At 67.3% G+C, this 48881-nt stretch carries 38 protein-coding genes (1 of these 38 running past the window's edge); 16 read left to right on the top strand and 22 right to left on the bottom strand.

What is annotated here, in order from left to right; all coding sequences use genetic code 11:
• Positions 1–201 precede the first annotated feature (201 nt).
• The 3 genes from KRX52_RS14505 to KRX52_RS14495 all read right to left on the bottom strand — a co-directional run bounded on the left by KRX52_RS14505 (position 202) and on the right by KRX52_RS14495 (position 2593).
• The gene (locus KRX52_RS14505) at positions 202–378 is read right to left on the bottom strand and encodes a hypothetical protein (RefSeq protein ID WP_217682426.1); all 177 of its coding nucleotides are present in this window, start codon (positions 376–378) and stop codon (positions 202–204) included.
• Between the two features lie 114 nt (positions 379–492).
• Positions 493–1830 (bottom strand): DEAD/DEAH box helicase, encoded by a 1338-nt coding sequence (locus KRX52_RS14500; protein WP_217682425.1) that lies wholly within the window; start codon positions 1828–1830, stop codon positions 493–495.
• Positions 1831–1993: 163 nt separating this feature from the next.
• The gene (locus KRX52_RS14495) at positions 1994–2593 is read right to left on the bottom strand and encodes an FMN-dependent NADH-azoreductase (RefSeq protein ID WP_217682424.1); all 600 of its coding nucleotides are present in this window, start codon (positions 2591–2593) and stop codon (positions 1994–1996) included.
• 163 nt (positions 2594–2756) lie between these two features.
• On the opposite strand from KRX52_RS14495, the gene KRX52_RS14490 reads away from it, so the two are divergent.
• Both KRX52_RS14490 and KRX52_RS14485 read left to right on the top strand, forming a co-directional pair.
• Positions 2757–3665, top strand: coding sequence for a LysR family transcriptional regulator (locus KRX52_RS14490; RefSeq protein ID WP_217682423.1), 909 nt, complete (start codon positions 2757–2759; stop codon positions 3663–3665).
• A 74-nt stretch (positions 3666–3739) separates the two neighbouring features.
• Positions 3740–4294, top strand: coding sequence for a peptidylprolyl isomerase (locus KRX52_RS14485; RefSeq protein WP_217682422.1), 555 nt, complete (start codon positions 3740–3742; stop codon positions 4292–4294).
• A gap of 34 nt (positions 4295–4328) precedes the next feature.
• Here KRX52_RS14485 and KRX52_RS14480 read toward each other — a convergent pair whose 3' ends face one another.
• Together KRX52_RS14480 and KRX52_RS14475 are read right to left on the bottom strand one after the other, a co-directional pair.
• Positions 4329–5456, bottom strand: coding sequence for a GNAT family N-acetyltransferase (locus KRX52_RS14480; protein WP_217682421.1), 1128 nt, complete (start codon positions 5454–5456; stop codon positions 4329–4331).
• A gap of 86 nt (positions 5457–5542) precedes the next feature.
• Positions 5543–6880, bottom strand: a complete 1338-nt coding sequence (locus KRX52_RS14475) for a putative porin (protein WP_217682420.1) — start codon at positions 6878–6880, stop codon at positions 5543–5545.
• 338 nt (positions 6881–7218) lie between these two features.
• Here KRX52_RS14475 and KRX52_RS14470 point away from each other — a divergent pair, with 338 nt between their 5' ends.
• Complete coding sequence (locus KRX52_RS14470) at positions 7219–7593, top strand: hypothetical protein (protein ID WP_217682419.1); 375 nt, start codon at positions 7219–7221, stop codon at positions 7591–7593.
• Between the two features lie 68 nt (positions 7594–7661).
• Here the strand turns inward: KRX52_RS14470 and KRX52_RS14465 are convergent, their stop codons facing one another.
• A complete protein-coding gene (locus tag KRX52_RS14465) occupies positions 7662–10097 on the bottom strand; it encodes a M48 family metalloprotease (RefSeq protein WP_217682418.1) in 2436 nt (811 codons plus the stop codon).
• 169 nt (positions 10098–10266) lie between these two features.
• On the opposite strand from KRX52_RS14465, the gene KRX52_RS14460 reads away from it, so the two are divergent.
• Both KRX52_RS14460 and KRX52_RS14455 read left to right on the top strand, forming a co-directional pair.
• Positions 10267–12234 carry a metallophosphoesterase family protein gene (locus KRX52_RS14460; RefSeq protein WP_217682417.1) on the top strand — a complete coding sequence of 656 codons (1968 nt, stop codon included), beginning with the start codon at positions 10267–10269 and terminating at the stop codon, positions 12232–12234.
• Positions 12235–12322: 88 nt separating this feature from the next.
• The gene (locus KRX52_RS14455; protein WP_217682416.1) at positions 12323–12850 is read left to right on the top strand and encodes a hypothetical protein; all 528 of its coding nucleotides are present in this window, start codon (positions 12323–12325) and stop codon (positions 12848–12850) included.
• Between the two features lie 112 nt (positions 12851–12962).
• On the opposite strand, the gene KRX52_RS14450 is transcribed toward KRX52_RS14455, so the two are convergent.
• The 3 genes from KRX52_RS14450 to fadD1 form a co-directional block, all read right to left on the bottom strand.
• The gene (locus tag KRX52_RS14450; protein WP_254797594.1) at positions 12963–13574 is read right to left on the bottom strand and encodes a lipid-binding SYLF domain-containing protein; all 612 of its coding nucleotides are present in this window, start codon (positions 13572–13574) and stop codon (positions 12963–12965) included.
• A 277-nt stretch (positions 13575–13851) separates the two neighbouring features.
• Entirely contained in the window at positions 13852–17919 is a 4068-nt protein-coding gene (gene hrpA / locus KRX52_RS14445; protein ID WP_217682415.1) for an ATP-dependent RNA helicase HrpA, read from the bottom strand.
• A 226-nt stretch (positions 17920–18145) separates the two neighbouring features.
• Positions 18146–19834 carry a long-chain-fatty-acid--CoA ligase FadD1 gene (gene fadD1 / locus KRX52_RS14440; RefSeq protein WP_217682414.1) on the bottom strand — a complete coding sequence of 563 codons (1689 nt, stop codon included), beginning with the start codon at positions 19832–19834 and terminating at the stop codon, positions 18146–18148.
• A gap of 396 nt (positions 19835–20230) precedes the next feature.
• On the opposite strand from fadD1, the gene KRX52_RS14435 reads away from it, so the two are divergent.
• Positions 20231–20701, top strand: a complete 471-nt coding sequence (locus tag KRX52_RS14435; RefSeq protein WP_217682413.1) for a MaoC family dehydratase — start codon at positions 20231–20233, stop codon at positions 20699–20701.
• A gap of 129 nt (positions 20702–20830) precedes the next feature.
• Here the strand turns inward: KRX52_RS14435 and ccoM are convergent, their stop codons facing one another.
• The gene (gene ccoM / locus KRX52_RS21010; RefSeq protein WP_302850383.1) at positions 20831–20950 is read right to left on the bottom strand and encodes a cytochrome c oxidase subunit CcoM; all 120 of its coding nucleotides are present in this window, start codon (positions 20948–20950) and stop codon (positions 20831–20833) included.
• Positions 20951–21215: 265 nt separating this feature from the next.
• A complete protein-coding gene (locus KRX52_RS14430; protein ID WP_217682412.1) occupies positions 21216–21374 on the bottom strand; it encodes a hypothetical protein in 159 nt (52 codons plus the stop codon).
• Between the two features lie 190 nt (positions 21375–21564).
• Between KRX52_RS14430 and rapA the strand changes: the two genes are divergently transcribed.
• Positions 21565–24414 carry an RNA polymerase-associated protein RapA gene (gene rapA, locus KRX52_RS14425; RefSeq protein ID WP_217682411.1) on the top strand — a complete coding sequence of 950 codons (2850 nt, stop codon included), beginning with the start codon at positions 21565–21567 and terminating at the stop codon, positions 24412–24414.
• A gap of 281 nt (positions 24415–24695) precedes the next feature.
• Here the strand turns inward: rapA and KRX52_RS14420 are convergent, their stop codons facing one another.
• Positions 24696–25478, bottom strand: coding sequence for a hydroxypyruvate isomerase family protein (locus tag KRX52_RS14420; RefSeq protein WP_217682410.1), 783 nt, complete (start codon positions 25476–25478; stop codon positions 24696–24698).
• Entirely contained in the window at positions 25475–26365 is an 891-nt protein-coding gene (locus KRX52_RS14415; protein ID WP_217682409.1) for an NAD(P)-dependent oxidoreductase, read from the bottom strand. Before KRX52_RS14415 ends, KRX52_RS14420 begins: the two co-directional genes overlap by 4 nt.
• A 121-nt stretch (positions 26366–26486) precedes the next feature.
• Here KRX52_RS14415 and KRX52_RS14410 point away from each other — a divergent pair, with 121 nt between their 5' ends.
• Genes KRX52_RS14410 through phnE form a run of 4 tightly spaced genes read left to right on the top strand, consistent with a single transcriptional unit; the run spans position 26487 to position 29747 of the window.
• Entirely contained in the window at positions 26487–27338 is an 852-nt protein-coding gene (locus KRX52_RS14410) for a putative selenate ABC transporter substrate-binding protein (RefSeq protein WP_217682408.1), read from the top strand.
• Positions 27335–28141, top strand: coding sequence for a phosphonate ABC transporter ATP-binding protein (locus KRX52_RS14405; RefSeq protein WP_217682407.1), 807 nt, complete (start codon positions 27335–27337; stop codon positions 28139–28141). Before KRX52_RS14410 ends, KRX52_RS14405 begins: the two co-directional genes overlap by 4 nt.
• Positions 28135–28983, top strand: a complete 849-nt coding sequence (locus KRX52_RS14400; protein WP_217682406.1) for a PhnE/PtxC family ABC transporter permease — start codon at positions 28135–28137, stop codon at positions 28981–28983. Before KRX52_RS14405 ends, KRX52_RS14400 begins: the two co-directional genes overlap by 7 nt.
• The gene (gene phnE / locus KRX52_RS14395) at positions 28980–29747 is read left to right on the top strand and encodes a phosphonate ABC transporter, permease protein PhnE (RefSeq protein ID WP_217682405.1); all 768 of its coding nucleotides are present in this window, start codon (positions 28980–28982) and stop codon (positions 29745–29747) included. The genes KRX52_RS14400 and phnE overlap by 4 nt, the downstream gene beginning before the upstream one ends.
• Positions 29748–29774: 27 nt before the next feature.
• Here the strand turns inward: phnE and KRX52_RS14390 are convergent, their stop codons facing one another.
• The 9 genes from KRX52_RS14390 to mtnA all read right to left on the bottom strand — a co-directional run bounded on the left by KRX52_RS14390 (position 29775) and on the right by mtnA (position 42606).
• Positions 29775–30101 carry a DUF2288 domain-containing protein gene (locus KRX52_RS14390; RefSeq protein ID WP_217682404.1) on the bottom strand — a complete coding sequence of 109 codons (327 nt, stop codon included), beginning with the start codon at positions 30099–30101 and terminating at the stop codon, positions 29775–29777.
• Positions 30102–30280: 179 nt separating this feature from the next.
• On the bottom strand, positions 30281–31957 hold the full coding sequence (rpsA, locus tag KRX52_RS14385; RefSeq protein WP_217682403.1) for a 30S ribosomal protein S1: 1677 nt from the start codon (positions 31955–31957) through the stop codon (positions 30281–30283).
• Positions 31958–32078: 121 nt separating this feature from the next.
• On the bottom strand, positions 32079–32771 hold the full coding sequence (gene cmk / locus KRX52_RS14380; RefSeq protein ID WP_217682402.1) for a (d)CMP kinase: 693 nt from the start codon (positions 32769–32771) through the stop codon (positions 32079–32081).
• Complete coding sequence (locus tag KRX52_RS14375) at positions 32768–34999, bottom strand: bifunctional prephenate dehydrogenase/3-phosphoshikimate 1-carboxyvinyltransferase (protein ID WP_217682401.1); 2232 nt, start codon at positions 34997–34999, stop codon at positions 32768–32770. Before KRX52_RS14375 ends, cmk begins: the two co-directional genes overlap by 4 nt.
• Entirely contained in the window at positions 34992–36104 is a 1113-nt protein-coding gene (gene hisC / locus KRX52_RS14370) for a histidinol-phosphate transaminase (RefSeq protein WP_217682400.1), read from the bottom strand. Before hisC ends, KRX52_RS14375 begins: the two co-directional genes overlap by 8 nt.
• A gap of 204 nt (positions 36105–36308) precedes the next feature.
• Positions 36309–37406, bottom strand: a complete 1098-nt coding sequence (gene pheA, locus KRX52_RS14365; protein ID WP_217682399.1) for a prephenate dehydratase — start codon at positions 37404–37406, stop codon at positions 36309–36311.
• Positions 37406–38491 (bottom strand): 3-phosphoserine/phosphohydroxythreonine transaminase, encoded by a 1086-nt coding sequence (gene serC / locus KRX52_RS14360; protein ID WP_217682398.1) that lies wholly within the window; start codon positions 38489–38491, stop codon positions 37406–37408. Before serC ends, pheA begins: the two co-directional genes overlap by 1 nt.
• 90 nt (positions 38492–38581) lie before the next feature.
• Positions 38582–41344, bottom strand: coding sequence for a DNA gyrase subunit A (gene gyrA / locus KRX52_RS14355; protein ID WP_217682397.1), 2763 nt, complete (start codon positions 41342–41344; stop codon positions 38582–38584).
• 185 nt (positions 41345–41529) lie between these two features.
• Positions 41530–42606, bottom strand: a complete 1077-nt coding sequence (gene mtnA / locus KRX52_RS14350) for an S-methyl-5-thioribose-1-phosphate isomerase (protein WP_217682396.1) — start codon at positions 42604–42606, stop codon at positions 41530–41532.
• A gap of 132 nt (positions 42607–42738) precedes the next feature.
• On the opposite strand from mtnA, the gene KRX52_RS14345 reads away from it, so the two are divergent.
• The 5 genes from KRX52_RS14345 to KRX52_RS14325 form a co-directional block, all read left to right on the top strand.
• Positions 42739–44064: a TRZ/ATZ family hydrolase gene (locus tag KRX52_RS14345; protein WP_217682395.1), complete on the top strand. Its 1326-nt coding sequence runs from the start codon at positions 42739–42741 to the stop codon at positions 44062–44064.
• Positions 44065–44254: 190 nt separating this feature from the next.
• Entirely contained in the window at positions 44255–44953 is a 699-nt protein-coding gene (ubiG, locus tag KRX52_RS14340) for a bifunctional 2-polyprenyl-6-hydroxyphenol methylase/3-demethylubiquinol 3-O-methyltransferase UbiG (protein ID WP_217682394.1), read from the top strand.
• Positions 44954–44958: 5 nt separating this feature from the next.
• Positions 44959–45630, top strand: coding sequence for an N-acetylmuramic acid 6-phosphate phosphatase MupP (gene mupP, locus KRX52_RS14335; protein WP_217682393.1), 672 nt, complete (start codon positions 44959–44961; stop codon positions 45628–45630).
• A 206-nt stretch (positions 45631–45836) separates the two neighbouring features.
• Positions 45837–46577, top strand: a complete 741-nt coding sequence (locus KRX52_RS14330) for a YciK family oxidoreductase (protein WP_217682392.1) — start codon at positions 45837–45839, stop codon at positions 46575–46577.
• Between the two features lie 220 nt (positions 46578–46797).
• On the top strand, positions 46798–48881 hold the 5' portion of the coding sequence (locus tag KRX52_RS14325) for a hybrid sensor histidine kinase/response regulator (RefSeq protein WP_217682391.1). Its footprint extends 1399 nt past the window's final position; only the first 2084 of its 3483 coding nucleotides appear in the window; the start codon lies at positions 46798–46800; its stop codon lies off the right edge, out of view.

Here is a 48881-nt window from a genome sequence, read left to right as displayed (position 1 = left end):
TTCAACTTGTTAAAGAGCGTTTCGACCGAGTCAGTGTTTCGTCTCAACCGAGGCCGCGAATTCTACAGCAGCCTTACAACCTGTCAAGCGTTTCGTGAAAATTTCTTTTCGTTTCAACCACTTGCGCCAGCTTCAACCCGAAGGCCGCTGCAGCGAGGAGATTAATCATACAGCCCTGAGCGCCGATGTCAACACCCCTCGCTACACTTTTCGCCAATCGCCGACAGCGCTGGCGAGACCTTCATCCCAGCGCATGCCATTCAGCCATAGAACACAAGCCATTGATCCATTGATCCATTGATCCATTGATCCATTGATCCATTGATCCATTGATCCATTGATCCATTGATCCATTGATCCATTGATCCATTGATCCATTGATCCATTGATCCATTGATCCATTGATTGTCAGGAGCTTGGGTTCAGCTTGCCGCTGGAAGCGGGCGAATCATAGAGCTCCCAGTGCAGCAGTCAGGCTTTTAAAGCGTCGCTTCAGCCTTCAGCTGCCGGGGTTGGCTTCTTGCGCTTCGGAGCAACGGAGCCATCCCCCAGCGCAACAGGGGCGGACCGCCCCTTGTCGCTCTTACGCCCAGCCGGCTTGCTGCCCGCCTTGCCAGTCGCCCCAGTCTTTTTCGCCTGCTTTTTCTTCTTGCTGCCAGCAGCCTTACCCGAGGCCTTGAGCTTCTTCGGACCTTGGTAACTGCCAGGCAGCTCCTTGACCACACGGCGCGCGAAGGATTGCTTCAAGTAGCGCTCGATACTGGACATCAGGTTCCAGTCGTTGTGGCAGATCAAAGAGATGGCCAAGCCTTGCTGCCCGACACGGCCGGCGCGACCGATGCGATGGACATACTCGTCACCACTACGTGGCATGTCGAAGTTGATCACCAGATCGACCCCTTCGATATCCAGGCCACGTGCCGCCACGTCGGTAGCGATCAGCACGTTGATATTGCCCTGGCGCAAGCGCTCGACTGCCTCCTTGCGCTCCTCCTGGGTTTTCTCGCCATGCAGAACATAGGCATTGAACTTGCGAGAGCGCAGCACCCCCCCCAGACGATCAGCCAGAGCCCGGGTATTGGTGAAAATGATGGCCTGGGCAAACGCCTCGTGGGCCAGCAGCCACTGCACCAGTCGCTCCTTATGCGATGGGTCGTCCGCAGTAATGATCTGTTGGGTGAGATTTTCGTTCAGATCGTCGCGGCGGTTGAGCAACAGCTGTTGCGGGTCACGCATGATCTCGCTGACCACATGATTCAACGCCCGCTCGCCTGCCGTCGCCGAGAACAGCAAGGTCTGCCGTTCCACCGGGCAGGCCTTGGCCAGCTTCAGCACGTCCTCACTCAGCCCCATGTCCAGCATGCGATCCGCCTCGTCGAGCACCAAAACCTCGACGTCACCCAGGCGCAGGCTCCCCGTCTCGATATGGTTGAGCAGGCGACCAGGCGTACCGATCACGATCTCGGGATTCTTGCGCAGTGCCGCAGCTTGCTCCTTGAAACCTTCACCACCGGTAACCAGGCCAGCCTTGATGAAAGTGAACTGGGCAAACCGCTCGATTTCCTTGAGTGTCTGCAGTGCCAGCTCGCGGGTCGGCAACATGATCAGTGCCCGCGCACCGGCCTGCGGCTTGCTGGTCTGCAACAGGCGGTGCAGCAGCGGCAGCACAAAGGCAGCCGTCTTGCCACTACCGGTCTTGGCAGTCACGCGCAGATCACGCCCCTCCAGAGCAGGCGGAATGGCGGCAGCCTGAACCGCTGTCGGTTCGGTGAAGGACAGGGACGACAACGCCTTGAGCAGACGCTCATGCAAACCGTAATCAGCAAACACAACCTACCTCGAATGATAAAAATCGCTGGCACATAGACTACCCCAATGCGTGCCATCACTCAGGAGTTGTTTATCGCTCACCCGTCAGGATAAAAAAACGGCCGCCCGCAGGCGACCGTGAAAGAGCTGCGCGCTCCATGACACGCAGCGGAGCAAACGGGCTTCAGGCAACCGCCTCCAGTTGTTTGCGCGCCTTAGCCAGGCCCTGCTCGGCGGCATCGCCCCCCATGTTCAGCCCTTCGGCATGAATGAAGGTGACATCGGTGATGCCGATGAAGCCCAGCGCCTGACGCAGATAGGGTTCCTGTTGATCCAGCGGGCCGCCGGCATAGACGCCGCCACGAGCTGTCAGGATAAAGGCGCGTTTGTCTTGCAGCAGGCCTTGCGGCCCCTGCGCGGTGTACTGGAAGGTAACGCCGGCACGCAGCACGTGGTCCAGCCAGGACTTGAGGGTGCTGGGAATCGCGAAGTTGTACATCGGCGCCGCCAACACCAAGACATCAGCGGCCAGCAGCTCGTCAGTCAGCTGATTGGAGCGCACCAGCGCCGCCTGCTCGGCAGCACTCTGTTCGGCAGCCGGCTTCATCCAGCCGCCAAGCAGATCGGCATCCAGATGCGGTACCCCGTCGCGGGCCAGATCGCGGACGGTCACCTGATCCTGCGGATGCGCCTTCTGCCACCGAGCGACGAACTCGGCAGTCAGCTGGCGGGAGACCGAACCCTCTTGACGGACACTGCTTTCGACTACGAGAACCTTGGACATTTGCATTTAACTCCACCGGGTCATGCACTGGATCGATGGTGGGAAGCTTATTACGCAGAGGATCGATAAAAAAGCCGAAAAACCCGCTACAAACAATCGAGCTGATTGATGTATTTTCCATCCTCATCTAGTGCCCTAAGCCTGCACCCCGGAGAAACCAGCGATGAAAGCCCCCCGTGTGACCCTCGAACAGTGGCGCACCCTGCAGGCGGTGGTCGATCACGGCGGCTTTGCCCAGGCAGCTGAAGCCCTGCACCGCTCGCAATCGTCGATCAGCTATACCGTCGCACGGATGCAAGAGCAACTCGGCGTCCCCCTGCTGCGTATCGACGGACGCAAGGCCGCACTCACCGAAGCCGGCACCTTGCTCCTCCGCCGCTCACGACAGCTGGTCAAGCAGGCCAGCCAGTTGGAGGAACTCGCGCACCATATGGAGCAAGGCTGGGAGGCCGAAGTGCGCCTGGTGGTGGATGCCGCCTACCAGACCCAACGGGTAGTCAGTGCCCTCTCCACGTTCATGCCGCAAAGTCGCGGCTGTCGCGTGCTGCTGCGCGAGGAGGTGCTGTCCGGCGTCGAGGAGGCACTGAACGAAGGCGAAGCCGACCTGGCCATCAGCGGGCTGATTCTCCCCAATCAACTCGGCACCGACCTGGCCAACGTCCAGTTCATCGCCGTCGCCCACCCCGACCACCCGCTGCATCGCCTGCAGCGCGAGCTGTCCTACCAGGACCTGGAAACCCAGTTACAGATCGTCACCCGTGACTCAGGGCGCCGCCAGCCGCGCGACGTTGGCTGGCTCGGCTCCGAGCAGCGCTGGACCGTCGGGAGCCTGGCCACCGCCACCACTTTCGTCAGCAGCGGCCTCGGTTTCGCCTGGCTACCGCAGCACATGGTCGGCCGCGAACTGGCAGAAGGCACCCTCAAGCCGCTGCCACTTACCAACGGCGCGCGCCGGGAAATCCGCTTCTTCCTCTACCCTAACAAAGACCGACAGATGGGGCCTGCCACCCGTATTCTCAGTGAGCTATTGCTTCGCCATGCACAGAGCCCGGAGCCGGCCGTATCGCCATGAGCCGCGGACATGCCAATTGCCACCGCTACCCACAGAACAACTGCACTCGTCCAACCACCACAGGAAATCCACACATGCTGAAAAAACTCGTCATAGCCGCCAGCACCCTGATCTTCTCGGCCAGCCTGCTGGCCGCCGAAGCCCCTCACGTACTGCTCACCACCAACCTGGGCGAGATCGAGGTTGAACTGGACGCGGAGAAAGCCCCCGTCAGCGCGAAAAACTTCCTCGCCTATGTCGACAGCGGCTTCTACAACGGAGTGCAGTTCCACCGGGTCATCCCCGGCTTCATGGTGCAGACCGGCGGCTTCACCGCCGACATGCAGCAGAAAGAAACCCGGGCACCGATCAAGAACGAAGCCGACAACGGCCTACAGAACACACGCGGCAGTCTGGCCATGGCCCGCACCAGCGATATCAACAGCGCCTCCAGCCAGTTTTTCATCAACCTGGCCGACAACGACTTCCTCAATCACGGCGGCCGCGACTTCGGTTACGCGGTGTTCGGCAGGGTAGTGCGCGGCATGGACGTGGTTGACCGGATCGCCGCCGTACGCACCGGCAACCGCGGCATGCACCAGAACGTGCCGGTCCAGCCGGTCCTGATCGAGTCAGCCAAGCGCCTGTAACCCACAGGCCTGGCATGGGTGCGCCACGCGCACCCTACGCCTGCCGGTAAGGCAGCGCCTGACGCGCCTCCTCGACATAGGCGTATACCCCAGCGCGCTCCTGGTCGAGAAAATCCGCCACTGCCGCGCGCAAGCCGGGATGCACCAGGTAATGCCATGACCGGGTCAGTACCGGTTCGAAGCCTCGGATCAGCTTGTGCTCGCCCTGCGCACCGGCATCGAAGCGCCCAAGCCCCAGCACAATTGCCTGCTCCAGCCCCTGATAGAAGCAGGTTTCGAAGTGCAGGCGGTCGAAGTCCGCCAGGCAGCCCCAGTAGCGCCCGTACAGGCAATCGCCATCCAGCAGGAAGAAAGCCATCGCCACCGGCCGGCCGCCCTGCCGCGCCAGCACGACACGGATAGACTCGGGCATGCGTGCAGCCAGCAGGCTGAAGAAGTCGCGGCTCAGATACGGCCGCTGCCCACGCACCGCGTAGGTATTGGCATAGCAGGCATAAACGAAATCCCACTCGGCCTCAGCAAGCTGGCCGCCCTCACGCCAGTCGAAATCGATCCCCTGCCCCGCCACCTGCTCGCGCTCCTTGCGCATCTGCTTGCGCTTGCGCGAGGCCAGGGCATCAAGAAAGTCCTGAAAGTCCCGGTAACCGCGATTGAACCAGTGGAACTGGCAACCCAGTCGCTCCAGCCAGCCCGCGCGAGCGCCGAACACACCATCGGCGAAGGCATCGGTAAAGTTCACATGCAGACCGGACAACCCCTGATCGGACAGTCCTGCGGTCAAGCCATCGAGCAGACGCCCGGCATCCGCCGCCTCGCGCGCCAGCACCCGTGCACCGCCCACCGGGGAAAAGGGCACTGCCGCCAGCAACTTGGGGTAATAGGCAATCCCCGCGCGCTCGCACGCCTCGGCCCAGGACCAGTCGAAGACGTACTCGCCGCGCGAATGGCTCTTCATGTAGGCCGGCATGGCCGCCAGCAGCTTGCCTTGGGCATCGCGCAGCAAACGATGGGCCGGCTGCCAGCCGCTGCGGTCACCGACACTGCCGCTCTCTTCCAGGGAAGCAAGAAAGGCATGGCGTAGAAACGGCTGCCCGCTGGGCAACAGCCGATCCCAATCATGGGCGGAAATCAGGGCGAGAGATGGCAGCGTCTGGATCGTCATCGACACAGTCTGGCGCGCCGTGCGGACGAAAAAAAGCCCCACCGGAGTGGGGCTTGAATGGGATTTGTACGGATGAAGCCTGGCGCTTAGAACTTGGCTTCGAGGTCCAGCTGCAGGGTGTCGGTGTCGGTGTCGGCGACAAAGCCCCGCATACCGTCGGTCTCGGTCATGTAGTAGGTTGCGCCCGCGGCGAAGTTCTTGCTCAGGTCGTAACCCAGCTTGAACTTGTGACCGCGCGAACCGGTGAAACCGGAAGCGAAGTCGGAGTCGGTGAAGATACCGACCACGGCATTGCGCTCCACATCGCGGTAGTTGTAGTCGAACTTGACCTTGCCGTAACCGGTCTTGAAGCCGACCAGCCAGGCGGTGTCGCCATCGTTGCCACCATCGCCGTCACGGCCGTTTACGCGGATTTCGTCGTTGGCATCACTGTTGACTACGTACTGGCCATAGAACGACAGCGGCACGGCGAGGCCGGTGAAGTCGACCTGACCGAAGCCTTCCCACAGCTGGAACTCGCTGGTGGTATTGCCGGAAGCGGTCAGCGCGGACGCCTCAGTCGCGAGGTCGATGATGCCGTTGCCGTTGCTGTCGCGCAGCTTATCGTTGTCGAAGCTGTATACGCTGCCGCCCAGGGTCACGCCGACCTTGTCGGCCGGGGCGAACTTGACGCCCAGCTGGCCGGTGTACATCTGGGTATCGTGACGGAATTCCACGCCCTCGCCGTCGACGTTGTCATCCATGTTGTAGTAGCCGGCGCTGCCGAACAGCTCGGCGCTGCCGCCCAGCGGATACTTGTAAGTGGCGGCCAGACCTTCCGGGTTGATGTCGCCGTCCCAGATCACGTCGGCCACGCTGAACCACGGCTGGGCCATCTTGCCGCCGATCAGGTGCAGGTTCTTCACCGCTTCCGGGTGGAAGTCGATATAGGCCTGGTCCATCCAGATGCTCTTCTTTGTGAAGAAGCCTTCCATGGTCTGGTTGGTGGAGCGACGATCATCGCTGCTGCCGCTGGCGATACGGATGCCTACGTCGACTTCCGGGTTGACCTGGCTGTAGGCACCCAGGCGCATGCGGATACGCTGACGGTCTTGGTCACTGCTATCATCCACACCTGCTGCGTTACGGCCATCGGTGCTGGTGATCTCCTGGCGCAGGCGCACATCGCCCTTGAACTGGGTCTTGGTCGCCCAGGCGATCTTTTCTTCGAACTTGGCGGCAGCGGTCTTCTGTGCAGCGGTTTCCTTCTGCTCCTTGGCCAGTTCAGCCTGCAGTTCAGAGTGCTGGGCGGCGGTGATCGAGCCGTTGGCCTTGAGCATCTCGAGCAGTTTTGCATCGACAGCCGCGCTGGCCGGTACACTCATGGCCAGCAGCAGGCCGGTGCACAGACCCGAAGCAACGTGCTTAGAAACAATACGACCCATCAGAAAATTCCCCTCGACAATTGTTGGCGTCCAAAACACGTCAGCCAGCGGCTTAGTTGTGTTGGGGGGAATCTTGGTGACCGCTCATTACAGGCCCGAGACCGAATTGTGAAGGTTTTGTGAATGCGGAACTTTTCCCATTCGCTGTTTGCAGGCGTCCAGCCGGGGACCCGAGCGCTCGCGACGAAGCGTCAAGCACGCGGCTTCCAGCGCAAGAGCGATCCTGCTTGAGCGATGGGCGGGGCATCCCGTAGTGTGACGACCGAACGGCAGGCCGCTATCCGTGCCCCCCATCGACGCCAGCAAAACACTGCCCACGCGCAGACCGGAGGCGCCCCATGTCCACCGCATCCCCCAGGCTCGGCCACTATGCCCTTGGCGGCATCGCCGCCTGTATCCTGCTCAACCTGCCGGTACGCACCCTGCTCAAGGTCGGCGGCCCGTTCGCCACCCTGCTGGTTGCTGCCCTGGTTGCGTTCAGCCTGGCCCTGGTATTCCGCTGGCGTACCGGTCGTCGGCCCTATCCGGTGGAGCGCCGCGTGCTGGTCGGGCTCTACGCCCTCGGTCTCGGCCTGCTGTATGCGGGCCTGCTGGCGCTGATGTATATCAAAGAGGAACCCGGCCTGCCCGGCCAACTGCTGTTCGCCGCCCACTACCTGGCCTACCCGCTGCTGGCGTGGATCGCCCTGGCGCCGGAGCGCGACGCCTCGTAAAGCGCCGCGTCCCGGCCCCGCATGCCACCAACTGCCCACACCAACTGGCGCAGCACGCCGAATCCGCCCTACCGGCCGGCCTCCTCAGCCTTGACCAGCAGACGAATCCCGCGGATGCCCTGGCGCGTCTCGGCGTCGATGCCGTGGCTGGCCACCTCGGCCAACGCTCTGCGGTAGGCGTAGCCCAGACTGTCGAGAATCGTGCCGCTGTGGCGGAAGAAGTCCAGCGGCTCGCCGGGCTGCGCGTTCAACCGCGTGCAGCGCAGACGCAGATAGCCGCCGAGGGTGGCGCCGTCGAACAGCGTCTGCGCTATGGCGTCGGCCTGGTCCAGCAGCTTGAGCGCCAGGTCCTGGAAGCGCAGCAGGGCATCCTGGCTGAGCCGGTCGGTCACCTGGTCGGCGTATTCGCGATGCAATGTCAGGAAACGCTCGGCCAGCTCCCGCGCCTCCCGCAGCCGGGCGTAATCGCCATACAGCCGGCCCAGCGCCAGCAGCAGCCGGGCGGCCTCGCGCACCGACGCCGTCGCCTGAATCAGGCTCAGCTCCAGGCGCCGCCGATACAGCGAGGCGGCCGCCTGCAACTGGCGCTGTGCCGGCGTATCCCCCGCCTCGATCTGCCGGTACAACGGCAGGTGACGCTCGGCCACGAACGGCTCGTGCTCGCCGAGGCGCGGTTCGACGCCCTGCTGCTGCATCCGTGCGCAGTAGCCCAGGGCCACACGCTGCTCCTCCTGCGCCTCGGCCTCCTCCCAGGCCCGGCTGATCTCCGGCGACAGGCGCCGCAGCTCGTCCACCACCGCCTGCCAACCCAGTTGCCGATGGGCCTCCGCCACCGGCAGGTGCAGAGGCAGCCAGGGCAGCGCCCGCCACTGCCGGCCGGTCCACTCGTACAACCGGTCGAGCGCCTGCTCGCGCTGATCGTTGAGCTGCAGGATCGCCTGGCTGTCCTGCAACTGCTCGGCCTGGTAGTCCAGGCCCAGCGCAGCGTAGTAGTCGCGGGTGACGCGCTGGCAGTGCCCGGTGAAATCGACAAACAGTCCAGCCGCCGGACGCGGGTCATGCAGGTGCCCCGGCGCCTTGAGGCCCTCGCTGTGGCGGATACGCTCGAGGTCGGCCGGGTGGCTGTCCCAGTAGCGGGTGTCGCCCTCCTCCAGGCTCTGTTCCAGACGCTGCAGGGTCTGCGCATCCAGGCGCGCCACCTGCAGCGCCGTCGCCTCGGGGATGTCGCGCAGCAGCCGGCGCTCGCGCCAGGTATGCGCGTTCTGTCGATCCACCTCGGCCTGCGCCTGGGCCAGGGCGTGCAGACGCAGCGCGCCCTGGCGGAAGGCTGCGCTGCCGGCAATCAGCGTCTCGTAGCGGTCGGCGTCAAACTCCATCTGCCGCGACAACGCGCGCGACAGGCGAAAGCTCAGCGCGAAGCAACCGCGCAGCAGCCCGCGGGCCAGGGCGATGCCGTACTGCGCCACCCAGCCGGCCCAGCGCAGCAACTCCCAGGTGTCCTCGTTCTCCAGCCAACCCTGCAGCCGGTCGTCCCACGGATCGCGTGCGTAAGCGCGGCTCTCCAGCCAGGCGTTGACCCGGTTGATCAGGAAGCTGCAACGCATGCCCAGCCGCTGGGCGAAATGACCGAACTCGTGGGCCAGCACCCCGACCAGCTGCTGCACCGTGGTCCCCGCCACCAGCGGCATGCCGATGGTCAGCACCTTGTCGCCGCTGAAGAAGCCGCTCCAGCCGCCCTGGAAATGCACACTGGCGTTGACCTCGTTGCACAGGTGCACCGCTACCGGCGGACGCAGGCCGATCGCCTGGCACAGCTGCTCGATCACCTGCTGCAACTGCGGCTCGCGGGCCAGATCGAGTTCGCGCGGCGGCGCCTCGCGCTGGCCGCCGAAAAACAGCGGACGCGCCATGAACAGCAGCAGAATGCCGCCGCTCAGCGCCGGGATGGCGTAGATCGCCAGCAGCAGCCAGATATTGTGCAGCCGGCCGAGATACTCGTGGATATGCATGAGATACCAGCCCAGCGCCACCGCCAGACCGACCACCAGCGCGCTGTACAGTACCGGCACCAACACACAGCACAGCGTCACCAGCAGCAACTGCAGGACATAGCCAACCCCAGGCGGCGCACGCTTGAGCCCGTCGCGGGCCAGCGCCTGCAACGCCAGCAGGGGATCAGGCGCGACGGCGGCAACGGGCGGCAACATGGGTGCAGGTACGGCAGACTCGGGCGTCGGCAGCGGCGCGGGAGCGGTTACCGTCTCCGGCGCAGACGAGACTTCGAGTGCTTCCACGCGCGCCTCCAGCCCCACCTGCCGGAGCAGCGCCAGCCAGCGCTCGCCATCCGCGCGAGCCAACTGACTCTTGACCACCCGCGTGGCCGGCGGCAACAGCGCCGCACTCTGCGCGGGCGACAACTTCAGCCGCTCCTGCAACCCCTGACGAATACTCTCTGGCGTGTGCCCGGGCAACGCGCGCCCCGTGAGCACCAGACGAACAAGCATGGCGATCCCTCGCATCGGCTGACAAAGGGACACAGCCTAGCAAAGGGCACGACGCGACGCCTGGGCAGCCATCACGCCCACCACAGCCTCGCCCGAAGGACGCCACAGGCATTGAACCGAACCGCCGCCGCGTGGCCCAATGCAGCTCTCTTCCGCACTGCCGAACACCATGCCCAGCACCGCCGCCGCTCATTCCACCGACCTGCCTCTCGTCCTGGCCGGCCCTTTGCTGCGCCGCCTCGAAGCCCGGCGCCTGGTACTCTGGCTGGTCGCCACGCGAGCACTTGACGCCCGCCTGCGGCTGGCCTGGGACGACCCGCAGCGCGGCCTGGTCGAACTCGACCTGCCGCTCGACGACTCCCGCTGCCAGCGCCTGGCCATCGGCCGCCATGCCTGGCTGCACCTGATCGATGTGCCGCTGGACGAGCCGCTGCCGGCCGACACCTTCATCCATTACGACCTGCATGTAGACGAGGACGGCCAAACCCTGACCATCGCCGACTGGGCGCCGCATCTGCTGTATCCCGGCCAGACCCGGCCGAGCTTCGTGCGCCGCGGCCGGCTTGATCACCTGCTGCACGGTTCCTGCCGCAAGCCGCACCACCCAAGCCAGGACGGCCTGCTGCAGGCCGACGCCCTGCTCGCCGTCAGCCGCGAACAGCCAGCCGAGCGTCCGGCACTGCTGATGCTGAGCGGCGACCAGATCTATGCCGACGACGTCGCCGGGCCGATGCTGGTAGCCATCCACCGTCTGATCGAACGCCTCGGCCTGTATGGCGAACACCTCGACGGCGCCACGGTCAGCACCAGCGAGGCGCTCTACGCCCACCCGGCCGGCTATTACCGGCGCGAGGACCTGCTGCCCGCCTACACCGCCAACGAGGAACTGCGCGAACGCTTCTTCGGCGGCGTGGAAAAGCCGGTGTTCACCAGCGCCAACGCCCACAACCACCTGGTCACCTTCGCCGAAGTGCTGGCCATGTACCTGCTGGTCTGGTCGCCCGTGCCCTGGCGACTGATCGACCCGCGCCTGCCGGAGCTGCCCGAGCATCTGGCCGCGCGCTACCGCGACGAGGAACAGGTGATCCGCGCCTTCGTCGCCGACCTGCCGCAGGCGGTGCGGGCCATGGCCCAGCTGCCGTGCCTGATGATCTTCGACGACCATGACATCACCGACGACTGGAACCTCTCCGCCCACTGGGAGCGGGTCGCCTACGGCCATCCCTTCTCGCGGCGCATCGTCGGCAACGCCCTGCTCGGCTACCTGCTGTGCCAGGGCTGGGGCAACTGCCCGGATGCCTTCGCCAGCGAACTGCCGGCGATCCGCAACCTGCTCGCCACGCCGGACCACCAACAGCGGCTGGGCGCTCCAGCCCAGGACGCCATCATCGGCCGCCTGCTCGCCTTCAGCCACTGGCACTACAGCCTGCCCGGCCAGCCGCTCCTGCTGGTGCTCGACACCCGCACCCGCCGCTGGCGCAGCGAAAGCACCCTCAGCCGGCCTTCCGGCCTGATGGACTGGGAGGCCCTGTGCGAGCTGCAGCACGCCCTGCTCGACGAGCCGGCGGTGGTCATCGTCTCGCCGGCGCCGGTGTTCGGCGTCAAGCTGATCGAGATCGTCCAGCGCCTGTTCACCTGGGCCGGCCAGCCGCTGCTGGTCGATGCGGAAAACTGGATGGCCCACCGCGGCGCGGCCCACGTCATGCTCAACATCTTCCGCCACTCGCGCACCCCGGCGAACTACGTGATCCTCTCCGGCGATGTGCACTACTCCTTCGCCTACGAGGTGCACATCCGCCACCGCGACAGTGGTCCGCGCATCTGGCAGATCACCAGCAGCGGCATCAAGAACGAATTCCCCGCGCGCCTGCTCGACTGGTTCGACCGCCTCAACCGCTGGCTGTACGCCCCGCACTCGCCGCTCAACTGGTTCACCAAGCGGCGCAAGATGCAGATCACCCCGCGCATCCCCAGCCGCAGCCGGCGCGGCGAACGCCTGTGGAACGGCGCCGGCCTCGGCCAGGTGCGTCTGGACGAGCGCGGCCGGCCCAGCGAGATTCGCCAGCTGAATGCCGATGGCTCGGCGCCGACGTGCTTCGAGGTGACCGCGCGCGAGGAGCTGGACGCCCCGGATTGAGCGCCCACACCGTCAGCCCGGCGCAGCCCCCTCGCCGGGCGATTTGCCGCATACTGGAAACGTTCCAGCCCCACCCTCAGGAGAGTCCATGCTGCCCCATAGCCTCGAACAACTGGACGCCCTGCGCGACGAGTGCAAGGCCATGGTCACCAGGCGCGCCGGCCTCTCTGCCGGCGCGGCGGTGCTGCCGATTCCCGGCCTCGACCTGGGCGCCGACGTCAGCCTGCTGATCGAAATGATCCCGGCGATCAATAAGAAGTTCGGCCTCAACCCCGACCAGATCGAAGGCCTCGACCCGCAGATCAAACGGGTGATCCTGATCGGTGCCACCAGCATCGGCAACAACCTGATCGGCAAATGGGTGACCCGGCAACTGGTCATGCAGGCGCTCAAGCGCGTCGGCATCCGCGTCACCACCAAGACGGTGGCTCGCTTCGTGCCCATCCTCGGCCAGGCCCTTGCCGCCTCGATCAGCTTCGGCGCGATGAAATTGCTCGGCAATGCCCACGTCGACGACTGCTACGCAGTGGCGAAAAAGGCCCTGCTGGCGCAGGCTCCGGAGCAGGTGCGGGTCATCGAGGTGACGCCGGACATGGTCGAACTCGCCCGCCCCTGACGCCCAGCGAAATGCTCACCGCTGATGGCAAGACAGATCAGCGCCCACCACCCAAGGCTCGCTCCCCACGCGCCCTGCAGGGACTGACCTGTCTGCCGAGGAACAGGACGGATTACTTGGCGATCTTGGTGATCTTGGTGCCCTGGATGCCGATCCCCGCCATCAGCCCCTTCTGGCCGAAGACGAAGGCATAGATGTCTTCCTTCATGGTTGCGGTGGTGGCGTTGCGCGCCATCCCCTCGTCCACCACCACCACGGTCGGGCCGACACCCACCTCGAAGCCCTCCGCCTTGCTGAACGCCTGGAAAGCCGCGTCGGTCATGAACATCATCGCGTAGCCATACTTCTGTACGCCGGCCTGCAGGCCATAGGACGCCCCGGCGGTGCTGTAGTAGCCGACCGTCTTGCCGTCCTTGATCAGCACGCCCTCACCGTATTGCCCGCCGATCACCAGACCCGCCTTGGTGATGCTCGGGAAAACCAGGATCGCCTGCGCCTTGTCGCCCAACACCTTGGCCGCAGGCACGTCCGCATACAGCGATGCAAGCGCGGCATGTGCGTCCTTGCTGAGCTGCGCCGCGTCCTCCGCGGCGACGGCAGCACTGGCTGCAAGCACCAGAAAGACGCTCATGATCGCGCCGATCAACGCCTTCCGTATCTTGTCGAAGAACACGAGCCATTCGGTTGCTGGCAAAGCGCTCGAGACTGATGGATCAAGCTTCATGGTGCCCCCCTCTTATTGAGAATGCTCACCGTGGCCCGCTATCTTCACTCCACGACTTCAAGCCGAGGGGCGCAGTGGGCATACGCTCGTGAGCGCCTGTGAAACGCTAGTTCGCACAGGGCGGGCGGTCAAATGAGGCTGGCGGATTACCGCAGCGGCCAGGGCGGGCGGTGACAGGAACATGCTACGGCCAAACAGCCGATGCTGGGCATTCTGAAAGGGCGTACCCACGCAGGGCGTGAGTACGATCAAACCCTCGCCGGCAGATGGCGGACCATCAGGCCTCCACTGCTCCCCACTGCTTGCCGAGGCGCTTGTCCGACACCGCCATCTTCGTCCCCAGCTGCTGGGCGAACAGCGACACCCGGTACTCCTCTAGCATCCAGCGGTACAGGGTCAGCTCGGGATCGCGCTTGCCTTCCTGGGCGTGCTTGGCGGCGCGCGCCTGGTACTGCTCCCAGTAGCCGGCCAGTTCGCCGCTCCACACGCGGTCGCGCTGCAGCTGGCTGCCGACCTTGTCCAGGCGCTGCTCGATGGCCTTGAGGTAGCGCGGGTATTCCCTGAGCCATTCGGCCGGGGTCTGGCGCACGAAACCGGGGTAGACCAGGTGACCGAGCTGGGCCTTGATGTCGTTGAGAGCGACGGCCATGGCCAGGTCGATGCGGCCCTTGAAACGTTTCTGCAGGCCGTGCCAGAGCTTGAGGATTTCCAGCGTCAACCGGGCCAGACGCTCGGCGTGCTCGGCCCAGCTGCCGCGCTTCTGTTCAGCAAGTGACGCCAGCGCGGCGCCGTCGCGCGGCAGCGGGTTTTGGCCGTCGAGGATGCAGCTGTCCAGGCTGGCCAGCAGGATGTCCTCGACCAGCGCATCGACGCGACCCAGCTCGCGGTACAGCAGGCCGAGGTCGGTGAGGCCCGGCAGCTTGCCGCGCAGGTACTTGGCCGGCTCGGCCAGTTGTTGCAGCAGCAGGCGCTGCAGGGCGCGGCGGTGTTGGAACTCGGCTTCGGCCTGGGTCGGGAAGCGGCCCTCCTTGACGGTGCCGCCCTCCTCGACCAGCGCGGGGTAGACGGTCAGCGACAGGCCGGCGATCTTCTGCTGGGTCTTTTCCTCGACCGCAGCGAAGTCGCGGGCGGCGACCGGCTTGGCCTCGCCCTGGCTCGCCGGCAGCGCCAGCGCGGCCTGGCTGGCCTCGGCGAAGCGCGCGGTCAGCTCGGCGAGATCGCGGCCTTCGCCGAGGAACTTGCCGCGCGCGTCGACCACCTCGATGTTCATCTTCAGGTGGCTGTCCAACTGGGCGGCAGCCTCCGTCCAGGCCTCCTCCGGCACGCGGGCGCCGGTCATGCGTTGCAGTTCGCGGCCCAGCGCCGCGGGCAGCGAACCCTCGCCGAAGGCCAGCTTGGCCTGCGCGGCGCCGACGAAGTCCGGCACCGGCACGAAGTTCTTGCGCAGCGCCTTGGGCAGGTTGCGCACCAGCGCCACGCACTTGGTTTCCAGCAGGCCCGGCACCAGCCAGTCGAGACGCTCGGCCGGCAGTTGCGGCAGCAGCGGCGCCGGCACGCGCACGGTGACGCCGTCGCGCGGGTGGTTGGGCTCGAAGTGATAGGTCAGCGGCAGTTGCAGGCGGCCGATGCTCAGGCTGTCCGGGTACTGCTGCGCGGTGATCTCGCTGGCCTCGCGGGCCAGCACGTCTTCCTCGCGCATGATCAGCAACTGCGGGTTCTTCGCGCTCTCGCGCTTGTACCAGGTCTCGAAGCTGGCGGTCTGGTAGATGTCCGCCGGCAGCCGCGCGTCGTAGTAGGCGTACAGGGTTTCCTCGTCGGCGAGGATGTCGCGGCGGCGCGCCTTGGCCTCCAGTTCGTCGAACAACTCCAGCAGCTGCTGGTTGGCGCTCAGGCACTTGGCGCGGCTGTTGATCTCGCCGCGCACCAGGCCCTCGCGGATGAACAGCTCGCGCGCCGCCGGCGGATCGATGGGGCCGTAGTGCACCGGGCGGCGGCCGACGATGATCAGCCCGTAGAGGGTGATCTGCTCGTAGGCCACCACCTGGCCGCGCTTCTTCTCCCAGTGCGGTTCGAGGTGGTTCTTCTTGACCAGGTGCGGCGCCAGCGGCTCGATCCAGTCCGGCTCGATCTTGGCCACCATGCGCGCGAACAGCTTGGTGGTTTCCACCAACTCGGCGGCCATCACCCACTGCGGGCGCTTGCGGCCGATCACGCTGGACGGGTGCAGCCAGAAGCGCCGCTGGCGGGCGCCGTTGTAGTCGCCCTCCTCGGTCTTCTGGCCGATCTGGCTGAGCAGACCGGCGAGGATCGCCTTGTGCACGGCGGCGTAGTTCTTCAGGGTCTGCGCGCTCTGCTGGCGTTCGTCCTGGGCGGCCACCGCCTGGCGGGCGCGCTGGTCGAGTTCGCCGCGGCCCTTCTGCGGCTTTTCGGTGGACAAGGCGGCGCCGTTGTCCACCCTACCGTCGGCCGGCGCGGGCACCTCCAACACGTTGAGCGGCAGCTGGAGGTCGCGGCAGGTCAGCAGCAGCTGGCGGTGGGCGTCGCGCCACTCGCGCAGGCGCAGGTAGTTGAGGAAGTTCTTGCGGCACCAGTTGCGCAGGGCGTTGGCGCCCAGTGCCTGGCGCTGTGCCTCGAAGCCGTGCCACAGGTTGATCAGCGCGGCGAAGTCAGAATCCGGGTTCTTCCACTGCGCGTGGGCCTGGTCGGCGGCCTGCTGGCGCTCCATCGGCCGCTCGCGCGGGTCCTGCACCGACAGCACGCTGACCACCACCAGCACCTCGGCCAGGCTGCCCTGCTGGGCGCCTTCCAGCAGCATGCGCCCCAGCCGCGGGTCGATTGGCAGGCGCGCCAGTTGGCGGCCTAGCGGGGTCAGCTGGTTCTCGCGGTTGACCGCCGAGAGCTCCTGTAGCAGGTTGAAGCCGTCGCTGATCGCCTTGCCATCCGGCGGCTCGATGAACGGGAAATCCTGGATGTCGCCCAGGCGCAGATGGAGCATCTGCAGGATCACCGCGGCCAGGTTGGTGCGCAGGATCTCCGGATCGGTGAATTCGGGGCGGGCGAGGAAGTCTTCCTCGGCGTACAGGCGGATGCAGATGCCCGGCTCGACCCGGCCGCAGCGGCCCTTGCGCTGGTTGGCGCTGGCCTGCGACACCGCCTCGATGGGCAGGCGCTGGACCTTGGAGCGGTAGCTGTAGCGGCTGATGCGCGCGGTGCCGCTGTCGATCACGTAGCGGATGCCCGGCACGGTCAGCGAGGTTTCGGCGACGTTGGTGGCCAGCACGATCTTGCGTCCGCCGGCGGGCTTGAAGATCTTCTGCTGCTCGGCCGGGGTCAGGCGCGCGTACAGCGGCATCACCTCGGTATGGCGCAGGTTGGCCTTGCGCAGCACCTCGGCGGCCTCGCGGATCTCGCGCTCGCCGGGGAGGAACACCAGCACGTCGCCGGGACGCTGGCCCACCGAACGCTCGTGGGCCTCGATCTCGTCGAGCGAGCGCAGGATGCCCTGCTCCACCGACAGGTCGTCGAACAGCGCCTCGCCGTTCTCGTCCTGCTCGGCGGCCAGCGGCCGGTACCAGGTGTCCACCGGGTAGGTGCGCCCGGACACCTCGATGATCGGCGCGTCGTTGAAGTGCCTGGAGAAGCGCTCCAGGTCGATGGTCGCCGAGGTGATGATGACCTTGAGGTCGGGGCGGCGCGGCAGCAGGTTCTTCAGGTAGCCGAGCAGGAAATCGATGTTCAGGCTGCGTTCGTGGGCCTCGTCGACGATCAGGGTGTCGTACTTTTCCAGGTAGCGGTCGTGCTGGGTCTCGGCGAGCAGGATGCCGTCGGTCATCAGCTTGATCAGCGACTGCTCGCCGCTGTGGTCCTCGAAGCGCACCTGGTAGCCGACCAGTTCGCCCAGCGGCGTGCCGATTTCCTCGGCCACCCGGGTCGCCACGCTGCGCGCGGCCAGCCGGCGCGGCTGGGTGTGGCCGATCAGCCCGTGCACGCCGCGGCCGACTTCCAGACAGATCTTCGGCAGCTGGGTGGTCTTGCCCGAGCCGGTCTCGCCGGCGATCACCACCACCTGATGCTTGCTGATCGCTTCCTTGATCTCGTCGCGCCGCGCGGCGATCGGCAGCGCGTCGTCGTAGCGGATGCGCGGCACGCTCTGCCGGCGCGCCGCGACCTTGGCGACGGAGGCCTGGAAGCGCTCCAGCCACTGGGCGAGCTTGCCCTCGTCCCACGCTGGCGTGCCCGCCTGCTTGCGCAGCTCATGCAGCTGGCGGCGCAGGCGGTGGCGGTCGGCGTTGAGCGCCTGGTCGAGGTTCTTCAGCAGCTGGTCGAAGGCGGGTACGGCACTCATCGGGCGGGCGTCGGCTTGGTATTTTCGGGGCGGGGATTGTCGCAGATTTGCGTGGGAAGCGCCGCGGGGCTCGGCAGCCGATCATGCCCACGCCCAGCCGTGGGCATGCCGCCCTGGACGCTCCCGCGTCCATAAACTCCGTACCCCGGGACGCCGCGCGTCCCCGAGGCGCTCGCACGCGCGAGCGTGGGCGCGATCCCTCATGCTCCGCGCGTAGAACCGTGGCTCAGGCCGTGGCGTGCTTCTTCAACTCCTGCTCGCGCAGCTCGCGGCGCAGGATCTTTCCGACGTTGCTGGTCGGCAGGCTGTCGCGGAACTCGATCTGCCGCGGCACCTTGTAGCCGGTGAGGTTGGCGCGCATGTGCGCCAGCACCTGCTCGGCGGTCAACTCGACGCCAGGCTTGCGCACCACGAACAACTTGACCGCCTCGCCGGTCTTGTCGTCCGGCACGCCGATGGCGGCGCCCAGCTGCACCCCCGGCAGGCTGGCCAGCACTTCCTCCAGCTCGTTGGGATACACGTTGAAGCCGGACACCAGGATCATGTCCTTCTTGCGGTCGACGATGCGGATATAGCCGTCGGGCTGGATCAGCGCGATGTCGCCGGTCTTCAGCCAGCCGTCGGCGCCGAGCACCTCGGCGGTGGCCTCGGGGCGCTGCCAGTAGCCCTTCATCACCTGTGGGCCGTGGACGCACAGCTCGCCGGGCACACCGAGGCCGAGGTCGTTGCCCGCCTCGTCGATCACCTTGCACAGGGTCGAGGGCATGGGAATGCCGATGGTGCCGGGCTGGTTGTGCTGGCGCGGATTGACCGATACCACCGGGCTGGTTTCGGTCAAGCCGTAACCTTCGCAGATGGCGCAGCCGGTGATGTCCTCCCAGCGTTCGGCGGCGGCCTGCTGCAGGGCCATGCCCCCGGAGATGGTCAGCTTCAGCGCGGAGAAGTCGAGGCGGCGAAAGCCCTCGTGGTTGCACAGGGCGACGAACAGGGTGTTGAGCCCGACGAAGCCGCTGAACTTCCACCTGGCCATTTCACCGACCATCGCCGGCAGGTCGCGCGGGTTGGTGATCAGCACGTTGTGGTTGCCGGACAGCAGCATCGCCATGCAGTGAAAGGTGAAGGCGTAGATGTGGTACAGCGGCAGCGGGGTGACGATGGTTTCGCGACCGTCCTCGAGATTGGCCGCCATCAGTTCGTGGCACTGCAGCATGTTGGCGATCAGGTTGCGGTGGGTGAGCATGGCGCCCTTGGCCACGCCGGTGGTGCCACCGGTGTACTGCAGCACCGCCACCTCGCCGGATTTCGGCGTCGCCTCGCGCAAAGGCCGACCGCGCCCCAGCGCCAGCACCTCGGTGAACTTCACCGCCTGCGGCAGGCTGTAGGCCGGCACCAGCTTCTTCACGTAGCGCACCACGCCGTTGACCAGCAGGCGCTTGAGCGGCGCCAGCAGATCGCCGACCTCGGTGACGATCACCTGGCGGATGCCGGTGTGCGGCAGCACCTGCTCGGCCAGATGGGCCATGTTGGCCAGGCAGACCAGCGCCTTCGCTCCGGAGTCGTTGAACTGGTGCTCCATCTCCCGAGCGGTGTACAGCGGGTTGGTGTTGACCACCACCAGTCCCGCGCGCAGGGCGCCGAACACGGCGACCGGGTACTGCAGCAGGTTGGGCAGCTGCACGGCGATGCGGTCGCCAGGCTCCAGCTCGGTATGCTCCTGCAGCCAGGCGGCGAAGGCGCCGGAGAGTTCGTACAACTCGCCGTAGCTGAGGGTGCGGCCGAGATTGCTGAAGGCGGGCTTGTCGGCGAAGCGCTGGCAGGACTCGCGCAGCACGGCGAGGATGTTCGGGTAGCGGTCGGGGTCGATCTCGGCAGCGATCCCTGCGGGGTATTTGTCGGTCCAGAAGTGTTCGTTCATCGAGGCTCTCTCCCGCGCGACGCAGCCGCACCTGTCAGCCGGACCCGCCGCTGTGCGCCGGCCATGGCGCTCTTGTTATGTCCGGCCCGCACCACCACTGCCGCGAGGACCATTGTCCATCGAGGATAACAGCTTCCCCCACGGGCAAGTCTGACCGGGAGAGCAAGCCGTTCAAGTCACCCTAGCCTAATCAGCGGCGCCTCAGCAGCGTCGGTACGGCCATCCTGCCCGGCAGCGACTGCCCACTGCACGACGCGCCAACCGCCCCCCGAGTAGTAGCGGGCCAGGGCTATCCTGTAACGTAGCGCGCCATCCGGTTGCGGCGGACACGTCCGTCGCAGGCCCGCGTCACCGACGCAAACCCTCCGTATAGCCATGCAAACCCAAGGAGCGCGCATGAGTCTGGTAGAAAACACCCCCTACGATGAACTGCAGGTCGGCCAGAAGGCCAGCTACCAGCGCACTGTGGAAGAACGCGACATCCAGCTGTTCGCCGAAGTGTCCGGCGACCGCAACCCGGTGCACCTGGATGCCGAGTACGCCGCCGCGACCCAGTTCAAGGAGCGCATCGCCCACGGCATGCTCACCGGTGCGCTGATCAGCGCGGCCATCGCCTGCACCCTGCCGGGTCCGGGCACCATCTACCTCGGCCAAAACCTGCGCTTCACCCGTCCGATGAAGCTCGGCGATCAGTTGACCGTGGAGCTGGAAGTGCTGGAGAAGCTGCCGAAGAACCGCGTGCGCATCGCCACCCGCGTGCTCAACCAGCAGGGCAAGTCCGTGGTGGATGGCGAAGCCGAGGTCATGGCCCCGCAGGACAAGCTGCGCATCGCCCTGACCGAGCTGCCGCCGATCAGCGTCGGCTGAAACCTGCGCCGCCCCAAAGCACAACGCCCACGAAATCGTGGGCGTTGTGCTTTGGGGCTTTTCTGCAGACAAAAAAACGGGCGACCGAAGTCGCCCCAATTGCCTTGCGTGCTCGTGAGTCGGGAAGGATCAGTGCGGCTTCTTGCCCTTCTGCGAATCCTTCCAGACGAAATATCCAAACCCACCCAGAAACGCCGCTGTCAGAACGACGATGATGATGCCTGCGACTACTACCTCGTCCATAAACATGGCTTGTCTCCACGTGCGTCTTTGCTGCTGTTGAAGCCAGAATACCCATGCATGACCGGGGGAAATTGACCGGGATCAACAGGCACCGACGCCCTGGGGAGTGAAGGCAGGCAAACCCTGACGCAGATCAACGGAAGCCACAGGCCGGGCGAGCGCCAGCGCTGCGCCACGAGGGCGGGAAGGGGGCAGGACGGGAAAATCACCCGGCCGGCAGCCAGGCGGGAGCCATCGGCGCCAGGCCGTCAGGCGGGAACGAATGCTCGGACTAGCGCTTTTTCGGCTTGCCCTTGGCCTTCTTCTTTCTGGCCGACAGCGGCAGCACCTGCTCGAAGGCCAGGCGCACGTCCTGCAGACGCTTCTCGTGCAGGTCGTGGATGCGCCGCTCGCGCTCGGCGGCAAAGTCGATCAGGGTGTCGTCACTCATGGCGGCGCTCCTTGGCAGCGGGCGAAACGGGCGGAAGTCGACGCTCCGGATATCTGGCAATGATGGGGGCGGGCGGCGTCAGTGACCAGCCCCACCCCGACGATCGCCACGCACCGGCGGCGCTTGTCTTTGGCCTGCCTGGCGACCTTCCGCTAACATAGGCACTTTATTTTCGTGTCTGGAGTCATGCATGGCGCAGTATCAACCGGGGCAACGCTGGATCAGTGACAGCGAGGCGGAACTGGGGCTGGGAACCATCCTCGCGCAGGACGGCCGCTTGCTCACCGTCCTCTATCCGGCGACCGGCGATACCCGGCAATACGCACTGCGCAACGCCCCGCTGACCCGCGTGCGCTTCTCGCCGGGCGACGAGATCACCCACTTCGAAGGCTGGAAGCTGACCGTGCAGGAAGTCGAGGACGTCGACGGCCTGCTGGTCTACCGCGGCCTCAACGCCCAGCACGAAAGCTGCACCCTGCCGGAAACCCAGCTGTCCAACTTCATCCAGTTCCGTCTGGCCAGCGACCGTCTGTTCGCCGGACAGATCGACCCGATGAGCTGGTTCGCCCTGCGCTACCAGAGCCTCGAACACGCCAGCCGCCTGCTGCAGTCGCCGCTGTGGGGCCTAGCCGGCGCCCGCGCCCAGCCAATCGCCCACCAGCTGCACATCGCCCGCGAAGTGGCCGACCGCGCCAGCCCGCGCGTGCTGCTGGCCGACGAGGTGGGTCTGGGCAAGACCATCGAGGCCGGCCTGATCCTGCATCGCCAGCTGCTCAGCGGCCGCGCCCGCCGCGCGCTGATCCTGGTGCCGGAAAACCTGCAGTATCAGTGGCTGGTGGAGATGCGCCGCCGCTTCAACCTGCAGGTCGCCCTGTTCGACGCCGAGCGCTTCATCGAGAGCGATGCCGACAACCCGTTCGAGGACTGCCAGCTGGCGCTGGTCGCCCTCGACTGGCTGCGTGACGACGAGCGTGCCCAGCAGGCCGTGCTGGAGGCCGAGTGGGACCTGCTGGTGGTCGACGAGGCGCACCACCTGGTCTGGCACCCGGAGCAGGCCAGCGCCGAATACCGGCTGGTCGAGGAGCTGGCGGCCAACATCCCCGGCGTGCTGCTGCTCACCGCCACCCCCGAGCAGCTCGGCCTGGAAAGCCATTTCGCCCGCCTGCGCCTGCTCGACCCCGACCGTTTCCACGATCTGGAAGCCTTCCGCGCCGAAAGCGCGCAGTACCAGCCCGTGGCGGCGGCGGTGCAGGAGCTGCTCGACCACGGCAAGCTGTCCGCCGGGGCGCGCGCGGCGATTCACGGCTTCCTCGGCAACGAGGGCGACGACCTGCTGGCCGACGTCGAGGGCGGCAACGAGGAGGCCCGCGCGCGGCTGATCCGCGAGCTGCTCGACCGCCATGGCACCGGCCGCGTGCTGCTGCGCAACACCCGCGCCGCCGTGCAGGGCTTCCCCGAGCGCGAGCTGCACGCCTACCCGCTGGCCAACCCCGCGGAGTACCTGGAACTGCCGGTCGGCGAGCATGCCGACCTGTATCCGGAAGTCGGCTACCAGGCGCAACTGGACGACGCCGCCGACGACAGCCAGCGCTGGTGGCGCATCGACCCGCGCGTCGAGTGGCTGATCGACACCCTGAAGATGCTCAAGAAGGTCAAGGTGCTGGTGATCTGCGCCCATGCCGAGACCGCGATGGACCTCGAGGAAGGCCTGCGCGTGCGCGCCGGCACACCGGCCACGGTGTTCCACGAGGGGATGAGCATCCTCGAGCGCGACCGCGCCGCCGCCTACTTCGCCGACGAGGAATTCGGCGCGCAGGTGCTGATCTGCTCGGAGATCGGCAGCGAGGGCCGCAACTTCCAGTTCGCCCACCACCTGGTGCTGTTCGACCTGCCGGCCCACCCGGACCTGCTCGAGCAGCGCATCGGCCGTCTCGACCGCATCGGCCAGCAGCACACCATCCAGCTGCACGTGCCCTACCTGGAAACCAGCGCCCAGGAGCGCCTGTTCCAGTGGTACCACCAGGCGCTGAATGCCTTCCTCAATACCTGCCCGACCGGCAACGCCCTGCAGCACCAGTTCGGCCCGCGCCTGCTGCCGCTGCTCGAAGGCGGTGACGACGAGGAGTGGAGCCAGCTGCTGGGCGAGGGCCAGGCGGCCCGCGAAAGCCTGGAGGCCGAGCTGCACAGCGGCCGCGACCGCCTGCTGGAGCTCAACTCCGGTGGCGCCGGCGAGGGCGAGGCGCTGGTCGAGGCGATCCTCGAGCAGGATGACGAGTTCGCCCTGCCGATCTACATGGAGGCGCTGTTCAACGCATTCGGCATCGACAGCGAAGACCATTCGGAAAACGCGCTGATCCTCAAGCCCAGCGAGAAGATGCTCGACGCCGGCTTCCCGCTGGGCGACGACGAGGGCGTCACCGTCACCTACGACCGCAACCAGGCGCTGGTCCGCGAGGACATGCAGTTCCTCACCTGGGAGCACCCGATGGTGCAGGGCGGCATGGACCTGGTGATTTCCGGCACCATGGGCAACACCTCGGTGGCGCTGATCAAGAACAAGGCGCTGAAACCCGGCACCGTGCTGCTCGAGCTGCTCTACATCAGCGAAGTGGTGGCGCCGCGCGCCCTGCAGCTCGGCCGCTACCTGCCGCCGGCGGCGCTGCGCTGCCTGCTCGACGCCAACGGCAACGACCTGGCCTCCCGCGTCAGCTTCGAGACCCTGCACGACCAGCTGGAAAGCGTGCCGCGCGCCAGCGCCAACAAGTTCGTCCAGGCCCAGCGCGACGTGCTGGCCAAGCTGATCGGCAGCGGCGAAGGCAAGATCGCCCCGCGCCACGCCGAACGCGTGGCCGAGGCCAGCCGCCGCTTCGCCGCCGAACTCGAGGAAGAACTGGCACGCCTGGAAGCCCTGCGCGCGGTCAACCCCAGCGTGCGCGAGAGCGAGCTGGACAGCCTGCGCCAGCGCCGCGAACAGGGACAAGCCCTGCTGGGCAAGGCCTCGCTGCGCCTGGAAGCCATCCGGGTGCTGGTGGCGGGTTAAACACGCCACGCCCGCGCCGACTCCCGCGCGCCCGCCTGGGAGTTGGCGAGGCAATGAAAAGGCCGTGTCGGGACACCCCGCACGGCCTTTTTCTATTCATCGATTGCAGGGTAACCGGTGGGACGCGCCGCGGCGCACTGCCCCCGAGACGCGGAGCGTCCCGCTGGCGGGGCTGCCACGCCAGAGCGTGGTAGCCATCGGGATCACGCTTTCCCGTAGGGTGCGCCATGCGCACCTTGAGCCTCTGCGGATGGATGGTGCGCACGGCGCACCCTACACGCTCACCGCGAACGCCACTCGACCAGCCAGCTCAGGCTGGCCGCGCAGCCCGTCTCCCCCGGCCGGTACTCGGCACCCAGCCAGCCGGCGTAGCCGCTCGTCGTCAACGCTGCCAGCGCGGCGGGGAAATCCACACTACCCGTTCCCGGCGCACCGCGCCCCGGACAGTCGGCGAACTGCACATGGCCGATGTGCCCGGCCAGCGCGGCGATGCAGGCCGGCAGGTCCAGCCCCTGGCGGGCCATGTGGTAGAAGTCGAGCTGGGCAGCGAAGTTGGGGTGGTCCACCGCCGCGATCAGCGCCAGCAAATGCTGCGGCGTGTTGACCAGGAAGCCCGGCATGTCCAGCGGGTTGATCGCCTCAGCCAGCACGCGGATGCCCAGCGGAGCGAAAGCCTCGGCGGCGCGACGCAGGTTGGCCGCCAGGGTCGCCAATGCCGCCGCGCGATCAAGGCCCTCGGCCAACCGCCCCGGCAGCACGTTGACGCACGCCGGACGCACCACTTGGGCATAGGCCAGTGCTTGCGCCAGGGCGGCGTCGAATTCGCCCTGGCGCTGCGGCACCGCCGCCAGGCCGGGGCCGCCAGTCATCAGATCGCCGGCCGGCAAGTTGATCAACACCAGCGGCATGCCGGCTTTCTCCAGCGCGTCCTGCAGTTCGGCGGCCGCCACCTCGTAGGGAAACTGGATCTCCACCCCAGAGAACCCGGCCTCCGCCGCGGCCTGGATGCGCTCGAGCAGCAGCAACTCGCTGAACAACATCGACAGGTTGGCGCAGAGTTTCATGCCTCGCCCTCCTGACGGAACAGCTCGACCAGCGTGGCCGGATCGCGTTCGAGATTGCCCTGGCTACCGTGCAGGCGCATCAGCTGCGCAGCCAGGCCGCTCATCGGCGTGGCCGAACCCTGCTCGCGGGACAGCTTGACCGCGGTATCGAGATCCTTGAGCAGGGTACGCACGTGCCACTTGACCGGCTCGAAACGGCTCTCGGCCATCTGCGGGGCGAGGATCTGCAGCGGCTTGGAGTCGGCGAAGCCGCCGTACAGCGCCGGCGCCAGCAGGCTGGCGTCCACCCCGGCCTGCTCGGCCAACGCCACCACCTCGGCGATCACCAGCGCGTTGCAGGCGACGATCATCTGGTTGCACACCTTGGTCACCTGGCCGGCGCCGACCTCGCCCATCCGCGTCAGGCGCTGGCCCAGGTGGGCGAGGATCGGTCGCAGGCGCTCGATGTCGTCCGCCGCGCCGCCAGCCATGATCGCCAGGCTGCCAGCCTCGGCGCCGGGGGTGCCGCCGGACACCGGCGCATCCACCCAGCGCATGCCGCAGCGCTCCTCCAGCTCAATGGCCATCTCGCGAGTAGCCGCCGGCTCGCAGCTGGAGAAATCCACCAGCAGCTGACCCGGCAGGCCTTGTTCGACGATGCCGCCGGGGCCGAATACCACCGCGCGCACCGCCGCGGTGTCGGCCAGGCAGAGCATGACGATGTCGGCCTCCAGGCACAGATCGCCGGGGCGCACCACCACCTGCGCGCCGGCATCCACCAGCGGCTCGCACTTGGCCGGGTTGCGATTCCACACGCTCAGGGGAAAACCGGCAGCCAGCAGGCGGCGACTCATCGGCAGGCCCATCAGGCCGATACCGGCGAAGGCAAGGGAAGGCAGGGTCGACATGGCGGGCTCCAGTGGGTATAAGGTGCCCGCCATCTTAACCCTAGGGTCGCCGTACCAACATCCGACCAGCGCAGCCCTATACTCACATTCGCTTTTTCCGCTATTGAACCGGAGAACTCCCATGCTCAAGCGCACCCTGGCGCTCGCCGCCGCTATTGGCCTGTCCGTTTCCGCCCTGGCCGCGCAGGCCGCCGATGTCCTCAAGGTTTCCGCCATCCCCGACGAGGCCCCCACCGAACTGCAGCGCAAGTTCAAGCCGCTGGGTGCCTACCTAGAGAAGGAGCTGGGCATGCCGGTACAGTTCGTCCCGGTGTCCGACTACGCCGCGGTGGTCGAGGGCATCGCCGCCGATCGCGTCGACCTGGCCTGGCTGGGCGGCTTCACCTTCGTGCAAACCCGCCTGAAGACCGGCAGCGCCATCCCGCTGGTGCAGCGCGAACAGGACGAGAAGTTCACCAGCAAGTTCATCAGCGCCGACGCCAACGTGAAGTCGCTACAGGACCTCAAGGGCAAGACCTTCGCCTTTGGCTCGGTGTCCTCCACCTCCGGCAGCCTGATGCCGCGCTACTTCATGCAGAAGGACGGCATCGTGCCCGAGCAGTTCTTCTCCCGCGTGGCCTTCTCCGGCGCCCACGACGCCACCGTCGCCTGGGTCCAGGCCGGCAAGGTCGACGCCGGCGTGCTGAACGCCTCGGTGTGGGACAAGCTGGTCGCCGCCGGCAAGGTCGACACCGCCAAGGTGCACGTGTTCGCCACCACCCCAACCTACTACGACTACAACTGGACCGTGCGCGGCACCCTCGCTCCCGAGCTGACCGCGAAGATCAAGAAGGCGTTCCTCGCCCTCGACCCGGCCAATCCGGAACACAAGGCGATCCTCGACCTGCAGGCCGCCAGCCGCTTCATCGAGACCAAGCCGGAAAACTACACCGGTATCGAGGAGGCCGCCCGCGCCGCCGGCCTGCTGAAGTGACCGTGCGCCTGACCGGCGTGGGCCTGACCCACGCCAACGGTCGGCGCGCCCTGCAGGAAGTCGATCTGACGGTCAGCCGCGGCGAGCGGCTGGCCATCATCGGCCCGTCCGGCGCCGGCAAGACCACCCTGCTGCGCCTGCTGGCCACCAGCCTGCAGCCCTCAGAAGGCCGCCTGGAACTGCTCGGCAGCGAGCCCTGGCAACTCGCTGCGGGCGCGCGCAAACGTCTGCGCAGCCGCCTCGGACTGGTTCACCAGAGCCCGCCCCTGCCGCCGCGCCAACGGGTGGTCACGGCGGTAAGCGCCGGCCGCCTCGGCCAGTGGCCGCTGTGGAAAGGCCTGCTCAACCTGCTGCACCCGCTCGATGCGGCCGGTGCCCGCGATGCCCTGGCGCGCCTGGATCTGGCCGAGCAACTGTTCGAGCGCTGCGACCAGCTCTCTGGCGGCCAGCTGCAGCGCGTCGGCATCGCCCGCGTGCTGTACCAGCAGGCCGAGTTGCTGCTGGCCGACGAGCCGGTGTCGGCCATGGACCCGGTACTGGCCAGCCACACCCTCGGCGTGCTGACCCGTGAGGCGGAATCCCGCGGCGTCACCCTGCTGGCCAGCCTGCATGCGGTGGAGCTGGCGCTGGCGCACTTTTCGCGCATCATCGGCGTGCGCGACGGGCGCATCGCCTTCGACCTGCCGGCCCATGAGGTTACCCAGGAGGCGCTGGACGCCCTGTACGCCAACGAACAGCTCGACCGCCCCCTGGCGGCTTCGCCGCTGCCCGCCCCCCAGCTGGTGACCATCCCGCGATGCTGAGCAACCCATCGACTGCGCCGGCCACCGCACTGCGCGATCCCGCCAGCCTGCCGCGCCTGCTGCTGACCCTGCTCGCCCTGGCCCTGCTGTGGCCCGGTCTGCAACTCAGCGAGCTGAACCTCGCCGTACTGTTCGACGCCGGCAACGCCGCCACCATGGGCAGCTTCGTCGGCGCCTTCTGGCCGCCGGAACATGGCGACGAATTCCTCGCCCTGCTCGGCCGCGCCACCCTGGAAACCCTGGCCATCGCCACCGCCGGCATGGCGCTGGCCTGGCTGCTAGCCGTGCCCTGCGCACTGCTGGCCACCCGCGTGCTGTCGGTGTCTGCGCTGGCCCGCGGCGGTCGGCCGCGCTGGTGGGCGAATGCGCTGCGCTGGCCGGTGCGCCTGCTGCTGATCGTGCTGCGCAGCATTCCCGAGATCGTCTGGGCGCTGCTGTTCGTGCGCGCCGTCGGCCTCGGCCCGACCGCCGGGGTGCTGGCTATCGCCATCACCTACAGCGGCATGCTCGGCAAGGTCTATGCGGAAATCTGCGAGTCGGTGGACCCGCGCCCGGCGCGCGCCCTGCTCGCCGCCGGCAGCCCGCGGCTGGCCGCCTTCGCCTACGGCGTGCTGCCCAACGCGGCGGCGGAGATGCTCTCCTACACGGTGTACCGCTGGGAGTGCGCGATCCGCGCCTCGGTGGTGATGGGCTTCGTCGGCGCCGGCGGCCTCGGCCAGCAGATCGACCTGTCGATGCGCATGTTCGCCGGCGGCGAGGTGGCCAGCATGCTGCTGACCTTCTTCGCCCTGGTGCTGCTGGCCGACCAGCTCAGCCGCTTGCTGAGGGGTCGGCTGACATGAGGCGCGCGCTCAACTACCTCCTGCTGCTGGCGATCCTGCTGGCCGTCGCCGCCTCCTTCGTCGGTCTCGGCCTGGACTTCACCGGCCTGACCAGCGCCAGGGGGCTGTCGCTGATGGCCGACTACGCAACCGGCTTCTTCCCGGCGGACTTCTCCAGCGCGCACCTCGCCAGCATCGGCCGCGGCAGTCTGGAAACCCTCGCCATGTCGGCGTTGGGCACCCTGCTCGCAGCCCTGCTCGGCCTGCTGCTGGCGCTGCCGGCAGCCGGACGCTGCGGCCGCACCGCTGCGGCGCTGGCGCGACTGCTGCTCAACGCGTTGCGTTCAATTCCGGAACTGGTCTGGGCGGCACTGATGGTGCTGGCCGCCGGCCTGGGCCCCAACGCCGGCACCCTGGCCCTGGCCCTGCACACCGCCGGCGTGCTCGGCCGGCTGTTCGCCGAGGCACTGGAAAACACCCCGGCCGAGCCGGCCGAAGCGATTCGCCTGGCCGGTGGCGGGCGCCTCGCCGCCTTCGTCTACGGCACCCTGCCCGGCGTGTGGCCGCAGCTGATCGCCTACTGCCTGTACCGCTGGGAAAACAACATCCGCATGGCCAGCGTGCTCGGCTTCGTCGGCGCCGGCGGCCTCGGCCAGATGCTCTACGTCAGCCTCAGTCTGTTCCAGCAGGCACAGGCAGCCACCGTGATCCTCGCCATGCTGCTGCTGGTGCTGGCCGTCGATGCACTCAGTGGCTGGGCGCGGCAGCGCTGGGTCAGCCACTGACCGACGGCGCCGGCCGGCAACTGCGGCTCAGTGCAGGACCTCGACCGCCGGGCGCTCCTGCACCAGCACCCATGGCGCCACCACCACCGCCCACAGCTGCGGATCGCGCGCCTGGTAGTCCTCGGCATCCGCTACTTCCATCTTGCGCAGGCTGCCAGCGGTCAGCCAGAGCTGCACCTTCGCACCGTCATCCTCAGCCAGGGCCTCGGCGACCGCCACCAGATCCAGCTCACCGGCAACGCGCAGGACGTTGCCGCCGGCGAAGAAGCGCTGCAGCTCCTGCCAGGTGATGGTTGCGGTTTCGCCCAGCAGCTTGGCGTACAGGGTGCTGGGTTCGGAATTGGAAGCGGGCATGGGCACTCACCTTCGGTTGGAGGGGCGTCATGATAGCGCCCGCTCGCCGCCAGGCAAGCCGCACCGACTGACAACCCGGCGTCCCTCGCCCCTCGCAGAGATCCGCTGTCATGGCCGCGCTTTTTCGCAGGCACAAAAAAGGGCGACCGAAGTCGCCCTTTTTCATGAACAGTCAGAACTTAGTTCTGGTTGCCCATTTGTGCCTTGATCAGGTCGCCGATGGTGGTCGGGCCTACGCTCACGTCTTGCTTGCGCAGTTCCTTCATCGCTTCCTTCTCTTCAGCCACGTCCTTCGACTTGATGGACAGGCTGATCACGCGGCTCTTGCGATCCACGCTGATGATCTTGGCTTCGACTTCTTCGCCTTCCTTCAGCACGTTGCGCGCGTCTTCAACGCGGTCACGGCTGATTTCGGAAGCCTTCAGCACGCCTTCGACTTCGTCAGCCAGGGTGATGATGGCGCCCTTGGCGTCGACTTCCTTGACGGTGCCGCGCACGATGGTGCCTTTCTCGTTCAGGGCGGCGTAGTTGGAGAACGGATCGTCTTCCAGCTGCTTGATGCCCAGGGAGATGCGCTCGCGCTCCGGATCGACCGACAGGATGACGGTGTCCAGCTCGTCGCCCTTCTTGAAGCGACGCACGGCTTCTTCGCCGGCTTCGTTCCAGGAGATATCGGACAGGTGAACCAGGCCGTCGATGCCGCCGTCCAGACCAATGAAGATACCGAAATCGGTGATCGACTTGATGGTGCCGGAGATGCGGTCGCCCTTGTTGAACTGACCGGAGAACTCTTCCCACGGGTTCGGCTTGCACTGCTTGATGCCGAGGGAGATGCGACGACGCTCTTCGTCGATGTCCAGAACCATGACTTCCACTTCGTCGCCGACGTTAACGACTTTCGACGGGTGGATGTTCTTGTTGGTCCAGTCCATTTCGGACACGTGTACCAGACCCTCGACGCCTTCTTCCAGCTCTGCGAAGCAGCCGTAGTCGGTGAGGTTGGTGACGCGCGCCTGAACGCGGGTGCCTTCCGGGTAGCGCGCCTTGATGGCGACCCACGGATCTTCGCCCAGCTGCTTCAGACCCAGGGAGACGCGGTTGCGCTCGCGGTCGAACTTCAGCACCTTGACATCGATCTCGTCGCCAACGTTGACGATCTCGGACGGATGCTTGATACGCTTCCAGGCCATGTCGGTGATGTGCAGCAGACCATCGACGCCGCCCAGGTCAACGAACGCACCGTAGTCGGTGAGGTTCTTGACGATACCTTTGACCTGCTGGCCTTCCTGCAGGGATTCCAGCAGAGCTTCGCGCTCGGCGCTGTTCTCGGCTTCCAGCACGCTGCGACGGGAAACGACAACGTTGTTGCGCTTCTGGTCGAGCTTGATGACCTTGAACTCGAGCTCTTTGTTTTCCAGGTGGGTGGTGTCACGCACCGGACGCACGTCGACCAGCGAACCCGGCAGGAACGCGCGGATGCCGTTGACGTCGACGGTGAAGCCGCCCTTGACCTTGCCGTTGATGATGCCCTTGACCACTTCTTCGGCAGCGAACGCAGCTTCCAGAACGATCCAAGACTCGGCGCGCTTGGCCTTCTCGCGGGACAGCTTGGTTTCGCCGAAGCCGTCTTCCACGGCGTCCAGCGCCACGTGGACTTCGTCACCGACCTTGATGGTCAGTTCGCCCTGCTCGTTGTAGAACTGCTCGACCGGGATGACGCCCTCGGACTTGAGGCCGGCATGCACGGTAACCCAGTCACCGTCGATGTCGACCACGATGCCGGTGATGATGGCACCCGGCTGCATGTCGAGGGATTTCAGGCTTTCTTCAAAAAGTTCTGCGAAGCTTTCGCTCATGTTCATACCTGTTGATCAAGGGCACAGAAAATATGCCCGATCCGCACCCCAGTCGGCACGGGTTCGTTGTCATATGGAGGCGGTCGGCAATGGGACTGGTTTCCCGTCCACCTCACCTGGGTCATCCCGCCAGGTCGCGAAGTGCGATCTCGGCGAGGATGCGTTCCAGTACCTGCTCGATCGAGAGTTCAGTGGAGTCCAGCAGGATGGCGTCGGACGCCGGCTTCAGCGGAGCCACTGATCGCTGCATGTCACGCTCGTCGCGCGCACGGATCTCTTCTAGCAGACTTGTCAGATTAACACCGGATACCTTGTCCTTCAACTGCAGGTAGCGCCGCCGGGCACGCTCCTCGGCACTCGCGGTAAGGAAAATCTTCAGCGGCGCGTCGCCGAATACCACGGTACCCATGTCGCGGCCGTCGGCCACCAGGCCGGGGGCGACGCGGAAATCGCGCTGGCGCTGCAGCAGCGCAGTGCGCACGCCCGGCAACACGGCGACCTGCGAGGCACCGGCGCCGGCCTGCTCGGTGCGCAGCTCGTCGCCGACCTCCTCGCCCTCGAGGAGGATGCGCTGGCCATGCAGGCCTTCCTGGGCGGCAACGAACTGCACGTCCAGGTTGGCGGCGAGGGTTTCCAGCGCCGCTTCGTTGTCCAGGGCGATGCCATGGCGGCCGGCAGCCAGCGCCAGCAGGCGGTACAGCGCACCGGAGTCGAGCAGGTGCCAGCCCAGCTGGCGCGCCAGCCGACTGCACACCGTGCCCTTGCCCGAGCCGCTCGGCCCGTCGATGGTGACGACCGGGGCCAGGCTGGTCATTGCTGCTCCTCCTTGGCCACGCGCACGCCGACCTCGGCGCACAGGGCGAGGAAGTTGGGGAACGAGGTGGCGACGTTGGCGCAGTCGTGGATGCGGATCGGCGCGCTGGCGCGCAGCGAGGCGACGCTGAACGACATGGCGATGCGGTGGTCGCCGTGCGCCCACACCTCGCCGCCGCCGATCGGGCCGCCGTCGATGACGATGCCGTCCGCAGTCGGCTCGGCCTTGACGCCGCAGGCCTGCAGGCCGTCGGCCATCACCTGGATGCGGTCGGACTCTTTGACCCGCAGCTCCTCGGCGCCGCGCAGCACGGTGCGCCCTTCGGCGCAGGCGGCGGCGACGAACAGCACCGGGAATTCGTCGATGGCCAGCGGCACCAGATCCTCGGGAATCTCGATGCCCTTGAGCTTGGCGCTGCGCACACGCAGATCGGCCACCGGCTCGCCGCCGACGATGCGCTGGTTCTCCAGGGTGATGTCGCCGCCCATCAGCTTGAGGATGTCGATCACCCCGGTGCGGGTCGGGTTGATGCCGACGTGCTCGAGCACCAGCTCGGAGTTCTCGGCGATGCTCGCCGCCACGAGGAAGAAGGCCGCCGAGGAAATGTCCGCCGGCACCTCGATGTGGGTGGCGGAGAGCTTGTGGCCGCTTTCCACCTTGGCGGTGGCACCGTGCACGTCGACCGGATAGCCGAAACCGCGCAGCATGCGCTCGGTGTGGTCGCGGGTCGGCGCCGGCTCGGTCACCGCGGTCTCGCCGGCGGCGTACAGGCCGGCCAGCAGCAGGCAGGACTTGACCTGGGCGCTGGCCATCGGCATCTGGTAGTGCATGCCGGTCAGGCGCTGACCACCCTTGATGCTCAGCGGCGGACGGCCTTCGGGGCCGGTCTCGATCACCGCGCCCATCTCGCGCAGCGGCTTGGCCACGCGGTTCATCGGCCGCTTGGACAGCGACGGATCGCCGGTCAGCACGGTGTCGAACGGCTGCGCGGCGAGCAGGCCGGAGAGCAGGCGCATCGAGGTGCCGGAGTTGCCCATGTACAGCGGGCCGGCCGGCGCCTTGAGGCCGTGCAGGCCGACGCCGTGCACGGTGACGCGGCCGTGGTGCGGGCCCTCGATCACCACGCCCATGTCGCGGAAGGCCTGGATGGTGGCCAGGGCGTCCTCGCCCTCGAGGAAGCCCTCCACCTCGGTGGTGCCCTCGGCCAGCGAGCCGAGCATGATCGAGCGGTGGGAGATGGACTTGTCGCCCGGGACGCGAATCCGTCCGCTCAGGCTGCCGCCCGGTTGGGCCAGGAAGATCAGGTCGTTGGAATGCATGGCGTCCACATAGGCCCGTTGGGCCAGAATTTTGCTGAAATGCTCACGGGCGACGCGGGCGCGGGTGAATACGCCCAGCAGATGATGCCCGTCTCCATGGTCGATCGCTTCGCGCAGGCCGTCGAGGTCGCTGCGATAACGGTCGAGAATGCGCAGTACCGCCTCGCGGTTGGCGAGGAAGATGTCGTGCCACATCACCGGGTCGCTGCCGGCGATGCGGGTGAAGTCGCGAAAGCCGCCGGCAGCGTAGCGGAAGATCTCCAGATTCTCGCTCTGGTGGGCCAGCGAGTCGACCAGGCCGAAGGCCAGCAGGTGCGGCAGGTGGCTGGTGGCGGCGAGCACCTCGTCGTGGTGCTCGACGGCCATGTGCTCGACGTCGGCGCCCAGGGCGCGCCACAGGCGGTCGACCAGCGCCAGCGCCTGCGCATCGGTCTCGGCCAGCGGGGTGAGGATCACCTTGTGCCGGCGGTACAGCGCGCCGTTGGCCGCCTCCACGCCGCTCTGCTCGGAGCCGGCGATCGGATGGCCGGGCACGAAGCGGGCGATCTGCGCGCCGAGCACCTGGCGCGCGGCGCGCACCACGTTGCCCTTGGCGCTGCCGACGTCGGTGATCACCGCTGCGCCGAGATCGAGAGCGGCCAACTGGGCGAGCACCTTTTCCATGGCGAGGATCGGCACGGCCAGCATGATCACGTCAGCGCCGACGCAGGCCGTGGCCAGCTCGCTTTCGCAGCGGTCGACCACGCCCAGCTGCACCGCCAGGCGCCGCGACTGGGCATCCAGATCGACCCCCACCACCTCGCGGCACAGGCCCTGCTGGCGCAGGCCCTTGGCGAAGGAGCCGCCGATCAGGCCGAGGCCGACCACCACCAGGCGACCGACGACGGGCGCACGCACCGGCTCAGCCACGGCCGAGCACCTTGGCCAGCGCCTCGAGGAAGCGCTGGTTCTCCGCCGGCAGGCCGATGGACACGCGCAGGAAGGTCGGCATGCCGTAGCCGGCGACCGGGCGCACGATGACGCCCTCCTGCAGCAGCGCCTGGTTGATCGGCGCAGCGTCGCGACCGAAGTCGACGGCGATGAAGTTGCCCTTGCTCGGAATCCACTTGAGCCCCAGCGCGCGGAAGCCGGCTTCCAGCTGGGCCATGCCGGCAACGTTGTTGCGCCGGCCGGCGGCCAGGTAGTCGGCATCGTCCAGCGCCGCGCAGGCGGCGACCAGGGCCAGGCTGTTGACGTTGAACGGCTGGCGCACGCGGTTGAGCACGTCGGCCACCTGCGGCGAGGAGGCGGAATAGCCAACGCGCAGGCCGGCCAGACCGTAGGCCTTGCACAGGGTGCGCGAGACCAGCAGGTTCGGGTAGCGTGCGAGGTACTCGAGGCCGTTGGGCAGCTCGTCGCCCTCGGCAAACTCGATGTAGGCCTCGTCCAGCACCACCAGCACATGGGCCGGCACGCGCGACAGGAAGGACTCCAGCGCGTCCGGGCCGAACCAGGTGCCGGTCGGGTTGTTCGGGTTGGCGATGAACACCACGCGGGTGTTGGCGTCGATGGCCGCCAGCATGGCCTCGAGGTCGTGGCCGTAGTCCCTGGCCGGCACGGCGCGGCCCTCGGCGCCGACCGCCTGGGTGGAAATCGGGTAGACGGCGAAGGCGTACTGGCTGAATACCGCGTTCAGGCCCGGCGCCAGCCAGGCGCGGGCGACCAGGTCGAGGATGTCGTTGGAGCCGTTGCCCAGGGTGATCTGCGCCGGGCTCAGACCGAAACGCGCAGCCAGCTTGGCCTTGAGCTGGTAGCCGCTGCCATCCGGATAACGGGTGATGTCACCCAGCTCGGCGCGGATCGCCTCCAGCGCCTTGGGCGACGGGCCCAGCGGGTTCTCGTTGCTGGCCAGTTTGACGATGCCGGCCGGGTCGAGGCTCAGCTCGCGGGCCAACTCGTCGACCGGCTTGCCCGGTACGTAGGGGGACAGTTTCTGCACACCCGGCACGGCCAGGGCGAGGAAATCACAGCTCATCGGGTGTCTCCGATAAAGATCGCCGGCCGCGGGCAGCGCCCGGGCCGGCGCAGGCAGGGTTCAGTCGCTCAGCATCTGTTCACGAGCGAGCCAGGACCGGGCCAGGCGAAGCCGGTTGCGGACGCGGCGTTTGCCAGTGGCAAAGGAGCATCCGCAACCGATTTCACCGCAGCAGGCCGACACGCAACGGTCATGCATAGGCTCTCAGAGTACGGCCTTTGGGTAGGAACCCAGCACCTTGACCGCCACGGTTTTCTGGCCGATCTGCTCCAGCACCTGGCGAATCAGCGGGTCCTGCTGGTGGCCGACGAAGTCGATGAAGAACACGTAGGTCCACTTGCCACTGCGCGACGGACGGGTCTCGATACGGGTCAGGTCGATGCCGTTCTGGTGGAACGGCGCCAGCAGGTCGTGCAGCGCGCCCGGCTTGTTGCTGGTCGAGACGATGATCGAGGTCTTGTCGTCGCCGGTCGGCGGCACTTCCTGATTGCCGATGATCAGGAAGCGCGTGGCGTTGTCCGGGCGATCCTCGATCTTTTCCGCCAGTTTGGTCAGCCCGTACAGCTGCGCCGCCATGTCGCCGGCAATCGCCGCGCTGCTCCACTCGCTCTTCACCCGCTTGGCCGCGTCGGCATTGCTCGACACCGCCACACGCTCGACGTTCGGGTAGTGCGCGTCCAGCCACTTGCGGCACTGCGCCAGCGACTGGGCGTGGGAATAGATCCGCGACAGCTTGTTGGTCTTGGTGTTCTCACCGACCAGCAGGTGGTGGTGGATGCGCAGCTCCACCTCGCCGCAGATCACCAGATCGTGCTCGAGGAAGCTGTCGAGGGTGTGGTTGACCGCCCCCTCGGTGGAGTTCTCCACCGGCACCACGCCGAAGTTGACCGCGCCGGCGGCCACTTCGCGGAACACCTCGTCGATCGCCGCCATCGGCTGGCTGACCACCGCATGGCCGAAGTGCTTGAGCGTCGCGGCCTGAGTGAAGGTGCCTTCCGGGCCGAGGTAGGCGACCTTGAGCGGATGCTCGAGGGCCAGGCAGGACGACATGATCTCGCGGAACAGCCGGGCGACTTCCTCGTTGCCCAGCGGCCCCGGGTTGATCTCCATGATGTGCTTGAGCACCCAGGCTTCGCGCTCGGGGCGGTAGAACACCGGCTTCTCACCGGGCTGCAGAGCCGCCATCTTGACCCGCGCGACTTCCTCGGCGCAGCGCGCACGCTCGCTGATCAGCTCGAGGATCTTCTCGTCGAGGCTGTCGATGCGCACGCGCAGGCCCTGGAGCTGATCCTGCTCGCTCATCAGCCGTGCTCCTTCTCGAATTCGGCCATGTAGCCGACCAGGGCCTGCACCGCGTCCAGACCGACCGCGTTGTAGATGGAGGCACGCATGCCGCCCACCGAACGATGGCCCTTGAGGTTGAGCAGGCCGCGCGCCTCGGCGCCGGCGAGGAACACCTTGTCCAGCTTCTCGTCGGCCAGGCGGAACGGCACGTTCATCCACGAGCGCGCATTCTTGGCGATCGGGTTGGTGTAGAACTCGCTGGCATCGATGGCGCCGTACAGCAGCTCCTGCTTAACGCGGTTGCGGCGCTCCATTTCCTCGACGCCGCCCTGCTCCTTCAGCCACTCGAACACCAGGCCGGACAGGTACCAGGAGAAGGTCGCCGGGGTGTTGTACATCGAGCCGTTGTCGGCGGCGACCTTGTAGTCGAGCATGGTCGGGCAGATGCTGCGCGCCTTGCCGAGCAGATCCTCGCGGATGATCGCTACCACCAGGCCGCTGGGACCGATGTTCTTCTGCGCGCCGGCGTAGATCATGCCGAACTGCGACACGTCGATTGGCCGGGACAGGATGTCCGAGGACATGTCGACCACCAGCGGCACGTCGCCGAGGTCCGGCACCCAGTCGAACTGCAGACCACCGATGGTCTCGTTGCTGGCGTAGTGCAGGTAGGCGGCGTTCTTCGACAGCTGCCAGTCGTTCTGCCCGGGAATGGCGAAGTAGTCGTAGGCCTTGGCGCTGGCGGCGACGTTGACGTTGCCGAAGCGGCGCGCTTCCTCGAGAGCCTTCTTCGACCAGATGCCGGTGTCGACATAGTCGGCAATGCCGTCTTCGGGCAGCAGGTTCAGCGGGATCTGGGCGAACTGCTGGCTGGCGCCGCCCTGCAGGAACAGCACCTTGTAGTTCGACGGAATGGCCAGCAGGTCGCGCAGGTCCTGCTCGGCCTTCTCGGCGATGGCGACGTAGTCGTCGCTGCGGTGGCTCATCTCCATCACCGACAGGCCCTTGCCGTGCCAGTCGAGAAGTTCGGCCTGGGCCTTGTGCAGAACGGCTTCGGGCAGCGCGGCCGGGCCGGCGCAGAAATTATGGGCTCGCATGCTCACATCCACTCTCAGTTGTTGGGCGAGGGACGCCATACGTCCTTCGCCGATCTTGCTGCGACGGCAGGCGGGACGCATCCCGCCTGCGATGGCTTACTCTTCGCCGGCCTGCGGCGCGCGCTCGTCGACCGCCGCCACGTCCGCGTCGGCCTCGACCGCGCTGTCCGCGTGCTCGTCGTCCAGCGCCTCGTCCTCACCGTTGTCCGACGGCTCCTGCACGCGCTCCAGGCCGACCAGGGTCTCGTCGCTGGCCAGCTTGATCAGGGTCACGCCCTGGGTGTTGCGCGACAGCGAGGACACTTCGTCGACACGGGTGCGCACCAGGGTGCCTTGGTCGGAGATCAGCATGATCTCCTCGCCGTCCTGCACCTGGATGGCCCCGACCAGCTTGCCGTTGCGCTCGTTGCTGACCATGGCGATCACGCCCTGGCCGCCGCGGCCGCGCTGCGGGAACTCGTCGATGGCCGTGCGCTTGCCGTAGCCGCGCTCGGAGGCGGTGAGGATCTGTGCCTGCGCCTCGGGAATCAGCATGGAAATCAGCTGCTGGCCCTCGCCCAGGCGCATGCCGCGCACGCCGCGGGCGGTACGGCCCATGGTGCGTACGTGCTTCTCCTTGAAGCGGATCACCTTGCCGCCGTCGGAGAACAGCATCACCTCCTTGGCACCATCGGTAATCGCCGCGGCGATCAGGGTATCGCCCTCTTCCAGCTTCAGGGCGATCAGGCCGGCGCTGCGCGGCTTGCTGAACTGCACCAGCGGGGTCTTCTTCACGGTGCCGAAGGCGGTGGCCATGAAGATGTAGGCGCCGGTCGGCTCGTCGTGCTCGTCGCCCTCGGCGACCTCGGTCTCCGACTCCTCGACCAGTTCGCCTTCGATCACCAGATCGTCGGCCTCGTCCAGCTCCTCATCGGCGCCAGCGCTCTGCTGCAGGGCTTCCAGGTCGATCTGCAGCATCGCGGTGATGCGCTCGCCCTCGTCCAGCGGCAGCAGGTTGACCAGCGGGCGGCCGCGCGCGGTGCGCGAGGCTTCGGGAATCTCGAAGGTGCGCAGCCAGTAGACCTTGCCCTTGCTGGAGAACAGCAGCAGGGTGGCGTGGCTGTTGGCCACCAGCAGGTGCTCGATGTAGTCCTCGTCCTTCACCCCGGTGGCCGACTTGCCGCGGCCGCCGCGACGCTGCGCCTGGTAGGCGGCCAGCGGCTGGCTCTTGGCGTAGCCGCCGTGGGAGATGGTCACCACGCGCTCTTCTTCGGTGATCAGATCGGCGATGGTCAGGTCGACCTGGGAGGCGACGATCTCGGTGCGCCGGGCGTCGCCGAACTCGGCCTTGACCTTCTCCAGCTCCTCGCGGATGACTTCCATCAGGCGCACGGGATTGCTCAGGATGCGGATCAGCTCGCCGATCTGGGTGAGGATCTCCTGGTACTCGGCGAGCAGCTTCTCGTGCTCCAGGCCGGTCAGGCGGTGCAGGCGCAGCTCGAGGATGGCCTGGGCCTGCTCCGGCGACAGGTAGTACTTGCCCTCGCGCAGGCCGTACTGCGGATCGAGGTCGTCCGGGCGGCAGGAGTCGGCACCGGCGCGCTCGACCATGGCCTCCACCGCGCTGGACTCCCAGGCGGTGGCGATCAGGCGCTCCTTGGCCTCGGCCGGGGTCGGCGACTGCTTGATCAGCTCGATCACCGGGTCGATGTTGGACAGCGCCACCGCCTGGCCTTCGAGGATGTGGCCGCGCTCGCGGGCCTTGCGCAGCTCGTAGACGGTACGCCGGGTCACCACTTCGCGGCGATGGCGGACGAACACCTCGAGCATGTCCTTGAGGTTCAGCGTGCGCGGCTGGCCGTCGACCAGCGCCACCACGTTGATGCCGAACACACCCTGCATCTGGGTCTGCGCGTAGAGGTTGTTGAGCACCACCTCCGGCACCTCGCCGCGGCGCAGCTCGATGACCACGCGCATGCCGTCCTTGTCCGACTCGTCGCGCAGCTCGCTGATGCCCTCGAGCTTCTTCTCCTTGACCAGCTCGGCGATCTTCTCGATCAGCCGCGCCTTGTTCAGCTGGTAGGGCAGCTCGGTGACCACCAGCTGCTGGCGGCCGCCGACCTTGTCGATGTCCTCGACCTCGACGCGGGCACGCATGTAGATGCGCCCGCGGCCGGTGCGGTAGGCCTCGATGATGCCGGCGCGGCCGTTGATGATCCCCGCGGTGGGGAAGTCCGGGCCGGGGATGTAGTGCATCAGCTCGTCGACGGTCAGCTCGGGGTTGTCGATCAGCGCCAGGCAGCCGTCGATCACCTCGCGCAGGTTGTGCGGCGGGATGTTGGTGGCCATGCCCACGGCGATGCCCGACGAGCCGTTGACCAGCAGGTTGGGGATCTTGGTCGGCATGACCGCCGGGATCTGCTCGGTGCCGTCGTAGTTGGGCACCCAGTCGACGGTTTCCTTGTCGAGGTCGGCCAGCAGCTCGTGGGCCAGCTTGGCCATGCGCACTTCGGTGTACCGCATGGCCGCGGCGTTGTCGCCGTCCACCGAGCCGAAGTTGCCCTGGCCGTCGACCAGCATGTAGCGCAGCGAGAACGGCTGGGCCATGCGCACGATGGTGTCGTACACCGCGGTGTCGCCGTGCGGGTGATACTTACCGATGACGTCACCGACCACACGGGCGGATTTCTTGTACGGCTTGTTCCAGTCGTTGCCCAGCTCGCTCATCGCGAACAGCACGCGCCGGTGCACCGGCTTGAGGCCGTCGCGCGCATCCGGCAGGGCACGCCCGACGATCACGCTCATCGCGTAGTCCAGGTACGACTGTTTCAGCTCGTCTTCGATATTGACCGGGATGATTTCTTTGGCCAGTTCGCCCATGAGAAGCCTGGTTCCTTAGTTCTAGGCGCGGACTGCCAGAGGCAGCCCGAACGCGCGATCCGGAAGGCCCTTGCGGGCCTCTATAAACCGCCGGAGCTTATCACAACCGCCTGCCCCGGCACATGGCAGTCCGGCGCCTCGGCCCGGGCTGTGACGCCGTCAACCGGTGCCGTGCCGCCCGGCGCTCAATGCAGACGCTTGCGGCACATCAGCTGCTTCATCTTTTCCGCATCCGGGCGCTCGACCACGCCCTTTTCGGTGACGATGGCATCGATCAGGTCGGCCGGCGTGACGTCGAACACCGGGTTGACCGCATGCACCTCCGCCGCCACGCGCTGGCCGCCGATCTCCAGCAGCTCGCGGCCGTCGCGCTCCTCGATCGGGATGTCGTCACCGCTTTCCAGGTTCATGTCGATGGTCGAGCTGGGCGCCACCACCATGAAACGCACGCCGTGGTGCATGGCGTTGACCGCCAGCTGGTAGGTGCCGATCTTGTTGGCCACGTCGCCGTTGGCGGTGATGCGGTCGGCGCCGACGATCACCCAGGTGATGCCCTCGGTCTTCATCAGGTGCGCCGCGGCGGCGTCGGCATTCAGGCTCACCGGAATGCCCTCGCCGGCCAGCTCCCAGGCGGTCAGACGAGCGCCCTGCAGCCAGGGCCGGGTTTCGTCGGCGAAGACCCGCTCGACCAGCCCGGCGAGGTGCGCGGCGCGGATCACCCCCAGCGCGGTGCCGAAGCCGCCGGTGGCCAGGGCGCCGGTGTTGCAGTGGGTCAGCAGCTTCTGCGGGCGGCTGTCGTGGCGGCGGATCAGCTCGACGCCGAGTTGGGCCATGGTCAGGTTGGCCTCGCGGTCGCTGGCGTGGATGCCGAGAGCCTCGGCCTCCAGCGCGGCGCGCACGTCGTCGCAGTCAGCCAGGCGATTGAGGCGCTCGCGCATGCGATCCAGCGCCCAGAACAGGTTGACCGCGGTCGGCCGCGACGCCGCCAGCACGCGGAAGTCCTCCTCCAGCGCCGCCTGCCAGTCGCCGCCGGCCGCCAGCCGCGCCTGAGCGCCCAGCACCACGCCGTAGGCGGCGGCGATGCCGATGGCCGGGGCGCCGCGCACCACCATCAGGCGGATCGCCTCGGCCACCCCGGCGGCGCTGTCGTAGGTCAGCCAGGTTTCCTCGAGCGGCAGCGCCCGCTGGTCGAGCAGATGCAGGACGCCGCCCCGCCAGTCGATTGCCGTGACCTTCTCCGCAGCCAGCAGTTGCTCGCGCATGTGGGACTACCTCTTGGATTCCTGAAAAAGCCGCCGAGTATACCCCTTGCCGAGCCGCGCAGCCGCTTCAAGAGCGCCCCGCCAGCGGCTACACTCGCAGGCCTTCGAACCGCCCGAACGGAAGCCCCGTACATGCCCAGCACCACCGCCCCCCTGGACCTGCTCCTGCTCCCCGAATGGATAGTCCCGGTGGAACCGGCCGGGGTGGTGCTGCGCGACCACGCGCTGGGCATCCGCGACGGCCGCATCGCCCTGCTCGCCCCACGCCAGCAGGCGCTGGCCATGGCCGCCCGCGAGCGCCGCGAACTGCCGGGCATGCTGCTCGCCCCCGGACTGGTCAACGCCCACGGCCACGCGGCGATGAGCCTGTTCCGCGGTCTCGCCGACGACCTGCCGCTGATGACCTGGCTGCAGGAACACATCTGGCCGGCCGAGGCCAAGTGGGTGAGCGCCGACTTCGTCCGCGACGGCAGCGAGCTGGCCATCGCCGAGCAGATCAAGGGTGGCATCAGCGCCTTCTCCGACATGTACTTCTTCCCCGAGGTGGCCAGCGAAGTGGTGCACGCCAGCGGCGTGCGCGCGCAGATCACCATCCCGGTGCTGAACTTCCCGGTACCCGGCGCGCACGATACCGACGAGGCACTGCGCCGCGGCCTCGAGCTGTTCGCCGACCTGCGCCACCACCCGCGGATCAAGGTCGCCTTCGGCCCGCACGCACCCTACACGGTCAGCGACGACCGCCTGGAGCGCGTGCGCGTGCTGGCCGAGCAGCTGGATGCCGGCATCCACATGCACGTGCACGAAACCGCCCATGAGGTGCAGCAGGCTCTCGAGCTGTCCGGCGAGCGGCCGCTGGCCCGCCTGGCGCGCCTCGGTCTGCTCGGCCCGCGCTTCCAGGCGGTGCACATGACCCAGGTCGACGACGCCGACCTGGCGCTGCTGGTGCAGCACAACAGCAGCGTGATCCACTGCCCCGAGTCCAACCTCAAGCTGGCCAGCGGCTTCTGCCCGGTGGAGCGCCTGTGGCAGGCCGGGGTCAACGTCGCCATCGGCACCGACGGTGCGGCGAGCAACAACGACCTCGACCTGCTCGGCGAAACCCGCACCGCCGCCCTGCTGGCCAAGGCGGTGGCCGGCTCGGCCACCGCACTGGACGCCCACCGCGCCCTGCGCATGGCCACCCTCAACGGCGCCCGCGCGCTGGGCATCGACGACGACTGCGGCTCGCTGGAGGCCGGCAAGAGCGCCGACCTGGTGGCCTTCGATCTCAGCGGCCTGGCCCAGCAGCCGGTCTACGACCCGGTCTCGCAACTGATCTACGCCAGCGGCCGCGACTGCGTGAAGCACCTGTGGGTCGGCGGCAAGGCGCTGCTGGAAGATGGCCGCCTGACGCGCATGGACGAGAACCAGCTGCGCGACAAGGCCAGCGCCTGGGGCGCGCGGATCGCCGGGGCCTGACCCGGGCAGCCACGGCAGCTCCGGGCGTGCTGGCGCGCCCCTGCCATCGGGAGCCGATCGCCGCGCGAGTCTTCGATCCCGCGACACCGACCTTCTCCGGCCCCAGCGACAAGCCGCCCGCCCCCAAGCCGCCCGAAAACTGGCAAGATAGGCGGTTAGAAGCTTCCAGCCTTGCCAACGGAACCACGTCATGAGCAACGTCGACCACGCCGAAATCGCCAAATTCGAAGCTCTCGCCCATCGCTGGTGGGACCGCGAGAGCGAGTTCAAGCCGCTGCACGAGATCAACCCGCTGCGGGTCAACTGGATCGACGAGCGCGTCGGCCTGGCCGGCAAGCGCGTGCTCGACGTCGGCTGCGGCGGCGGCATCCTCAGCGAGTCGATGGCCCTGCGCGGCGCGACCGTCACCGCCATCGACATGGGCGAAGCGCCGCTGGCCGTGGCGCGCCTGCACCAGCTGGAGTCCGGGGTCAGCGTCGATTACCGGCAGAGCACCGCCGAGGCGCTGGCCGCGGAGCTGCCCGGCCAGTTCGACGTGGTCACCTGCCTGGAGATGCTCGAGCACGTGCCCGACCCGGCCTCGGTGATCGCCGCCTGCCAGCGCCTGGTCAAGCCCGGCGGCCAGGTGTTCTTCTCGACCATCAACCGCAATCCCAAGGCCTACCTGCTGGCCATCGTCGGCGCCGAGTACCTGCTGAAGATGCTGCCTCGCGGCACCCACGACTTCAAGAAGTTCATCCGTCCCTCCGAACTGGGCGCCTGGTGCCGCGGCAGCGGTCTCGAGGTGAAGAACATCGTCGGCCTGACCTACAACCCGCTGAGCAAGACCTACAAGCTGGGTAGCGACGTCGACGTCAACTACATGATCCAGACCCTGCGCGAGGAGTGAGCGGCATGCGGCTACGGGCGGTTCTGTTCGACATGGACGGCACGCTGGTCGACAGCGCGCCTGACTTCATCGCGGTGTGCCAGGCCATGCGCGCGGCTCGCGAACTGCCGCCGCTGGAGCCGCAGCGGATCCGCGACCAGGTTTCGGGCGGCGCACGGGCCATGGTCGCCTGCACCTTCGGCCTGACGCCGGAGCATCCCGAGTTCGAGCCCCTGCGCCAGGAGTTCCTCGCCCGCTACCAGCAACACTGCGCGGTGCTGACCCGGCCGTTCGACGGCATCCTCGAGCTGCTCGCCGATCTCGAGCAGGCCCGCCTGCGCTGGGGCGTGGCGACCAACAAGCCGCTGCACTATGCCGAGCCGATCATGCAGCACCTGCAACTGGCCGAACGCGCGGCAGTGCTGGTCTGCCCCGAGCACGTTAGCCGCAGCAAGCCCGACCCGGAGATGCTCCTGCTGGCCTGCCGGCAGCTCGGCCTGGATCCGCGCGAAGTGCTCTACGTCGGCGACGACGAGCGCGACATCGCGGCCGGCCGTGCCGCCGGCACGCGCACGGTGGCGGTGCGCTACGGCTACATCCACCCCGACGACAATCCCGGCCACTGGGGCGCCGATCTGGTGATCGATCATCCCCGCGAGCTGCGTGACGTGCTCGAGCGCGCCCTGTGCGGCTGCTGAGACGGCTCTAAGACTTCCGGCGCATGGCGGCCACCCCGACCCTGCGCCACACTCGGACGCCAATGCAGGGTGGGTTGGCGCAGCGTAACCCACCCTTGCTGCGCAGGCGGCAGCTGCCGGTGGCGATGGCGGGTTACGCCGCAAGCGGCCAACCCAGCCTGCGCCCGGCCCCGGTTCCGCGATTTCGATTCAACGAGGCTCTACCCATGTTCCAATATTCCGCCCGCCCCGACCTGCTCAAGGATCGGGTGATCCTGGTCACCGGTGCCGGCCGTGGCATCGGTGCCGCCGCCGCGCGCACCTTCGCCGCCCATGGCGCCACGGTGATCCTGCTGGGCAAGACCATCGAGCACCTGGAAGAGGTCTACGACCAGATCGAAGCCGCCGGCGGGCCGCAGCCGGCGATCTTCCCGTTCAATCTGGAAACCGCCCAGCAGCATCAGTACGACGACCTCGCCGCCACCATCGAGCGCGAGTTCGGCCACCTCGACGGCCTGCTGCACAATGCCGCGCTGCTCGGCCCGCGCACGCCGATCGAGCAGTTCTCCGGCGACAACTTCATGCGCGTCATGCAGGTCAACGTCAACGCCGTGTTCATGCTCACCAGCGTGCTGCTGCCGCTGCTCAAGCTGTCCAGCGACGCCTCGGTGGTGTTCACCTCGAGCAGCGTCGGCCGCAAAGGCCGCGCCTACTGGGGCGCCTACGCGGTGTCCAAGTTCGCCACCGAAGGCATCATGCAGGTGCTCGCCGACGAGGTCGACGGCATCAGCTCGGTGCGCGCCAACAGCGTCAACCCCGGCGCCACCCGCACCAGCATGCGCGCCCAGGCCTATCCGGGGGAGAATCCGCAGCAGAATCCGGCGCCGGAAGAGATCATGCCGGTCTACCTGTATCTGATGGGCCCGGACAGCACCGGCGTCAACGGCCAGGCCTTCGACGCCCAGTGACCCCGCGGCGGGCGTCTGCCGCGACGCCCGCCCCTCTCTGCAGCGCTGACGCCCGCGGCAACGGCGCCCTTCCGTCCCCTCGTTCCACCCGCTCGCCGGCCGCACGCCTGCAACCCGCATGGCAGAGCGCTTGCCCGCCGCCCACGACCTTGGTCGCAAGAACCTGACGACGACCCGCATTGGTGCGAAACTCTGCCGATTCTAAAATGCCGGAGTTCTCATGTCGCTGTCCAGCGGGCTGATCACCGCGGTCGCCCTTTCCTACATGGCCGTCCTGTTCGCCATCGCCTTCTATGGCGACCGCCGCCAGACCAGCCCCCGTCCGCAACGCCCGCGCCTGCGCGCCTGGGTCTACAGCCTGTCGCTGGCGGTGTACTGCTCCAGCTGGACCTTCTTCGGCTCGGTCGGCCAGGCGGCCGGCCAGCTCTGGGCGTTCCTGCCGATCTACCTCGGCCCGCTGCTGCTGCTGCTGATCATGCCGCAGATGCTGGCCAAGATGATCCTGATCAGCAAGCAGGAGAACATCACCTCGATCGCCGACTTCATTTCCGCGCGCTACGGCAAGTCGCGGCCACTGGCCATCGTCGTGGCGCTGATCTGCCTGGTCGGCGTGCTGCCCTACATCGCCCTGCAGCTCAAGGGCATCGTCCTCGGCGTCAACCTGCTAACTGGTGCCCGCGCCGACGCCAACGGCATCAGCGCCCAGGACACGGCGCTGATCGTGTCGCTGATCCTCGCCCTGTTCACCATCCTGTTCGGCACGCGCAACCTGGACGCCACCGAGCATCACCGCGGCATGGTCATGGCGGTGGCCTTCGAGTCGCTGGTCAAGCTGCTGGCCTTTCTCGCCGTCGGCGTGTTCGTCACCTGGGGGCTGTTCGACGGCTTCGACGACCTGCTGGCCAGGGCGCAGGCGGCGCCGAAGCTGCAGGACTACTGGCAGCAACCGGTCGACTGGCCGGCCATGCTGGTGCAGACCGGCGTGGCGATGATGGCGATCATCTGCCTGCCGCGGCAGTTCCACGTTACCGTGGTGGAGAACATTGAGCCGCGCGACCTCAACGTGGCGCGCTGGGTGTTCCCGCTGTACCTCGCACTGGCCGCTCTGTTCGTCATCCCCATCGCCCTGGCCGGCCAGCTGCTGCTGCCCGCCGGGGTGGAGCCGGACTCCTTCGTGATCAGCCTGCCGCTGGCCGAAGCCCACCCGGCGCTGGCCCTGCTGGCCTTCATCGGCGGCGCCTCGGCCGCCACCGGCATGGTCATCGTCGCCAGCGTGGCGCTGTCGACTATGATCTCCAACGACATGCTGCTTCCCTGGCTGCTGCGCCGGCATAGCGCCGAACGGCCGTTCGAGGAGTTTCGCCACTGGCTGCTGTCGGTGCGCCGCATCGCCATCATCGCCCTGCTGCTGCTGGCCTACGTGATCTACCGGATGATGGGGCCGAACATCAGCCTGGCCGGCATCGGCCAGATCGCCTTCGCCGCTATCACCCAGCTCGGCCCGGCGATGTTCGGGGCGCTGTACTGGCGCCAGGCCAACAGCCGCGGCGTGTTCGCCGGCCTGGCGGTCGGCGCGCTGCTGTGGTGCTACACCCTGCTGCTGCCCCTGGTGGCCGCGGGCATGGGCTGGTCGCCGGACCTGTTTCCCGGCCAGCGCTGGCTGGCCAGCAATCCGCTGGGCATGCCCATGGATGCGCTGACCCAGGGCGCCCTGCTGTCGCTGACCGGCAACTTCGTGGTGTTCGCCCTGGTGTCCTGGCTGTCGCGCACCCGGGTGTCCGAGCACTGGCAGGCCAGCCGCTTCGTCGGCCAGGAGGCTTCGGTCCGCCCCAGCCCGCGCCTGTTGCTGGCGGTGCAGGTGCAGGACCTGCTGACCCTGGCCGGCCGCTTCGTCGGCGAGGAGCGCGCGCGGCAGAGCTTCATCCGCTTCGCCTACCGGCAGGGCCAGGGCTTCAGTCCGAACCAGACCGCCAGCAGCGAGTGGATTGCCCACACCGAGCGCCTGCTGGCCGGCGTGCTCGGCGCCTCCTCGGCGCGCGCGGTGGTCAAGGCCACCATCGAAGGCCGCGACATGCAGGTCGAGGACGTGGTGCGCATCGTCGACGAGGCCTCGGAAGTCCTGCAGTTCAACCGTGCCCTGCTGCAGGGCGCGATTGAGAACATCACCCAGGGCATCAGCGTGGCCGACCAGTCGCTGCGCCTGGTGGCCTGGAACCGCCGCTATCTCGAACTGTTCGAGTACCCCGAGGGACTGATCAGTGTCGGCCGGCCGATCTCCGACATCATCCGCTACAACGCCGAGCG

This window comes from Geopseudomonas aromaticivorans (genome assembly GCF_019097855.1).
Taxonomy (GTDB): domain Bacteria; phylum Pseudomonadota; class Gammaproteobacteria; order Pseudomonadales; family Pseudomonadaceae; genus Geopseudomonas; species Geopseudomonas aromaticivorans.
This window is presented reverse-complemented; position numbering and strand designations above follow the sequence as displayed.

Bases quoted from the DNA above. Each gene is read 5' to 3' on its own strand.
- KRX52_RS14505 (WP_217682426.1), bottom strand. From the start codon at position 378: ATGGATCAATGGATCAATGGATCAATGGATCAATGGATCAATGGATCA.
- KRX52_RS14495 (WP_217682424.1), bottom strand. From the start codon at position 2,593: ATGTCCAAGGTTCTCGTAGTCGAAAGCAGTGTCCGTCAAGAGGGTTCG.
- KRX52_RS14490 (WP_217682423.1), top strand. From the start codon at position 2,757: ATGAAAGCCCCCCGTGTGACCCTCGAACAGTGGCGCACCCTGCAGGCG.
- KRX52_RS14485 (WP_217682422.1), top strand. From the start codon at position 3,740: ATGCTGAAAAAACTCGTCATAGCCGCCAGCACCCTGATCTTCTCGGCC.
- KRX52_RS14480 (WP_217682421.1), bottom strand. From the start codon at position 5,456: ATGACGATCCAGACGCTGCCATCTCTCGCCCTGATTTCCGCCCATGAT.
- KRX52_RS14475 (WP_217682420.1), bottom strand. From the start codon at position 6,880: ATGGGTCGTATTGTTTCTAAGCACGTTGCTTCGGGTCTGTGCACCGGC.
- KRX52_RS14470 (WP_217682419.1), top strand. From the start codon at position 7,219: ATGTCCACCGCATCCCCCAGGCTCGGCCACTATGCCCTTGGCGGCATC.
- KRX52_RS14465 (WP_217682418.1), bottom strand. From the start codon at position 10,097: ATGCTTGTTCGTCTGGTGCTCACGGGGCGCGCGTTGCCCGGGCACACG.
- KRX52_RS14460 (WP_217682417.1), top strand. From the start codon at position 10,267: ATGCCCAGCACCGCCGCCGCTCATTCCACCGACCTGCCTCTCGTCCTG.
- KRX52_RS14455 (WP_217682416.1), top strand. From the start codon at position 12,323: ATGCTGCCCCATAGCCTCGAACAACTGGACGCCCTGCGCGACGAGTGC.
- KRX52_RS14450 (WP_254797594.1), bottom strand. From the start codon at position 13,574: ATGAAGCTTGATCCATCAGTCTCGAGCGCTTTGCCAGCAACCGAATGG.
- hrpA (WP_217682415.1), bottom strand. From the start codon at position 17,919: ATGAGTGCCGTACCCGCCTTCGACCAGCTGCTGAAGAACCTCGACCAG.
- fadD1 (WP_217682414.1), bottom strand. From the start codon at position 19,834: ATGAACGAACACTTCTGGACCGACAAATACCCCGCAGGGATCGCTGCC.
- KRX52_RS14435 (WP_217682413.1), top strand. From the start codon at position 20,231: ATGAGTCTGGTAGAAAACACCCCCTACGATGAACTGCAGGTCGGCCAG.
- ccoM (WP_302850383.1), bottom strand. From the start codon at position 20,950: ATGTTTATGGACGAGGTAGTAGTCGCAGGCATCATCATCGTCGTTCTG.
- KRX52_RS14430 (WP_217682412.1), bottom strand. From the start codon at position 21,374: ATGAGTGACGACACCCTGATCGACTTTGCCGCCGAGCGCGAGCGGCGC.
- rapA (WP_217682411.1), top strand. From the start codon at position 21,565: ATGGCGCAGTATCAACCGGGGCAACGCTGGATCAGTGACAGCGAGGCG.
- KRX52_RS14420 (WP_217682410.1), bottom strand. From the start codon at position 25,478: ATGAAACTCTGCGCCAACCTGTCGATGTTGTTCAGCGAGTTGCTGCTG.
- KRX52_RS14415 (WP_217682409.1), bottom strand. From the start codon at position 26,365: ATGTCGACCCTGCCTTCCCTTGCCTTCGCCGGTATCGGCCTGATGGGC.
- KRX52_RS14410 (WP_217682408.1), top strand. From the start codon at position 26,487: ATGCTCAAGCGCACCCTGGCGCTCGCCGCCGCTATTGGCCTGTCCGTT.
- KRX52_RS14400 (WP_217682406.1), top strand. From the start codon at position 28,135: ATGCTGAGCAACCCATCGACTGCGCCGGCCACCGCACTGCGCGATCCC.
- phnE (WP_217682405.1), top strand. From the start codon at position 28,980: ATGAGGCGCGCGCTCAACTACCTCCTGCTGCTGGCGATCCTGCTGGCC.
- KRX52_RS14390 (WP_217682404.1), bottom strand. From the start codon at position 30,101: ATGCCCGCTTCCAATTCCGAACCCAGCACCCTGTACGCCAAGCTGCTG.
- rpsA (WP_217682403.1), bottom strand. From the start codon at position 31,957: ATGAGCGAAAGCTTCGCAGAACTTTTTGAAGAAAGCCTGAAATCCCTC.
- cmk (WP_217682402.1), bottom strand. From the start codon at position 32,771: ATGACCAGCCTGGCCCCGGTCGTCACCATCGACGGGCCGAGCGGCTCG.
- hisC (WP_217682400.1), bottom strand. From the start codon at position 36,104: ATGAGCTGTGATTTCCTCGCCCTGGCCGTGCCGGGTGTGCAGAAACTG.
- pheA (WP_217682399.1), bottom strand. From the start codon at position 37,406: ATGAGCGAGCAGGATCAGCTCCAGGGCCTGCGCGTGCGCATCGACAGC.
- gyrA (WP_217682397.1), bottom strand. From the start codon at position 41,344: ATGGGCGAACTGGCCAAAGAAATCATCCCGGTCAATATCGAAGACGAG.
- mtnA (WP_217682396.1), bottom strand. From the start codon at position 42,606: ATGCGCGAGCAACTGCTGGCTGCGGAGAAGGTCACGGCAATCGACTGG.
- KRX52_RS14345 (WP_217682395.1), top strand. From the start codon at position 42,739: ATGCCCAGCACCACCGCCCCCCTGGACCTGCTCCTGCTCCCCGAATGG.
- ubiG (WP_217682394.1), top strand. From the start codon at position 44,255: ATGAGCAACGTCGACCACGCCGAAATCGCCAAATTCGAAGCTCTCGCC.
- mupP (WP_217682393.1), top strand. From the start codon at position 44,959: ATGCGGCTACGGGCGGTTCTGTTCGACATGGACGGCACGCTGGTCGAC.
- KRX52_RS14330 (WP_217682392.1), top strand. From the start codon at position 45,837: ATGTTCCAATATTCCGCCCGCCCCGACCTGCTCAAGGATCGGGTGATC.